We start from the raw sequence: 47,227 nt of genomic DNA, 5'->3' as shown, positions 1-47,227 counted from the left end.
GGTCTGTACCAAAAGCACCTTTGTTGACAACTCCTGTGGGTCTGAGAGTGATGCTGGTATTGAGTTGGCTGTAGTCAGCAGTATCAACACCTGCTCCACCATTGAGGGTATCACTGCCAGCACTGCCATTGAGGGTATCATTGCCATCAGCACCAAACAGAATGTTATTGCCACTGTTGCCAGTGATGACGTTGTTATTGCTATTGCCAATACCATTAATATTGGCAGAACCTGTCAATGTTAGGTTTTCTAGCCCAAATCCCAGGATGAAGCTCACCGAGGAATTGACTGTATCGACACCACCGAGTGCATCGTTAGTCGCTTCTATAACTACATCACCTACGTTATCTACGAAGTAGGTGTCATTGCCATTACCACCATTAAGACTATCTGCGCCTAAGCCACCGTCAAGGACATCATTGCCATCACCACCAAGCAGACTGTTATTGCCACTGTTGCCAGTGATGACGTTGTTATTGCTATTGCCAGTACCATTAATGTTGGCAGAACCTGTCAATGTCAGGTTTTCTAAACCAAATCCCAGGGTGAAGTTCACCGAGGAATTAACTGTATCGACACCACCGAGTGCATCGTTAGTCGCTTCTATAACTACATCACCTACGTTATCTACGAAGTAGGTGTCATTGCCATTACCACCATTGAGGCTGTCAGCGCCTAACCCACCGTCCAGGGTATCATTGCCATTACCACCATTGAGGGTATCATTACCAGCGCCGCCATTGAGAGTGTCATTGCCATCCCCACCAGAGAGAACATTATTTTGGCTATCTCCAGTGATGGAGTCGTTACCGCTAGTGCCGATGACATTATCAAAGTTAACTACTCTAAACGGCCCAACAGGAAAACCGTTAACTACCAAAGATTGTGTTTCCAGGTTGGCGGTGATGGATACACTAGTTGCGGTTGAGGTATCAATGGTGTTATTGGCGACCAAAGCATTGGCAATAATCGTCTCTACCCCTACGAGTTGGTCTGTACCAAAAGCACCTTTATTGACTACTCCGAAGGGACTAAGAGTGATGCTGGTATTGAGTTGGCTGTAGTCAGCAGTATCAACACCTACTCCACCATTGAGGGTATCACTGCCAGGGCTAGCATTGAGGATATCATTGCCATCAAAACCCAAGATGAGATCGTTGCCAGAAGTACCGACAAGAAAATCATTGCCGGATGTTCCAAATATATTAGCCATGAATTTTACTTCTACTCCTTCAATTGGCTTGGTAAGAGTTTCAATTACCCCATCAAAATTAATTGCTCATTTCAAATGCCTAAAGCACAAACCTTCGTTTAACTGCTGTTAAGCAAAATTTGAAGTTGCAAGTAATTTTGCTTAAGTTCTGCTTGTGACTGTTTTGTGTATCTAATAAATCACAGCAATATTACTTAGCCTGTGAAAATACATCATGAAACACAATGAATTACACAGAGTAAGTTCTGATATTCGATGAGTATTGCTAGCTTGTGAGAGAACAGTTTTTAATGTGTTAGGTCGAGATCAAGCAATAGTTAGCTTTATAAGCGTAATTAAACTTGTTACAAAAAGTATCATTTCATAAAAATCTATAGATACATATAAAACTTGTGTAAACAAGTCTTTTTTTTTGGTAAATTTAATGACAAATTAAATACTGAAATTTGGATGACCACTTAAGTATATGTAGATTAGATTTTCGCCAATAAATTGGCAAACAGAATATTTATGCAGTCCATCCTTTCAGAAATAGATATGATAGAAAAGTCGATAAAACTTAAAGAATATTCATCAAATGCTGATTGACTCCTCTGGCTTGTCCAAGGTCAAAGACTCAGTAACAAAACAGATTTTCTTCGGTAATGAACCTACTGCCGAATTAATTGCCATTCTCAGCGTCTACTTTGTCCAAGGAATTTTGGGGTTGGCGCGGCTAGCCGTCAGCTTTTTTCTCAAGGATGAATTATTGCTAAGTCCTGTACAGGTATCAGCCTTATTAGGGGTTGTGGCCTTACCTTGGATGGTTAAGCCGTTGTTTGGTTTTATCTCAGACGGCTTACCGATATTTGGCTACCGTCGCCGACCATATTTAGTACTATCGGGAATATTGGGGGCGATTTCTTGGGTGAGTTTAGCCACAATAGTTCATACTAGCTGGGCGGCGGCTTTAGCGATCGCTCTCGGTTCTCTCTCGGTTGCAGTCAGTGATGTCATAGTTGACTCGCTAGTTGTGGAACGCGCCAGAGCAGAATCTGTGGCTCATGTTGGTTCACTGCAATCATTATGCTGGGGTGCTTCTTCCTTTGGGGGCTTGATTACAGCATATTTTAGCGGGTTGTTACTTGAGCATTTCACCACCCGCACCGTCTTTTGGATTACCGCCTCATTCCCCCTGATTGTCTCAGGCGTGGCTTGGTTGATTGCTGAGTCTCCCGTTAGTAAAGATGGAGACAATACCAATCTCCTCACTGTCAAGCATCAACTACAGCAACTACGTCAAGCATTCGCACAAAAAAGTATTTGGCTACCCACAGCATTTATTTTCATCTGGCAAGCCACACCCACAGCCGATGCCGCCTTTTTCTTCTTTAGTACCAACGAACTCCACTTTGAACCAGAATTTTTAGGGCGAGTACGTTTAGTTACCAGCCTCGCCTCTTTAATTGGTGTTTGGATTTTTCAGCGTTTCTTAAAAACAGTTTCCTTTCGACTGATTTTTGGTTGGAGTACAGTCATTTCTACAGTCTTGGGAATGACAATGTTACTACTGGTGACACATACAAACAGAGCCTTGGGTATAGACGACCATTGGTTTAGTTTGGGTGATAATTTGGTTCTCACCGTCATGGGACAAATCGCCTATATGCCAGTGTTGGTATTATCTGCCAGACTCTGCCCTCCTGGTGTAGAAGCGACATTATTTGCCTTATTAATGTCAGTCTTCAATTTAGCAGGCATGGTTTCTTACGAAGTGGGAGCCATCATCATGCACTGGCTAGGAATTACCGAAACTAACTTTGATTCACTTTGGCTTTTGGTATTAATTACTAACCTCAGCACATTATTACCATTACCTTTTCTCCAATGGCTACCGTCCGATGATACCGACAATGAAACCTCTGTATTATTACCAGATTCTGCTAATAGCCAAGTCTCTAATTTAGTACCTGAATAAAGACTCACTTTTGTAGGACACATCCTCTGTCTCTCTGTGCCTCTGTGTTTAAATAATTTTTTACCACAGAGACACCAATTCACAGAGAGAAAAGTTTTTTATCTCTTACTCTCTTTTTAAATATGCAAAGTTTCAAAACTCAAGAAAAAGACATTTTACAAAAGTCATATACTCGTGAAGACTGGCAAGGGGGGTATAAATCCTTAACACAGGAGTTCGATTATTGGATTGATGATATAGAAGGAAAAATTCCTCCAGAATTGCGAGGTACTCTGTTTAGAAATGGGCCAGGATTATTTGATGTAAATGGGCAAAGCATACATCACCCATTTGATGGTGACGGGATGATTAGCCGCATCACATTTGTTAATGGACGCGCTCATTACCGCAACCGTTTTGTGCATACAGAAGGGTATTTAGCGGAAAAACAGGCTGGTAAAATTCTGCATCGGGGTGTTTTTGGTACTCAAAAACCTGGTGGTTGGTTAGCTAATATTTTTGATTTCAAAATAAAAAATATTGCTAACACCAACGTTATTTATTGGGGTAATAAACTTTTAGCTTTGTGGGAAGCTGCGGAACCTTACCGCCTTGACCCCAAAACTTTGGAAACAGTGGGTAGAGAATATTTTAATGGTGTTTTGTCAGAAGGTGAAGCTTTTGGCGCTCATCCTCGTTTTGACCCTAGTTGTGAACAAGATAATGGCGCACCTTGCTTAGTTAATTTTTCCATTAAGCCAGGATTATCTACTACAATTACTATTTTTGAGCTAAATCTCGCAGGTGAGGTTGTGAGGAAGCAAGCTCATAATGTGCCAGGGTTTTGTTTTATTCACGATTTTGCCATTACCCCTAATTACTGTATTTTCTTTCAAAATCCTGTTACTTTTAACCCCATACCTTTTGTGTTAGGACTACGCGGTGCTGGGGAATGTATTCAAGTACAGCCAAAGCAGCCCACAAAAATTATTGTAATTCCCCGTTTTCCTCAACTAGGACAAAAGGAAGTCAAAATATTAGAAGTGGGATCGGGTTTCATTTTCCATCACATTAATGCTTTTGCTGTGGGAGAGGAAATTTTTGTAGACTCTATTTGCTACGATTCTTTACCAGGAGTAGAGCCAGCAAGTGATTTTCGTCAAGTGGATTTTGAGGCGATCGCACCTGGACAACTGTGGCGTTTTTACCTTAACCTCAAGAATGGCACAGTAGAACGCAAGTTAATTGAGGCTCGTTGTTGTGAGTTTCCTACTATCCATCCTGCTTATGTAGGTCGTTCTTACCGATACTTATATATCGGTGCGGCTCATGCAGCTAGTGGAAATGCACCATTGCAAGCATTATTGAAAATAGACTTAGAGTCTGGGGAAAGACAACTTTGGAGTGCTGCACCTCGCGGTTTTATGGGTGAACCTGTCTTTGTTCCCCGTCCGGGTGCAGAAAACGAAGATGATGGTTGGATACTGGCTTTAGTTTATGATGCGGCTCATCATCGTTCGGATGTGGTAATTTTGGATGCCAGTAATTTTGATAAAGGGCCTGTAGCAAGGCTACATCTCAAGCATCATGTACCCTACGGTCTTCACGGCAACTTTACCCCAGAGGTGTTTATTTAACTCAAGTGAGTCTCAGCCTTGCTGTTGTAATTGTTGCACAACTTCCACTGTTAAACCAGTAATGCGAGCGTTGGCGCAAGCCCACCGTAGGTGTTCGCCTCAATTGCCATGCCTTCTGCTATCAAGTTGAGGGCTATTTCCTGCGTTTTTTGTTGGCTACCTTCCTGTTTTCCTTCCTCTAAGCCTTCGTCTTTAATCATTTGCTAAATTACCGACTCGCGCATCGTATCTCTCCTGAGTAAACGCTGAATTACCTCTTGCTCTAATACTAGCCCAGCCAATATTGTTGTTGATGCTGTGAGATTATTTTGCGTTTGGCGATCGCCTATACTATCAATAACTGTTCCCTATAACCAAGAAAAATTCACTAAATTATGCTTATTTCAATAAATTTAATGGAACATCTCACTTCTAGTTTGATTTTCCTATTTAATTGTTGATTTTAATAGTTTTTTTAATAGTTTACTAATTAAGCGTTCGCACACCATTGAAGTTAAGAATTTTGTTGTCAGCAGTTAACAAAGGACAATTATAAAATCTGGCTGTAGCCACAATAAGTTGGTCAAAGGGAACGCTATGGAAGCCACTCAATTGAGTTGAATCAATTACTATCGGCAGGGATAAATTTAATAGTTGTACGCCAGGGTAGGCTAAGGCAACTTCTAGCCATTTATCAATAGCCAAAGGTAAAATCAGTCTGTTTTTTTCTACTAATTTGGCTACTTCCCAGCATGAAAGAATGCTGATTCCTAAACCATCAGACTCATAGTCTTTTAACCATTGTTGGTGTTGTTTGGTCAGTCGTGAATCATTTTGTACCCACCAAACCCAAATATGAGTGTCAAGTATAATCATTGCAAAATTTCCCAGTCCTCTAAAGCGACGGGTTCTGTGGGGTCGTCATAACGGTATGGCTGTGTGTTGTGCAAAGGATAAGGATTTCTACTTGATTGGGGTAACTGTTGGGCTTGATGCTGTGGAGTTTTCGTTTCCAGAATAATCACTTCCACAACATCCCCAGCATGAAAAGGTAAACCCTGTAGCGTCAGAGTTCCATCTTCAGTTAAAACGACTTCTACCTTGTGAGCATTCATATTTCAACACAGTAAGCAGGGTTTTCAGTCTGAGTTACAGTTTTAATAATGTAATTATCTAATTAAATACTTTTGTAAGAAAGTAATTTATTACATTATCTCTTTAGCTCCTCCTCAACCAGATTTTGTGATTCATCAATGTCCTAACCTATGTGGCTACTGGTATATATTCTCACTGGCTGCCTCTAATTGATCCTATATTTTGACACCCTCCTTCAATATCAAAAAATTAAAATAAAAATGTAACAAAAACTACAAAATTAATACTTTTTATAAAAACTCAAGATAAGCTAGGCATATATGTATCTAGTTCGCAAAGATACTGCGAATAGGAGAAAATTTTATGGTTTCCATGCCGACGCTACCATTGGTAGGTGCTACTCCGGGTCATATTTGCCCCTTTGATCAAGCCTGTAGCTACTTAGAAGCTGCTGCTAAAGAATTAAGCTTAGACCAAGGAATACTGGAAATTCTCAGCCATCCACGCCGAGTAGTCACAGTTTCTATTCCTGTGAAATTAGACAATGGTGATATTCGGGTTCTAGCCGGACATAGGGTACAGCATTCTGATATTTTAGGCCCCTACAAAGGCGGAACACGTTACCATCCGGCTGTCACCGTCAACGAAGTATCAGCATTAGCCATGTTGATGACTTGGAAATGTGCGCTGCTGGGTATTCCCTATGGTGGTGCGAAGGGAGGTATTGCCATAGATCCACAAAATTATAGTGTGAGTGAATTGGAAAGAATTACTCGTCGTTATACTAGCGAGTTGATTAAAGATATTGGCCCTGCACTTGATATTCCCGCGCCAGATGTGGGTACATCTGCCCGTGAGATGGCTTGGATGATGGATACTTATTCCATGAATGTTGGTCACGCTGTACCGGGAGTTGTCACAGGTAAGCCGCTTTCCGTTGGTGGTTCACGGGGACGGGAAATGGCGACTGGACGGGGTGTGATGATTATTGTGCGTGAAGCACTCGCAGATTTGGGTAAATCTCTAGATGGGGTGCGAGTAGTTATTCAAGGCTTTGGTAATGTCGGCGGTGCGGCGGCTGAATTGCTGTACCAAGCTGGGGCGAAAATTATCGCTGTCTCGACGGCGGAAGGTGGTATATTTGCTAATGATGGTTTAGATATTCCGGCATTAAAAGCTTATGCTGCGGAAAATCATAAAAGTATTGTAGGTTTTCCCCAATCAGAACCCATTAAGAATGCAGAGTTGCTAACTTTATCCTGTGATGTTTTGATTCCCGCCGCATTGGAAAACCAAATCACTGAGGAAAATGTAGATCAGATACAAGCGCAAATTGTGGCGGAAGCGGCTAACGGGCCTGTGACGCTGGAAGCTAACCGAGTGCTAGAGGCGCGGGGTGTAACTGTATTACCAGACATCTTGGCGAATGCTGGGGGTGTGGTGGTGAGTTATTTGGAATGGGTGCAAGGTCTTTCTTACCTATTTTGGGATGAGGAGCGTGTTAACCGGGAAATGGAACATTTGATGGTGCAAGCTTACCGTCAGGTGATGCAACAATCGAAGATGCGGCAAGTTCCTTTGCGGTTAGCGGCTTATACTTTGGGAGTGGGTAGGGTGGCTCAAGCGTTGAGTGATAGGGGTCTTTATCCTTGAGGAACTGGGGACTAATCAATTCAAAATTCAAAATTCAAAATTTTTCAGCAGTGGCTCAACACTATGCTACCTGTAACAGTAATCTTCTAATACCATTTCTCCATAAAGCTGCACTTAATACCCCAGATTATTAAGCTCACGCATTCGCCGTAAGGCGTTCCCGCAGGGTAGGCGCAAAGGCACAAAGGAGTAACATTTTATTAAGTGCATCGTTACAGAGAACTGTTATAAGTTTTTGGTGCGTTTGGAATAATTTCCATAACGCACCTTTAGCTTTTAATTACGCGCCTTCTCGTAATTTGTCTAAGACGCTTCTATCTTCAAGGGTGGAGGTATCACCAGAGACTTCTTGTCCGGCGGCGAGATTTCGTAGTAGGCGGCGCATGATTTTACCCGATCGCGTTTTGGGTAATGCGTCTGTAAAGCGGATTTCGCCGGGACGAGCGATCGCACCAATTTCTTGGACTACGTGCTGCTTCAGTTCTTTACTCAAGTCATCACTGGCTTGATAAGTACCCTCTAATGTAACAAAAGCTACTACTTCCTCGCCTTTTAGTTCATCTGGCTTACCCACTACCGCCGCTTCAGCCACGGCTGGGTGCGATACTAAGGCTGATTCTACTTCCATCGTACCCAGGCGGTGTCCTGATACATTCAATACATCATCTACACGCCCCATGACCCAGAAGTAGCCATCTTCATCTTTTCTTGCGCCATCGCCAGCAAAGTATATATAGTTACCATCTTTGGGTGGTATATGTTCCCAGTAGGTGCGGCGGAAGCGTTCAGGGTCGCCGTAGACTGTCCGCATCATCCCTGGCCAGGGATAACGTACTGCCAAGTAACCGCCTTCATTCTCAGGGACAGAATTACCTTCCAAATCCACAATATCCGTAAGAATGCCAGGGAAGGGACGGGTGGCGGAACCGGGTTTGGTGGGAATTGCTCCCGGAAGCGGTGTAATCATGATACCGCCGGTTTCGGTCTGCCACCAAGTATCAACGATAGGGCAACGTTCGCCACCAATCACTTTGTAATACCACATCCAAGCTTCCGGGTTGATGGGTTCACCCACGGTTCCCAATAATCGCAGGGAAGACAAGTTACGGGCTTTGGGATGGTGTTCACCCATTTTAATAAAGGCGCGAATGGCTGTAGGCGCGGTATAAAAAATGTTTACGCCGTATTTCTCAATCACATCCCAGAAACAGCCAGGATTTGAGGCACGGGGCGCTCCTTCATACATGAGAGTGGTTGCACCGTTGGAGAGGGGGCCGTAAACTATGTAACTGTGTCCTGTAATCCAACCTACGTCTGCTGTACACCAATATACGTCTGTGTCTTGCAGGTCGAAAATCCATTTGGTGGTCATGTGAGTGTATAGGTTATAACCACCAGTGGTATGGACAACGCCTTTGGGTTTGCCAGTGCTACCGGAAGTGTAGAGGACAAATAGCAAGTCTTCGCTGTCCATTGGTTCGGCGGGACAATCGGCGGATGCGCCTTTTTGTAAGTCGTGCCACCAGTGATCGCGTCCTCCCAACTGCATATAAGTATCTTGTCCGGTACGCTTGACAACTAGGACGTTTTCGACACTGGGAACAGCACCATCAGCTAGGGCTTTATCGACCTGTTCCTTGAGAGGAACAATCGCATCTTTGCGCCAACCACCATCAGCTGTCACTACTACCTTAGCTTTGGCATCAATTAGGCGATCGCGTAATGCTTCCGCACTAAAACCACCAAATACCACACTATGGGGTGCGCCTATTCTGGCACAGGCTAACATAGCGATCGCTGCTTCGGGAATCATCGGCATATAAATACCGACGCGATCGCCTTTTTGCACTCCCAATTGTTTCAATACGTTGGCGAACTGGCAAACTTCCCGATGCAGTTGGGCATATGTGAGAGTGCGGGAATCTCCAGGTTCTCCTTCCCAAATTAGGGCGGCTTTATTTTTGCGCCAAGTTGTCAGATGTCTATCTAAACAGTTGTAGGAAATGTTAATCTTTCCACCCACGAACCATTTAGCAAAAGGTGGTTGCCAATCTAATATTTTATCCCATTTTTGGAACCAATGCAATTCAGTTTCGGCTAACTCAGCCCAAAACTTTTGCGGATCGGCTTTGGCTCTATCATAAAGCTTCTGGTAGTCTTCCAAGCTTTTAATCTGGGCGTTTTGGGAAAATTCGCGGCTGGGATGAAATAAGCGTTTTTCTTGCAGGATTGATTCTATAGTTGGTTGAGACATAGTTATATGGATGAACAGTATTGTTACTGAAAACTATTTTTATCGGATTGTGTCAAACAATGCTGAGATTGACGCTAGTTTTTACTTTTCGCAATATGGAGTCAGGACTTAAGTCCTGACTACGAACTTAATTTGATTTAGATTCCATTTGCTCTAATAGTCGAGCAATCTTTTTGGCTGTTTCTGGTTGACGCTGTTTTTGTAATAATTCTTGAGCTTGTTGTAAGTTAGTTTTAGCCTGGGCTTGTTGCTCTTGCTCCATGAGGATATTTGCTAGACGCAAGTAACCTTGGGGGTTTTTTGGACTGCGGCGAATTACTTCTTGAAATAATTCTGTGGCTTCGGCAATTTTACCTTGTTCCCTTAAGGTATCGCCCAAAAACAAGCGGACTACATCATTGGTAGAGTTGATAGATATAACTCGACGAAAAGCAGCTTCTGCGCCTTGATAATCTTTTTGTTGATAAAGATTAACGCCTGTTTGGAAAGCATTGGATGTAATTAATGTTTTGAGCGCGAAGTAAATCAGCAGTGTGATACTAACAAGGACTGCGATAGTCGCCAGAATATCAGTTAATTGTAAATTGTTGAGCATGGTTTCAAGCTAAAAGGCAGGCGATGGGGAATATTAAGTATTCTAGGAAAAATAGCTTCCAAATGAACTGATAGAATTGAGCGATCGCAGTTTTATCATGTATATCTACTGCTAAACTCTGCATCCACATCCAACACAGCAGAATTAAATGAGAAATTACCAAAAACACTGGGTTAATTGCGCCTAACCGTAGCACTCCAATTATTACCATGCCTAAGTAACAAGCGGTGAGTACCCACAGGGCGAAATTAAATACAGCTTGCGGTCCTAATTGAATGGTGAAAGTGGTGATATTGTAGAGGCGATCGCCTTCCATATCGGGGATGTCTTTAAAAATGGCGATCGCAAAGGTAAATATTAAGATAAATACAGTCAATACCCACACAGATAAAGGAATTGCCTGTTTATTTTGCAGTAACCAACTAAAGTGTAGATACAATCCCAAATTAACAATAGTTCCCCTAACTGAAAAAATACACAAAGCCGCCCAAAAAGGAAACTGTTTTAATCTGATTGGGGGTAAAGAATATGCTGTACCAATTGCCAAGCTAATTGCCACCATTCCCAACAAATAAGGGCCATTTAACCAAGCTAACAATAAAGCAATAATCCCTGTACAAATGACAATCAATTGCCCTTGTTTACGGCTAAATTCCCCTGAAGCTAAAGGTAGGTGAGGCTTATTAACTTTATCAATTTCAATATCTTCTAATTGATTTAATCCTACGATATAAACATTGCCACATATACAGGCTAACCATGCACCTAAAACAGAAATTATCTGCGAAACAGCAAAACCTGTCGAACTAACAGCAATAGAAATTGAATATAAACCCAACACACTCAAACTCGTGCCGATAATTGTGTGTGGACGGGAAAATTTCCAAAAAGCATAAAGCCACTGGAAAGAAAATGGTAGTGGTTTACGTTGCAACGGACTTTTTTGAGTTTGGCTCATGAGTTAGGTTACATAAGGGACTGGGGACTGGGGACTGGGGAGAGGTTAACGAGTGTAATTGCACCTCTAGCACCTACTTACTTATTTCCGCACAGTAACCCAAACTTAATTAACCCACGCTCATAGCCGCGACGCATCAACCCCAGGGACAGCGCCCCTTGGATAGTAGTCCAACCGGCAAGGAATAACCCGATAATTGCTTGAGGAGTAAAGGCAGAATCAATAACTACATTCCAAAATGGTGCAACAGCCACTGACCAGTCAGCAGTGCGGATATTATTTAATGGCAGTTGACGAGCTATGGCTTCATATTCTGGTAAGGAAATTACATAGGGCAAGCAATACACTCGATAAATATCTTCTAGGTGCTTTTGTTCATCTGCTGTTAGTGGCGTTTCATCTGTAGGACGGTGACACCATGTCACCATAATCAAAGTACCACCTGGTTTCAGCACTCGATAACACTCCTGCATAAACTTGGTTTTATCTGGCATATGTTCGCCACTTTCCAGCGACCAAACCAAGTCAAAAGAATTATCCTCAAAAGGCATTGCTTGAGCATTGGCGACGAGAAACTGACTCCTACCACTTAAACCAGCCTCCTTGGCACGTTCCGTAGCTCTAGCGGCTTGTACTGGGCTTAAAGTAATTCCTGTAGCTTGCGCCTGAAACTTTGCGGCTAAATATAGAGAACTACCCCCTATACCGCAGCCCACATCTAGTATATTTTCTGCCCTTTCTATATCTGCCCAATTGAGCAATTCCTCGATTAAATCAATTTGCGCCTGACGACGATTTTTTTGCTCAGTCCCATCTGCACCGTAATACCCGTGGTGCATATGTTCGCCCCAAATGTCCTCCCATAGCCCGGAGGAAGCATCGTAGAATTGCTGAATTCGTTGGTAAAGTGTTGCACTCATGTAATAAGCAGTGTTAAGACAAAACAGAAATCAGTTATCAGTTATCAGTTATCAGTTATCAGGCCTGTGGTAGGGGATAAAGAAGCGCCACCAACTTCTTCCACCAATTGTTGTGGTGTTTCACTTTCGTATTTAACTGATAACTGTTTACTGTTCACTGTTAAAAAAACATATCTGTAGGCTACCATGTGTGTTTTTAATTAGATAAGAAAGTTCTTACTTCCCAAAATTGATGATCAAGCTGATGGCTCTTGTCGGTAAAAGTTTACAGCTAAACCTTTTAATCAAACAACCCCTACGAGCTAGCCAAGGTATTGATTTTGACTGTTAAATATTGGATGTTTAATTGTTTATGACTGTTTCACGCACCGTTTGTCTAGGATTTCTGGCTGTTATTGCAGTAGGGACACTTTTGCTGATGATGCCTTTTTCTACCAGTAGTGGTACATGGAATGACCTGATTGTGGCATTATTTACCTCAACATCAGCCGTTTGCGTAACTGGATTATCTGTAGTTGATCCTGGTACTTATTTTTCCTTCTGGGGACAGTTGTTTATTGCTTTGTTAGCGCAAATTGGTGGCTTAGGCTACATGACAACCACTACTTTTTTAATTTTGCTCATTGGTCGTAAATTTGACTTACGGCAAAAAATCGCTATTCAGCAAGCGTTAGACCGTCCTGGGATGAGTGGTAGCACCCAAGTTATTCGCTCAATTATTGCCACAACTCTTATTTTTGAGATTACTGGTGTGTTTTTACTATTATTTGCATTTGTGCCTCAATATGGATGGAATCAGGGACTATGGTTAGCAATTTTTCATAGTGTTAATGCTTGGAATAATGCCGGGTTTAGCTTGTTTAAAGATAATTTAATCGGCTATCAATCTTCCTTTATAGTTATTTTCACCGTTACAGGATTAATTATCTTTGGAGGGATTGGATATCAAGTAATTTTAGAAGCATATATTTGGTTGCGCGATCGCTTCCTCAAGAAGAAAAACGTCAATATAGTATTATCGCTAGACTTTAAAGTAGCAACCAGCACAACATTAATCCTGCTAGTAGCTGGCACAATAGCGTTCTTCTTTATAGAAATTAGAAATCCCCAAACCTTTGGTTCACTCAGTTTACATGATCAGTTTTTAGTAGCTTGGTTTCAATCAGTAACTCCTAGAACTGCGGGTTTTAACACCATTGATATTGGTAAAATGACCACTGCTGGTTTATTTATCACAATTGCCCTCATGTTTATTGGTGCTAGTCCAGGCGGTACAGGAGGAGGCATGAAAACCACTACCCTCAGAGTTTTAACTAGCTGTACTAAAGCAATTCTTCAAGGTAAAGAAGAAGTGTTATTGTATGAGCGGAAAATAGCGATTTCTCTAATTTTAAAAGCAGTTGGTGTTCTAGTTGGTTCTATAGCAACCGTTATTTTAGCAACGATTTTGATATCTCTCACAGACCCAAAACTGGATTTTATCCAAATTATATTTGAAGTAGTTTCCGCCTTCGCTACTGTCGGTCTTTCCACAGGTATCACAGCTAGCGTGTCTCCCGCCGCGAAAATAGTTTTAATTATCACTATGTATATAGGCAGAGTCGGGGTTTTACTACTCATGTCCGCTATATTAGGAGATCCTCGCCCAACTAGAATTCACTATCCCGAAGAAAACCTACTTGTAGGATAGTCTTGGGATGAGGTAGTAACCCGCTCCTCACCCCTAAGAGGAGGGGAACAGAAAGCAGTGAAAAATAACAACTGATAACTGACAACTGACAACTGATAAAATTTGAAAGCACAAGCAAAATAAAACTTTTAATTAATTTAGCCTAAAAGTTTTTGCTTTAAATACAGATAATAATAAGGATTTCAACTGTGAATTTGTCATCGCTGGGTTTTTTTCGCAGTTTACGCAAAGATAATAGCCAATTTGCTGTAATTGGCTTAGGTCGTTTTGGTCGTTCTGTTTGTTCAACACTGCATAAATTAGGCTATCAAGTGTTAGCAACAGATATAGATGAAAAACGAGTATCAGCAGCTTTGACTGAAGAAATAGTTGGTCATGCTTTACAACTAGACTCAACTGAACCAGCAGCCCTCAAAGAAGCTGGTATTTTTGAATTTGATACGGTAATTGTGGCAATTGGTAACTATGTACAAGAAAGCGTCATTACAACTTTAAATGTCAAAGAAAGTGGCGTACCTCATGTAGTTGCTAAAGCTTCTAGTGAAGTTCATTACAAGCTACTAAAGCGAGTAGGCGCGGATCATGTGGTCTTTCCTGAATATGAAGCGGGTTGTGCATTAGCACGTACACTGACAAAACCATCTATTCTTGATAGATTCGACCTCGACCCAGATAATAGTATCGTAGAATTAATCGTGCCTGATGAATTTCATGGTAAAACGATCGCCGAATTACAACTACGCAACCGTTACGGCTTGAACTTGTTAGCTGTCAGTCAGGATGGTAAGTTCCAAATTAACCCAAACCCCGGTAAACGTTTAGAACGTGGTTCCGCAATGGTAGTTATAGGTTGTAATAAAGATATTAATCGTCTGCCAATTTAACTATAGTAGGTGACAGATGACAGGGTACAGGGAACAGGCTTGAAAATCTACTGTTATTTGTACCTCATTTACTCGCAATCTGCTGTAATAAGTAGAGAGACCTAATTAAATATAAGTTTGTAGTAAGGACTTTAGTCCTTTCAAACCCAGCAATAGAGCGATAAATCGCTGACTACGAACAACTACTCATTTAATATTTAATTATGCCTACCTACTTACCAATTCTAAAAATCATAGCCACACATCAATTACTTGTAAGGACGCAAAGCTTTGCGCCCCTATCAGGCTATCTGTGGCTGTCTTTTAGCAAATTGGTATAAAACCAAAAATTAAGACGGGTATTTTACCCGTCTTATCAAAAATACTGTCAATTACCAATTATGAATTGCTATTACTATTAAGTTTTTCCGGTGATGGACTAGGAAATATTGGTTGAAATTGCTGTGGTTCAGCAGAAACAGGTACTTCACCAGAATTAGCTGGCTGTTTTCTTTGCGTTGCTAGTTGAGTTAGTTGTTCTATAAGGCTGGCTGTAGGCTGTGGTGCAGATGCTTGTCTTTGTTGTAGTTTTTGTTCTTCAATTTTCAGGGTTACTTGCTGCATTAATTGCTCAGTTTTCGCTACTTGTTCTAGATTACCTTGCTGGCGGTATTCTTCTTGAGCGCGTTTGAAAGCACTACTAGCTCTTTTCAGGTCGCCTTGATTATATAAAGTTACACCCAAGTTATAATAAGCTAAGGCATTTCTGCGGTTTTGGCGGACAGCTTGAATATAAAGGGCTATAGCTTCATCAGGTTTACCTTGTATGGCTGTGAGGCTACCTAAATTGTTGTAAGCTGCCGCATTTTTGGGATCTAACTTCAAAACTTCTCTATAGGCTGCGATCGCCTCCTCAATTTTACCAGCCTGTTGCAGCGCCAGCGCTAAATTATGATGAGCAGTGGCTTTAGTTGGAGCCAGCTTAACTGCATCTTGATAAGTGGCGATCGCTTCCTCTAATAACCCTTGTTCGTATAAGACCAAACCCAAATTATAATGAGCATCTACCCTTGTTGGCTCTATCACCAAAGCTTGGCGATAAGCTCTAATTGCATCCTCATTTTTTCCTTGTTGCTGCAATGTTAGCCCCAAGTTATAGAAAGCGTCTGCCAAACTGGGGTTAAGTCTAACTGCTTCCGCATATTCCTGAACCGCCACATCCAACCGCTTTTGCATCAGGAATATATTCCCCAAATAATATCTAGCCATTGCTAAATTAGGTTCTCGCTGCAACGCTTGGCGGAAAGCATTTTCTGCACCTTGCCAGTCAGTGCGATTATAGCGCGTAACACCTTGTTGATAAAGACTAGCTGTTTGCAAATCTTGCGAAACAGGAACTTGTGCCAGCAACTTGCTTCCTGGTAAATTCACAATTGTCGGTGTAGCCAACACCAAAAAAGCTGATGCAGCACAGAGAAAACCCAAATGCGGCTTTTGCCAATCACAAGTATAGTGGCTAGTAATTGACGACAAACCGCAAAACCACTGTTTTGATTGAAATTTTCTATACATAGTGGAATCTCTGTACTTATTGTTAAGATCCTTATAAGTCAGAGTACCCACTACAGTATAAAAAGTTATAAATGCAAAATTAAATTTTTGGGGACAGTGAACAGTAGAAATAACCTGATAACTGTCAACTGTCAACTGTCAACTGTCAACTGACTAACCCCTTCCGGCAAAATCAACATAGCATCACCAAAAGAATAGAAACGATAGCCAGAAGCGATCGCTTCTTGGTATATATTTAACAAACGCTCTCTTCCAATCAACGCACTCACCAGCATTAATAAACTAGAGCTTGGTAGGTGAAAATTAGTAATTAAACCTTCTACAACTTGCCATTTATAGCCAGGATAAATAAATAAGTTAGTTTTGCCGCAAAATGGTTGCAATTCACCAGAAACAGCCGCACCTTCCAAAGCACGGACTACTGTTGTCCCCACAGCGATAATTCTGCCGCCTGCTGCTTTAGTCGCCTTAATTTTTTCCACTGTAGCGGCGCTTACTTCTATCCATTCTTCGTGCATTTGATGAGTCGCCACATCTTCCACTTCCACAGGGCGGAAAGTTCCCACACCAACATGAAGGGTAATAAAAGCTTGATGAATATGGCGATCGCCTAACTTTTCTAGCAACTCTGGAGTAAAGTGTAACCCAGCCGTAGGCGCAGCGATCGCACCTGGTTGTTCGGCATACACAGTTTGATACTGTTCATCCGCCGCCTGGGATGCAGTAATATAAGGTGGTAACGGTATTTCCCCAAACTGATCCAAAACCTGTACCAAAGATTTTCCCTCTGGTAAATCAAACTGTAATAAACGCCCCCCCGTCGCTGCATCAGTTTCTAAAACAGTAGCAGTTAACTGATCTAACCCATTCCCCAGTCCCCAGTCCCCAGTCCCCAACCTCTCAAAAACAATCTGCGTACCTTTTTTAAACCGTTTTCCGGGCTTAACTAAAGCCAACCAACAGTTAAATTTACGTTCCTCTAGTAATAAAATTTCCACTTCTGCACCAGAGGTTTTGCGCCCAAATAAACGTGCGGGGATAACCTTTGTATCATTCATGATTAATAAGTCACCTGGACGCAGAATATCAGGCAAATCACGAAAAATATAATGTAGAGGTAATGTTTCCTTACCTGTAGTTTGAGAGTTGACGACTAGCAGACGAGAACTGTCTCTTGGAACTGCGGGGTTTTGGGCAATTCTCTCTGGAGGTAATTCGTAGTCATACCCAGCGAGTGAAAAATCTAAATTTGTAGCTTCCACTGCTGTTGTAGAGATTTGATCAGGATTTAATTGTGATATGTCTTTCTTCATTTAAATTTCCAATGGTGAGGATAAGTTTGGTTGCGCCTTTGTGACAAAAGTAGTCAATTTTTAGATTTAAATTATAAGATTGACATTAGTAGGTAATACTTAAAGCAAATTAATCAAAGATGGGTAAGGTTCCCCATGCAAAGACGGGGGCATTTACCCTACCAACAGACAAATTAATTGAGGAAGATAGAAGTGTAAGATTGGCTTTGATCCCAAGCACCGACATGGAATACCTGTATTACCTGGCAAATGCCAGTTTAACTCTAAGGGTCGTTCAATACCTACACGCTAGGCCCCAGTTACCTGTTTCGTTCGTCACTGTGATTCATCAAATAGATGGTTGGGTGGTTAGGATCAAACTGAAAACCCCTATATCTGCCCAAGAAGATGGTGATTTTCGAGCTTTCCTCTACGAACTAGGCATTAGCTATGAACCACCTATGCGTGTGCAAATGGCACTTTGGAGTTTAGAAGCCGGCCAATGTCCTGTAGATGTTATGCGCCGCTATCAAGTAGCGATCGTTTCACATGGTAGCCCGGAAAGAGAAGAGATAGAAGCTTTCCGTCAACAGTTTGTCAGAGGACTAGGTTACTGTCCAGAAACATTGGCCTAATATCAATGAGATGGAATCTGGACTCGACAAGTGATAATTGGTAATTGGTAATTGATGACATAAATCCTCATCCACAACCAATTACCAATATCCTAAAAAATTTAGATTTTTTTAATAGCATATTTAAAAATAATAATTATCAACAAGTACCTAAAACGATTCTCATTTATCAGGTAAGAAGAGAAACCCAAAACTCCCAGCTTGTAAAAGTTATTAGTAGCAGTTATCAACAGTAGGCCGATGCACTGCCCACCAAGACCACGATAAGGTACGCAATACCCATCCTACAGATACTGAGAATTTTATGGCTACGCTCCCGTAAGGGATACAGAAATTAAATCGGTTTCCTATAGTGCCGCACAGATTAGGAGATATAGTAATCCGAATTGAATCGTGAGAAAACACGTAGATTTAACATCAAATGTAAGTGTAATATTTTATTCAGCCTTGGCGATTAGAAATCGCGGCTACACAGACGAAACCCGCCTGCGCGGCTTATCCTAGCAAGTCCACGCACCATCTGGACTTTGTTTGTGTAGTAGCGATTTCTAATCGCCCAATTATTTCTAGATTTCTCATGAGTGATTTAGGATTGCTATATATAGCAGTCGCAGCATAGGTTAGGACATCATAATAATTTTAAAACCCTTAATTTCAAAGCCTTTCAGCCCTGTCAAGAGTCCCCTATCACCTGTCCCCTGCTATAATAATCGTAAACCCTTAAATAAAAGGGTTTTTCACCCTGTCCCCTGTCCCCTTCTATAAATATTCAAAAGCTGCGGGAATATATTCTTGTAATTGAAATTTGTATTCTCCTAAGCAGACAGCTATCGGTTCCTGAGTAACAGATAACTGACGATTATTTTTAGCAGCTATCTCATAAGAGACAATAGCCACATCAAAGCGACAGGTATAGTCAGATTTTTCAGGGTATTCAGCTAAAAATATCCCCGCCGTTCGCTCAATTTTTGCTTGCTTTTTTAGCGTAATTGCACCTCTTCCCCCATCATCCCAGCTACCGAAACTACGTGTTTTAACTTCCACAAATGCGAGTACGGGTTCTCGAATATTCTCAGTATATTCGGCTATGATATCAATTTCGCCCCAACGGCAACTAAATTGACGTTGTAAAATCATCCAACCCGTAGATTCTAACCATTGGGCTACAAAGTCTTCGCCTAAATTAGCAATATTTAAATATGACATAAGTAGGTCGATACAAACAAATGTACGAAATTATTCTGTCTGACGCACCCTACAGTTAGTTTGATTATGACACTTGCGTAAGTCCTATGGAAATTTAGCAATAAATTAAGTCTTCCTATGTGCAGATGTCATATTTTAATAAATGTATATGATTTGTAATTGTCATATTAAACAGTTGTTACTTTACTAAATCTTTAAACTTAATAGCCAAATTCTCAAGACATACCACTAAAGCAAAACAAGTAAAAAACACTAAAACTCAGGTAACATACAGACCCCATACAATCCTAAATCTGTTCTTACACAGCAGAATTACTGCCTAATCATAGACAAAAGAACAAACATACTTGTGAATCACCCTAATTTTACGCAATATTTGCAGATATCTGATGTTTACTACATGGAAACTTAATTAATGGCAATAGGGTTTATGTCTATACTTAATATTTAATAGATACATAATAGTAGCTAAACCGTAAACAGTCAACTCATCACATCCTACGGAGTAAAGCAAAGACAACTTTTACTTAATCTTCAAGAAAAACCAGTGACATAAAAAAACTCTAAAGAGAAAATTAACTATGTAGATGCTTTAAACCCATAAGCAATCTAAATAATTGCCCTAGTTATCCAAACCAGTCGGGGAACTTCTGACTAATTTGTTATGCGGATTTTAATTTACTCTTATAACTACTATCCAGAACCTATTGGTATCGCCCCGCTAATGACGGAATTAGCAGAGGGACTGGCCAAGCGAGGACATCAAGTGCGTGTTATCACTGCGATGCCTAACTACCCTGAGCGTCAAATCTATGAAGCTTACCGTGGTAAATGGTATCTTACAGAATACAAGAATGGTGTCAAAATTCAACGCAGTTACGTGTGGATTCGTCCACAACCAAAACTATTAGATCGAGTGTTGCTAGATGCTAGTTTTGTTGTCACCAGCTTTTTACCTGCTCTTTTTGGGTGGCGGCCTGATGTGATTTTATCAACTTCGCCATCATTACCTGTATGCGTACCTGCATCTTTGCTGGGATGGTTGCGTGCTTGTCCTGTGGTTTTAAACCTCCAAGATATACTACCTGAAGCCGCTATTCATGTAGGTTTACTGAAAAACAAATGGCTGATCAAAGTATTTTCATTATTAGAAAAATTTGCCTATCGTAGTGCTACCAAAATTAGTGTTATTGCCGATGGATTTGTAGAAAATTTACTTTCCAAAGGTGTATCATCTGAAAAAATAGAGCAGATACCTAACTGGGTTGATGTTAATTTTATTCGTCCCTTACCAAAAGAAGAGAATAAATTCCGTGCGGCACACAATTTAAATGGCAAATTTGTACTCCTATATTCTGGGAATATTGCGCTTACCCAAGGATTAGAAACTGTCATTCAAGCGGCTGCCAAATTACGTGATATTTCTGAAATTGCCTTTGTGATAGCTGGGGAAGCCAAAGGTTTGGAAAGGCTGCAAAAATATTGTGCAGACTGCGGCGCTGATAACGTTTTACTATTACCTTTTCAACCTAGAGAACATTTGCCAGAAATGTTAGCGGCGGCGGATGTCGGCTTGGTGGTACAAAAGAAAAACGTAATTTCTTTTAATATGCCATCAAAGATTCAAGTCTTATTGGCTAGTGGAAGGGCATTAATAGCATCTGTACCCGATAACGGTACAGCAGCCAAGGCAATTAGACAGAGTGGTGGCGGTGTTGTCGTTCCTCCAGAAGATCCTCAAGCTTTAGCAACAGCAATTCTGGATCTGTACAAACACCCTGAGAAAGCTAAAACTTTGGGTTATAACAGCCGAAAATATGCTATGGAACAATATGCTTTTGAACAAGCATTAAATCAATATGAAAGCTTATTCTATTCAGTGACTACAGAAGGTCAACCTCTTGAATCTAAGGTAGTTTCTAAACAAGAAGTCTGATTTGACTGGCTTTAAATTATATTTTCGCATTACCTAATATCAAACAGTATCACAAAGTCCAACAATATACCCATGTATGACTCTGTGATATTTTGCTGGAAACTTTTCTACCAATTTTGAAAACCTCAACTAAATTCCTGACTCAGTAACTCAAGCTAATTTTACTGCGGCATCAGCGATGCTAGCTGGGATAAAATTAGAGGATTATATTATATATCGCTTGTGCGGAGGGAAATCATACAGGAATCTGTAATTGCTCGTTCGATTTAACAAGAGGGAGAAGCAAAAAAGCAACGAGAGATTGGTGCTAATCTTTTAAGCTAAGGAGTCATATTCGATATTATTGCCTCTGCAACGGGCTTGTCGGTGGAGGAGGTGCAGCAACTACAACAGCAGCTACCCGAATCTAAATGAGTTGAGTGCTTAACTAGGGAAGATGATTTTTGCTTGACTTAATGAGAAAAATAGTCAAAAGATTAGACCGATCACACTTTAGACAGAAGAACTAGGTCTGTCATGATATATAATTCTTAATAAGAATATTTTATAAGGTTAAGAGATGATGACATTAGTAACTTATCTTATTGATGGGTGAGAAAAGTCATAGAGAACGATAAATTAAGATGAATGGTAAGTAAATTTAGGCAATTATGTATCAAATATAGCCATTGGTGGAGATATCGCTACAAAAAGACTGACCTGCAACCACTAATTATGACATGGCGATACATCAGCCAATTTGTCAGCCATTCTCATAGATACCTGTTTTTTTGTTAGTATTCAAAAAAACCAATAGATAGATTTACTATTCAATTATTGTTTGTAAGTAATTCTCAAAAACCGTAACAAAAGGGATAAAGTACCTGAGGTTTAATGTCTGATTATTTCCAAGGAATACCATTACAATCCGTCTCGGTAGCTAAGAGTGCTACCAGAAGTCCAGAGGCTGCAACTGAGTTGAGCGGAAAATTAGCTCTAACTATTGCCGAAGCTGCATCAGACCGGAAAGCAGGCGATATTTTGGTGCTGAGAGTAGCAGATGTGTCATACTTGGCAGATTATTTTGTAATGCTGACTGGCTATTCTAGGGTGCAGGTGAGAGCGATCGCCGATGCAATTGAGGATAAAGTAGAAACAGACTGGCATCGCCGACCATTGCGGACAGAAGGCAAGGTCGAAGGTAGCTGGGTACTGCAAGACTATGGCGACGTAATTGTGCATATTATGATGCCAAAGGAACGGGAGTTTTATAATTTAGAAGCGTTCTGGGTTCATGCAGAACGTATTCCCCTACCAAAATCTGATGAGGATGAGGGTAAGCCAACATGATCAAGTCGTCGCTCTTCAATTGTCCGGTTCCTGTAGACCAACAACCACTCAATGAGTACGAAGAGTTAAAAACTTCATGGTTATTTCGTGATTGCGTCTTAAATTGGCGAGAGTATACCACAAAACTAGTCTGGATTTGGGGTTTATCTTGGCTAATAGCAGGGCCAGTCTCAGCAGCCAGCTTCCCGCCAAATAAACAACTGGTGCATTTCCTGTTATGTGGTGCAGCTGGGGCAAGTGTCGGAGTAGTACTAAGTCTATTACGGTTATATTTGGGCTGGCTTTATGTGCGCGATCGCCTCTACAGCATGACTGTATTTTATGAGGAGTCAGGCTGGTATGATGGTCAAACCTGGATCAAACCACCAGAAGTCCTCAACCGCGATCGCTTAATTGTCACCTACGAAATCAAACCCATCATTCAACGGTTACAATTTACATTCTTTGGCTTGGCGGGAATCTTTGTTATTGGTACTATAGTTTGGCATTTGTTTTAAATAGTCAGTGGTCAATAGTCAACAGTTAATCAACTATGGACTATTGACTGTTGACTATTGACTAATAAAAAAAAGAGATAATTTAACCCATGACAATGGGCAAGCGCACTCAAGCCGCAGCACTGGAAGTCCGGTTGCTGCGTGAAGGTATCATCGAATCGAAGCATACAGTCCAAGCTGTTGTTTGTGACAACCGAGGACGAGTACTAACTGTTGCCGGCAATGCGGAAACAGCTACATTTGTCCGTTCCGCCCTCAAACCATTTCAGGCGCTGGCAGTTACCTCTACAGGGACATTGGAACGCTATGATTTAAGCGATCGCGACCTCGCAATTATTACCAGTTCCCACAGGGGTACAATCGAGCAGGTACGCCAAGCATTTAACATCCTCTGGCGAGCTGATTTAGACCCTTCTGTACTCCAGTGTCCCATCCCTCCCGGCAAACGCAGCCCCTTAGAATACAACTGTTCAGGTAAGCACGCGGGAATGTTGGCTATATGTCAACAACGCCACTGGCCTTTAAATAACTACCTGGAACGTAAGCACCCAGTACAGCAGTTAATTCTGACAAAAATTGCCGAATTACTGCGAATGCCAGCCGAAGAATTTATCAGCGCTCACGATGATTGTGGCGTACCCACCTACTTGATGCAACTGGGACAAATCGCTTCCTTATACGCACTTCTGGCTTCTAGTAATAACGTAGATATGGAGCGGATTGTCCGTGCTATGACCCACCATCCGTCAATGGTAGCAGGAGACGGAGAATTTGACACAGAACTGATGCGCTTAACCCCCGGTGAATTGGTCAGCAAAGCTGGTGCGGAAGGTGTACAGTGCATCGGTAGGCTGGGCGAAGGTATGGGACTAGCAATCAAAGTTATGGATGGGGCGAAACGGGCAAAATATGCTGTTGCTATTCATCTACTCCAACAAATGGGTTGGATTACTCCCAGCGTGGCGGAAAGCTTGGCAGAGAAGTTTATGAACCTGGGAAAATACACACGTTTAGAAGTTGTGGGGGAATTATCGTTTTTATAGTTGCCAAACTCAAAAGCTTGAGTTATACTAAAAAAGTAACGAAACGACGCGGGATAGAGCAGCCTGGTAGCTCGTCGGGCTCAACTAGCAAAATTAACTAAGCGCTTGTTTGTTAATGTTGCAGTGGGCGGTATACGAGGAAACTTGTATACGATTACCTGTCAAATTCGGGGAAGCCAATAGCGCGGTAATCCCGAACCAAGCTCTGGAAACAGAGAAGGTGTAGAGACTGGTAGGCAGGTACCCTAACGGTAACGCCGAGGGTAAAGGGACAGTCCAGACCACAAACCAGTAAAAGCTGGGCAGTGAAAACTGTAGATGGTAAGCATAACCCGAAGGTCAGTGGTTCAAATCCACTTCCCGCCACCAAATAAAAATAAAACCCTGCAATCCTAAAAAGTTGTGGGGTTTTGTTTTATAGGAGGGGATAGGGGATAGGTGACAGGTTATAGACGCTTGAGTATCATTAGCGAATGGATACGAAACTCAAAGGGGACATAGCTGAACAGGCGGCTATACTCCATGCTTTACAACGTGGCTGGGGAGTTTTAAAGCCGATAGGCGACCGACTACCTTATGATTTAGTATTTGATATAGAGGGAACTTTCATTAAAATCCAAGTCAAATATGCTTGGTTGCATGAGCCATCGGGTAATTATGTTGTAGATAATCGCCGCACCAAAACAAATCGAAGGCTGATGCTTCGAGCAGCATATAAACCATCAGACTTTGATTTTGCCCTAGTCTATATAGAAAAGCTTGACCTGTTTTATATCTTCCCGGTGGATGTGTTTATCAGCTATGGTAGCGAAATACACTTAGTGGAAACTGAAAAAAGACAGCGCCAACCCCGTTCAGCACAGTATCGCCAGGCTTGGGAGTTAATCTCACAAGCGATAGGTAAAGAAAATTGTGTCTTTTCGCCTGAGCAATTCGGTGAAACTGGGTTTTGATCTATTCTTGAGTTGGAATCTTCCAAAAAGCGCGGAGAATAATGGTTGTGAAGTTGCAGCGTCCAATCTTAGTAGGAGGATTAGGTTTATCCTTTTCCTTGTGGATGGTAGAAAGTTGGCATCATTCGCTAGTGCAGTTAGGTGAGTTGAGTTTATTGAGTGTTTTAGCGGTTGGTGGTGGGTTGTGGTTGTTCAAACACAAGCGACCAAAAAATAGTTCTGAGCAGCCAGATGGTATCCTGGTGGATAGAGCTACAGCAGAAAGTGCGATCGCTAAAACTGAAGTCGTCATCAACCAACTAGCTCAAGAATCGGCAAATCACCAAGCTTTAGCCACATTACGAAATCAGCTTGACCAATTATCGGTAGATTTAGACAGACAAGAAATTAGAGTGGCTGTGACTGGTGGACAGTCAGTAGGTAAAACCACTTTAATTGAGGTGCTGAAGTCGGAAACACAGCAAGTCACTTTTCAAGAAACAGCACCACTGTTTAGAGAGGTGGATAATCAGTCAGATGTCGGTATTTTAACAGAAGCGGCAAAATCTGATGCGGCGCTGTTCTTAACTAACGGTGATTTGACAGACTCACAATTCCAAGCCTTACAGCAGCTAAAAAGACTAAATCTGCCAAAAATCCTGGTTTTCAATAAACAAGACCAGTATATACCAGATGAACGTGCTAGTATCTTGCAGTCTTTAAAACAAAGAGTCTCAGATCATGTAGTCGCTGTTGCTGCTGCGCCTGTCGCTATCAAAGTGCGGAAACATGAAGCGGATGGTTCTGTGCAAGAGTGGATGGAACAACCAGCAGCAGATATTCAGCAGTTGTCGCAGGAGTTGAGTGAACTTTTGTTACAGCAACAACAACTGGTGTGGACAACCACTGCTAGACAGGCGGTGTTGCTGAAATGTGAAGCGAAAAACTACTTGAATGGTGTGAGACGCGATCGCGCTACCCCAATTATTGAACAATATCAGTGGATAGCTGCGGCTGCTGCTTTTGCTAACCCAGTCCCAGCACTAGATATTTTAGCGACTGCGGCAATTAATGCTCAAATGGTAATGGATTTGGGTAATATTTATCAGCAGAAGTTCTCCTGGGAACAGGCGCAAACTGTAGCCGGAACAATGGGAAGTTTGATGTTGAAACTGGGTTTAGTGGAACTTTCAACTCAAGCCATTGGTACTGTCCTCAAAAGTAACGCCGTTACCTTTGTCGCTGGCGGTTTAGTACAGGGTGTAAGTGCTGCTTATCTGACTAGAGTAGCTGGGTTATGTCTGGTAGAGTATTTTGAGCAACAAGAAATCGCTTTAGATTCTGGAAGTAATTTAAACTTAGACAAATTACGCCAAACCTTACAAAAAGTCTTCCAACAAAATCAACAAGTAGCATTGCTGCAAGGTTTTGTTAAGCAAGGCGTGAAGCGTTTGTTACCAGAAGCACAGCCGATGGAAGTTGTAGGATAATTTAGAGCAAAGGCGCAAATTTTTATTATGCGTCTTTGCGATTATTAGTAATGAATACTATTAGACCTTGTATTTTCTCTTTTTTCGCTGGAGCGGGCTTTTTAGACTTAGGTTTTGAAACAAGTAATTTTAAAATTGTTTATGTCAATGAAATATTCTCAGCTTTCATGGAAGCATATCGCTATTCAAGAGAGAAGCTGAATTTACCTTTACCAGAATATGGGTATCATGAAGGGGAAACAGCAGATGTATCTAAACTTGTAGAAGGATCTTTAGCAAAAAATTTATTAGACATAGTTCAAGATTGTCGTCAAAATAATATTGTTGGTTTTATTGGTGGGCCTCCCTGTCCAGATTTTTCGGTTGGGGGCAAGAATAGAGGTTATTTAGGTGATAATGGTAAGTTATCTTCAGCGTACATAGAATTAATTTGCCAAAACCTACCTGATTTCTTTTTATTTGAAAATGTAAAAGGTTTATGGAAAACTAAAAAACATCGTCAGTTTTTTGAATCATTAAAAATTAAATTACAGACAGCAGGTTATATACTAACAGAACGGTTAATAAATGCCATTGAATATGGTGTACCACAAGATAGAGAAAGAATAATATTACTAGGTTTTAGAAAAAGTTATTTGCATGATTTAGGAATTAGCAATAATAAAGATATACTTGCATTAGACTTTCCTTGGAATAACAAAATTTTATATTCTCAAGACAAAGTATTTACATATCCGTGGAGTCAATGTGAACCATTTAGAGAAAATTCTACTATTTCTTGCCCTGAAGATATCCCTCAAGAACTAACGGTTGAATATTGGTTTAGAAATAATAAAGTTTTAAGCCATCCTAATTCTGAACATTATTTTCGACCAAGGGCTGGTATGACAAAATTTGCTAGTATTGCTGAAGGTGATGATTCAAAAAAGTCTTTTAAAAGATTACATAGATGGCGCTACTCTCCTACAGCCTGCTATGGAAATAATGAAGTACATCTACATCCCTACAAAATACGGCGAATTTCTGTAGCGGAAGCTTTAGCTATACAAGCATTACCTGCAAATTTTGTCTTACCAGATAATATGTCTCTCACTAATATGTTTAAAACTATAGGTAATGGCGTGCCATATCTGGCATCAAAGGCGTTGGCTGAGTCTATTCTTGATTTTATAAATATTAATATTAAAGTCCGGCTAAACCACGGTTAAATATAACACTTTGATTGTTTGATTAGTACTTAGTTGTAGGCGAGGAAAACAACTAAAATTTGATTTTTCCAGTTAGAGTCCTAAGAAATATGCTTTAATTTATGTAAAGGGTATTAATTTTTATAAAAGTTTATAATCAATCACTAAGAAAAGGCACGATGGCAGCAGACTATCCAGATATTGATATTGCGCCATTTATCGATCATGCGCTATTAACGCCAACGGCTACTCCAGAGCAGGTTGAGCAATGGTGTGGACAGGCTGACCGATTTAATTTTGCTGCGGTTTGTTTGTATCCTACTTATGTCAAGCAAGCGGCGGAACTCCTCCACGGCAAAAAACCCAAGGTTTGTACGGTAATAGGCTTCCCTACTGGGGCGACAACTCATTCAGTTAAGTTGTATGAAGCTCAAGAGGCTGTGGAAAATGGAGCCACAGAGCTAGATGTAGTCATCAATTTAGGCTGGTTGAAGTCTGGTAATACGGAGGCGGTACACCGGGAAATTGCCGAAATTTGTGAGGAGACTGGGCAAACTGTTAAGGTAATTTTGGAAACAAACTTACTGACGGATGCGGAGAAAAAACTTGCAGCTGAAATAGCTATGGATGCGGGGGCGACATTCCTCAAAACCAGTACGGGTTGGAATGGTGGTGCTACGGTGGAGGATGTACGTCTTCTGAAAGAGATAGCACGGGAAAGAGTAGGAATTAAGGCATCTGGGGGGATTCGCACTCTCAATCAAGCTATAGACTTAATATTAGCGGGTGCTACTAGATTAGGCACGTCTCGCGGTATCGATTTGATCCGTCAGCGCGATAACCTGGAAAAAGGGGAATAGTCTGTTGTCAGTTGACAGTTAACAGTTAGCAGTTAACAGTCAACAGTTGTCTTTACCTAATGACTAATGACCCTCCGGGTATGCCTTCTCTACGAGAGGCTGCGCCAACGGCACGCCAAGGGCGAACGCCAGTTCCCTACGGCGGGTCTCGCGCCGTAGGGAACTGGACTCACCAATGACTAATGACTAATGAGTAAAACTTATAAGGCAACTGGTATTAATCTTAAAGCCCAAGCTTTGGGGGAATCGGATAGAATAGTGACGATTTTAACACAGGAATTTGGTTTGATTCGAGCGATCGCCCCAGGCTCACGTAAGCACAAATCCAGCCTTGGCGGTAGAAGTGGGATGTTTGTAGTCAATGAACTACTGATTGCTAGAGGGCGATCGCTTGATAAAATTACGCAAGCCCAAACTGTAAAAACTTACCCCGGTTTGGCGAAAGATTTGGGGAAATTAGCTGCTAGCCAATATCTAGCAGAAATAGTTCTGTCTCAGGCTTTAAGTGAACAGCCACAACAAGAATTATACGAATTACTCAATGAACACCTCCATCGACTGGAAGATTTACCCACGGGGGAATCTTATGGTGTGCTTGCTTGTCTGGCTCATGCAGTTTTTCACTTATTGGCTTTAGAAGGAATTCCGCCACAAGTGCAAATTTGTTGTTTGACTCAGCGCCCCATAACGCCTGATCTAGAAGATCCCAACTGGCGAGTCGGGTTTAGTATCGCTGCTGGCGGAATAGTTGGTTTAGAAGCTTGGGAAAATTTACGCAAAGAAGTTGTGAAAAAGCCCGAAAAATCAGATAAACCAGTTTCTCATCCCATAAACCCTACTTATCAAACAGTTGTGCATCGGCAAGAGTTACCCACAATTACATCTCGGTTGACTGCACAAGAACTTCTCATACTCCAACAGTTGTCACAACCGGAGATAATGCAAATTAGTAACGTCAATAATGCAAACTGGTTATCTGTAGAGCAAGTTTTGCGCCAGTATGCTCAGTATCATTTGGGTCGCTCTATCCGCTCTGCTACTTTGATTGATTCTTATTTTGCTGCTAACCATGATGCAACCGTCTGAATTGGATAGAAAAGTTCTACCATTGTCACCCAGCCAGGCCAGAAAACAGCATAGGGCATCAGACCCCACAGCACAAAATCATTTAAGTGCTGTCCCCCAGCCTGTACCCAGCCATAAACATACTCCAGACTCTCAACCAGAGATTTCTACAAATGAGAAAAGTTGGATATCGGAGAATCCTAAAACTGATTTACCTGATGAAACAGACAAGTATTCGCCAGAATTAGGCAAGATTGAAGTTAATGGTAATGGACGAGTACCAGTAACCGCTACCCCAGAAGAAATCACACCCACAGATAACTCTGGTTCTGGTGGGAATGACTCAGAAACTATAGAGCATCAGGGTTTTTTCGCTATCTTCAAAAACCCTAATTTCCTAGCGCTTTGGGGTGGTCAAGTGTTCTGTCAACTGGCAGACAAGGTATATCTAGTATTGATGATTGCCTTAATTAATACTCAGTTTCAAGCCAGCGACCAGAGTATTAGCGGTTGGGTGTCAGCGTTGATGATGTCTTTCACCATCCCGGCTGTGTTGTTTGGTTCTGTCGCTGGTGTATTTGTTGACAGGTGGTCAAAAAAAGCTGTGTTGGTAGCCACAAACGCTTGGCGCGGTATTTTGGTGTTAGCAATACCCTTTCTGTTGTGGTTAACTCATGATTGGCAACCTATAGGAGTTTTACCTGTAGGTTTTCTGATCATTTTGGCTGTGACTTTTTTGGTGTCTACCCTAACGCAATTTTTCGCCCCAGCCGAACAAGCAGCAATTCCTTTAGTAGTGAAAGAACAGGATTTACTTTCGGCTAACTCTCTATATACAACTACGATGATGGCATCGGTGATAGTGGGGTTTGCTGTGGGAGAACCATTACTCGCCTTGGCGGATAATGTTTGGTCACAACTTGGGGGACATAATGGGTTTGGGAAGGAACTTTTGGTGGGTGGAAGTTATGCGATCGCCAGTATAATTTTGCTGTTATTGGTGACTCATGAGAAAACCCACAGCCCAGAAACAGAATTTCCCCATGTCTTTGAGGATTTACGGGACGGGTTGCGCTACCTTAAAGAAAATTACCGTGTCCGCAACGCCTTATTACAACTGACAATATTATTTTCTGTCTTCGCCGCCTTGACTGTATTAGCAGTCCGCATGGCAGAAATTATTCCTCACTTAAAAGCTTCCCAATTCGGTTTTCTGCTAGCTGCTGGCGGTGTTGGGATCGCCATTGGGGCGACAATTTTGGGTCAGTTTGGGCAACGCTTCTCCTATACTCAATTAAGCCTTTGTGGTTGCTTGGGTATGACAGCATCTTTAGTTGGACTTTCCATCTTTACAACACAGCTATGGTTAGTCTTGCTGTTGGTAATGATGCTAGGGGTGTTTGGCTCTCTCATCGGTATCCCCATGCAAACTGCTATCCAAACGGAAACTTTGGCGGAAATGCGTGGTAAAGTATTTGGGCTGCAAAATAATGTGATTAATATTGCTTTGTCGTTACCCTTAGCATTAGCAGGTGTGGCGGAAACCTTTATCGGTTTAAAAGCTGTATTTTTGGGATTAGCGGCGATCGTCTTTTCAGGAGGTATATTAACTTGGTATAACTCCCGTGATTAATAATTAAATTTTGGGATAATTATAAATTTTGCTTTCATGGTAAACTGATGGCAGAAAATTTGATCACGAACTTGCTGGGGATTAATTTGATATCAGCCAAGCAGGGTTTTGCGTTGTAGATATACATTTATGTACAACTAAAAAACAAAATAAGCCTAGAAAATATCTGGTTTAGCAAACCCAAAATTTGGCTTTTTGACTGGTTGGAGCGGAGTATACAAGAAGTAGATAGCCAGCAAGTAAAGCAAGATAAGTAACCAAAGATTCAAAATAAATAACCACGCTCTTCTGATAGCCGATAAAGAATGCGTATAGCCTGGATTGGAAAAAAATCACCCTTTTGTGGCAACGTAACTTACAGTCGAGAAGTTACAAACGCCTTGCTAGACAGGGGACATCAAGTTAGCTTTCTCCACTTTGCTCAAGAAGAACCTGAACCTGACAATTGGCCGAACTTCCAAGAAGTTCCCTTACCCTTCATCTACAAGTCGCAGGTTTATACAATTCCTACTTTCAAAGCGACAAAGGTTTTAACTGAGTCATTAAGGGAAATCAAACCAGATGTAGTCCACGCTTCGTTGACTTTATCCCCGCTCGACTTTTTTCTACCAGAAATTTGTGACCAATTAAACATACCTTTAATTGCCACATTCCACACTCCATTTGCAGGCAAGGGAGCGAAATTAATCTCAGGGACACAGCTTTTAGCTTATCAACTATACGCGCCTTTTTTAGATAACTACGATCGCGTCATTGTCTTTTCCCAAATACAGCGTGAATTATTAGCTAGTATGGGCGTGCGCGAAAGAAATATCGCTGTCATCCCCAATGGGGTAGATACTAGCAAATATTCTCCAGGGTCTTCTAATGTCAAGGCAGAATTTAAAGCTGAACGCTTGTTTGTTTACCAAGGAAGAATAGCCCCAGAGAAGAATGTAGAAGCCCTATTAAGAGCTTGGAAACAAGCGAATATGGATGCTGGTAGTAAGTTATTAATTGTTGGGGATGGGCCGTTAAGAGCGACTTTAGAACCTTTTTATGGTTCTGAGTATGGCATTATCTGGTTGGGATTTTTAGCTAGTGAAGACCGACGCATAGAGATTTTACAGGGTGCGGATGTATTTATTTTACCTTCTTTAGTTGAGGGTTTATCTCTATCTTTATTAGAAGGTATGGCTTGTGGACTGGCTTGTTTAGCCACAGATGTAGGCGCAGATGGTGAGGTTTTGGAAAAAGGCGCTGGGGTAGTAATAAATACAAAGACAGTGCGATCGCAGTTACGCACCCTTTTACCACTATTCCAAGACCATCCAGAGTTAACAACATTGTTAGGGCAGAAAGCCAGAAACCGCGTTTTAGAACGCTATACTCTGAGTAAAAATATTACTCATTTAGAAGAACTGTATCAAGAAGTTTTAGCCCAGCAACCCGTAAAACTAAGTTGGGGTGCTTAAAAATTCAAGTTGCTGACGATGGGGAATATCAGATAAGAATAATTAACCGCAGATAACCTGATAGTTTTGTAGGGTGGGCAGTGCATCGGCATAGGCTTATTGAGAAAGTGCAAGATTATCATTTAAGATTAGGACTTACGCAACTGGCATATTTTTTCTGTAGGGTGTGTGAGGAGCGATAATATTTGAACGTAGTCATGAGAATTGTAGCGTCACGCACCAACCACCAATTGTGACACTTGCGTAAGTCCTGAAGATGTTTAATCAGTATTGCCACTCAATCTAGCATTAACTGAACTGTATTCATAAATATCAAATGTAGGGTGCGTCAGTAGGAGAAACCCCAGCCACACCAAGAAAATATTCATACTGACGCACCCTCCTAAGTTTTTCCTTCTACTTAAACCAAGGTAGAAACAATGACACAATCTCTACAAAAAGTATTTTCATTTGATGAATTTTTAGATTTTTTGGCAACACAACCAGAAACTATTCGCTATGAATTACACGACGGAGATATTATACAAATGCCGCCACCGCCAGGGCAACATGAGCAAATAGTAGCATTTTTAACAATGATTCTCGGTTATGAGTGTCTTCGTCTGAAACTTAATTACGGTATACCTAAAACCGCTACAGTTAAGCCAGAAAATAAAGCATCAGGATACTATCCAGATGTTTTGTTAATGAATTTTTCTAACTTGAAAAATGAACCACTGTGGGAGAAACAATCAATCCTTAGTCACCCAGATTCAATCCCATTAGTAATTGAAGTGGTGAGTACAAATTGGAGAGATGATTATCATAAAAAGTTTGCTGATTATGAGGAAATGGGTATTTCAGAATATTGGATTGTGGATTATGCAGCTTTGGGTAGTAAAGAGTTAATAGGCGACCCCAAACAGCCAACAATCACAATTTACACTTTAAGTGATGAGGGAGAATATCGGGGGAAACAGTTTAGAGGAAATGACCGTATAGAATCCCCAACATTCTTAAATTTACAGCTAACTGTTGAGCAAATTTTTCACTGTGTTATTGAGTGATGAAAGCGCGGTATGGGGATTTCTAGCTAAGTGACAGAATTGAGGTTTTTAAACGCGGAGGAACGCAGAGGTTTTACTAGTTTTATGAATGATTTAGGAAAGGCGATAATCTATGATGGCTCTGTTAAATTAACGTGAGTTCGACAAGCGTTGTTTTGACCTCACCCCCAACCCCTCTCCTGACGGAGACGCTACGCGAACGCCTTTTAGGAGCGAAAAGTCTGAGCGGAGGTTTCCTCCGATCAGAACTTTTCAAGAGAGAGGGAGGTTGGGAGGGAGAGGTTCATCGAACTCACGTTAAATTAGTTTGAATGTTGCCTTATTTCTCAGAAATTTCTAAAGCCCAACCCAAACTCGTAGGCTGTTGATAAACTCGCTTCAAAGTGTTGACATCCCTGGGAGAAATTGGCGGTGGGTTGCGGACTTGGGAAAAATATAAAGCATCAGTTTGTAGCGAACTATGTCCCCAAATACCCAAGGCGTGACCGAGTTCGTGACGGGAAGCTGATAAGAGATAATCACCAGTTTGGCTAGGACTTAATAGGATAGTGAAGCGGTGTAATAAAACATTATTACTATTGTATAACTCATAGCGAGTTAGGGCTGAACGCGCACGAGGAATTTTATTCTCACGCGACAAACCCAGAGGCGGTGTTTTGCGTTCGATGGTAATATCGGCAATTTCTGGCTGTTCTACTACTATTAAAGGTAAATAATTATTCCACTCCTGCACAGTTTGTAAAACACTATTAACCCATGCTTGCGCCTGTTCCTGGTTAATAATTTGTGGTCGTTTAATATGAACTTTTACAGGAAATTTCGACCATACTAAATAACCTACTTCAGTTGTGGCAACTTGAGAAAAGTAATCACCGCTATTGCTATTGTCTTGCCATTGTGCCAGTGTAGATGGTAAGGGATGTGGTTTCTGCGCTGTGGAAGCATGACTAAATTGCAGGTTAGTTAAAACAATTAGCAGTCCTGTACCTATAGCTAAGGCAAGGACTGCTAATAAACGTTTTGTAATGAAATTTTTTAGGGTGTTAGGTTTTGGGTATTGAATTTTATTCCCCATGTATAGCAGTTGCCACATAGATTAGGACATACATAAATCATAAAATCTTGATAGCAAGCGCCTAGTTACCCTGTCCCCTGTCCCCTGTCACCTAAATTTATTTAGGTAGCCAGCCGGCGCTTAAAACTACTGTTAAACCGAGGAAAATTACTGTTAATGCCCAGGTAACACGGTTTAAGGTATTTTCGGCACTTTTGGTGCTGCTAAACAACTGGGCTTGTCCGCCTATAGCACCAATACCGTCACCTTTGGGGCTATGTAACAATACTAAAACTATTAGACCAAGGGCAGAAAGCGCCCAAATAGCTTGCACGATATTTGTCACAGTCATGGTAGCAATCTCTTTTATAACAAGTTTCAAAACAGAAGGGTTTGCCAATGAGAAAACAGTTAACAATTTACTGTTAGCTGCTTTCTCTTAGCTTAACGTGAGTTCGACAAGCATTGTTTTGACCTCTCCCCCAACCCCTCTCCTTCGAGGAGAGGGGAGTAAGACGGTGATTTTTTCGTTTCTCCTCCCTCTCCTGACGGAGACGCTACGCGAACGCCTTTTAGGAGAGGGAGGTTGGGAGGGAGAGGTTCATCGAACTCACGTTAGCTTAATTCAAACCTACAGGGATACGAGTTGGGGGAAATTGTACATCGTATTCTGCTGGTTGGAGAAGCGATCGCCCAGTCATTTCTGGTGGTTGGGGTAGCTGTAAAATATCGAGAATCGTGGGTGCAATGTCGGCTAGTTTGCCATCGCTACGTAATTCAACGTTAGTACCACGCCCTGGAATTTTCGCGCCTTCACCTTCCACTAAAATTAGGGGGACTGGGTTAGTTGTGTGAGCCGTCCAAGCATTACCTTGTTCATCCATCATAGACTCGGCATTGCCGTGGTCGGCGGTAATAATTGCTGTACCGCCAGCTTTACTCACTCCTTCTAACAAGCGACCCAAACAGTTATCAACTGTTTCAATGGCTTGAATTGTGGGTTCTATTTGACCAGTATGCCCTACCATGTCCGGGTTAGCATAATTAATCACCACTAGAGAATATATGCCCTTTTTCAGGGCGGCGATCGCAGTATCAGTTACCGCTACTGCTGACATGGCTGGGGCTTTGTCATAAGTCGCTACCATCGGACTGCTGACAAGTTCCCTGTCTTCCCCTGCAAAGGGTTCTTCCAAGCCACCGTTAAAGAAATAGGTGACATGGGCATATTTTTCAGTTTCGGCGGTGCGGAACTGCTTTAAACCCTGATTGGCGATGACTTCACCCAGAATATTGCTCAAGTTCTGCGGCTCAAAGGCTACAGATACGGGCAAATCAGAATCATACTGTGTAAATGTGACAAAAGACAGGGGTTTAATTTGCTGTCTTGCAAAACCTGTAAATTCGGAACTGACAAAGGCTTGAGTCAGTTGTCTAGCACGGTCTGGACGGAAGTTAAAGAATATCACTCCATCCCCTGGCTCGATAGTACCAGGAGCAATCCGAACTGGAGCGATAAATTCATCTGTCACCCCTTCAGCGTAGGATGCTCGTAAGACATCTACAGCTTTGCGTCCGTCTCCTGCACCAGCTTGTGTCATCACATCATAGGCGCGTTGTACCCGATCCCAACGGCGATCGCGATCCATTGCGTAGTAACGACCGCTCACGGTGACAATGCGCCCAATGCCTACACGTCCTATGTAGTCTTCTATGGCGCTGATTGCAGTTATACCATCTGTTGGTGCAGTATCACGACCATCAGTAATGGCATGAATACAAACTTCTGAAATTCGCTGATCCTTGGCTAAGTCAACTAGTCCGAATAGATGGGTTATGTGGGAATGTACCCCCCCCTCAGAACAAAGCCCTACTAGATGTAGCTTGCCATTCCGATTGCGAACTTCCTGGCAAATTTTGACAAGAGCTGAGTTGCTGAGGATAGAACCATCTTCCACTGCATCGGAGATTCGTACCAGTTCCTGGGGTACGACTCGCCCAGCACCAATGTTCAAATGACCAACTTCTGAGTTGCCCATTTGACCTTCTGGCAATCCTACGGCTTTCCCTGATGTGTGGATGAGGGTATGCGGGTAAGCTGCCCACAGACTTTCCATTACTGGCGTTTTGGCAGCAGCAATAGCGTTTCCTCGCGTCTCCTCGCAGTAGCCCCATCCGTCTAAAATGACTAGCACCACAGGAGCAACAGGTGCTTTGGTCATAATAAAATTGCCCTTTACTTTTTGTAATACCCGAATGATACCACTGCTACCAGCCCCTGCAAGTGAATTTTTGCTTATTAACTTCTTTTATGACATAAATCTATTTTTTTTAGATTTTCTTTAACCTTGGTAATTCTTGAAAATATTTTGTGATAAGTGGTAATGAGTAATTGGTAATTGGGAATTGGTAATTGGTGATTGGTAATGGGTAATGGCTTTTTTACTATTACCCATTACCGCTTCACTTCTTCTTAGCAGCAGATTTAGCAGCTTTAGCGGCTTTTTTGGCAGCTTTTTCGGCGGCGATCGCTTCTAGCTTTGCGGCTTCTTTTTCCTCGGCAATTTTATCTAAGTAATAGTGGTAATCACCTAGATATACACGGAACTCCCCATCCCGAATCTCGACGATTTTGTTAGCTACCTGGGAGATAAAATAACGGTCGTGAGAAACCACAATCGCCGTACCATCATAGTTTTGCAGCGCTTCCTCCAGCATTTCCTTTGCCGGAATGTCCAGGTGGTTGGTAGGCTCATCAAGAATTAGTAAGTTGGCAGGACGTAAGAGCATTTTTGCCAATGCCAAACGCGCTTTCTCTCCTCCACTTAATGATTCAACCCGCTTAAATACCGTATCACCTGCAAACAAAAATCTTCCTAACAGTGTGCGGACTTCTTCGTTTTTCCAGTCAGGAACTTCATCATGAATAGTTTCCATGACTGTTTTTTTCAAGTCCAAAGCTTCGGCTTGATTTTGCTCGAAGTAACCAGGAATAACACCGTGATCCCCAAGTGCAACGCTACCTTCTGTCGCTGGTTCTAAACCCATAATTATGCGTAATAGCGTCGATTTTCCTGCACCGTTGGGGCCTAAGAAAGCGATGCGATCGCCTCTTTCAATCAACAGATTTGCACCCAAGAACAAAATCTTGTCGTCGTAGGTATGTGTTAAATCCTTAATTTTCACCACCTCGCGTCCACTCCGGGGTGCGGGGGGAAAGCGGAAGTGCAAAGTTCTCACCCCGCCTGTAGGTGCTTCGATGCGTTCGATTTTGTCTAGTTGCTTCTCGCGGCTTTTAGCTTGGGTACTGCGGGTAGCGCTGGCGCGGAATCTATCAACAAAGGCTTGCTGTTTCTCAATTTCTTTCTGCTGACGTTCGTAAGCGCTTAATTGTGCTAACTGACTTTCTGCTTTTTGTTCTAAGTAAGCTGTGTAGTTACCCAGGTAACTGCTAGAAACACCACGTTCAGTTTCTACAATTTGGGTGCAGAGGCGGTCAAGGAACTCCCGGTCATGGGAAACTATCACCATCGGGGTAGTCAGCTTTTTGAGGTAATTTTCTAACCACTCAATGGTTTCCAAGTCTAAGTGGTTAGTCGGTTCGTCCAGCAGTAGTATATCTGGTGCTTGCAGCAGAATTTTACCCAAACTCATACGCATTTGCCAGCCACCAGAGAAAGCGCTGACGAGGCGATCGCCATCTTCTTGTTCAAATCCCATTTCTGGGAGAATCTTCCCGATGCGTGCTTCTAAACCGTAACCATCCAAAGCTTCAAACTGACGCTGCAAACGATCCATTTTATGAATTAGCTCATCCAGTTCCTCTGGAGTGGCTGTTTGCATATCATGCTGCACTTTGGTTAAAGCTAATTGTACTTGGTTAGCTTCCTTGAATACTGTCCAAAATTCTTCTCTGACTGTGCGGCTGGGATCTACCTCAAATTCTTGGTTGAGGTAAGCTATGTGCAAGCTAGCAGGACGAATGATTTCCCCTGCTGTCGGTTCAATTTCCCCAGTAATAATTTTTAGCTGAGTTGATTTACCTGCACCGTTGACACCGACTAAACCAATGCGATCGCCAACTTTGACTTCCCAGTTGATATCTTTGAGAACTTCGCCTGTAGGATAAATTTTACTAATATGTTCTAATCGCAGCATCGAGTTTCTCTCAGGTAGAAATTAATAGAGGGTTGCGGACGAAGTACCAACACTGCCAATATTAACAAAAATTAACCAATAAGTTGTCTTAAGAAACTCTTGTTGCACAGAAGGCAAAAGTTATCAAGCTGAATCTCCACTTTCGGAGTTAGGCGACTGCGGTTGTGCAGCTTGTTGTACATCCTCAACAGTTAAATCCAAAGCTTGTGCTACTTGTTCTATCGTCAAACCTGTTGACAACATTGCTGGTACTGCTTTTAACTTGCCTATTCTCTCTCCTTGCTGTATCCCTTGTTCCACGCCTTCTTGAAAAACATCTTGAAAATATCTGGTATTCCTTAGTTCACTAAGAGTAAACATTGCTTCTAATTCCTCCCTAGTAATTGTAGGTAGTTTGTACAACAGGATAGTCTCTATTAATTGTAATAACTCTTGTTGTTTCGCTGCTGAATTGATTTCTGATTTTGTTCTGGCTATCAACTCCCTGGCTTCTACAATGGCTGTATCTTCAGAGGTTACTATCAATTTGACAGTAGCCAGACTAATTGGTAAAGAAGTCGCAACTGTTAATTCATCCAGATAAATTCGCCTGACTCGCTCACTAACAAAAAACTCTCGATAATGTTTAATATCTCCTGTGTCTATACTTCTGCTTGGATATAAAATGACTGCACCCCAATCATTTCTAGGTTCATTTTGGCGCAGGTATAAGCAAACCTCAGCAAACAGCCGTGAGTAGATTCTTTCATCGGCTTGAAACTGCACTTCCACAAAATAAATTGGCTGTTCCTCATCAACTGTAGGCACAAACACACCATCAATTCTGAATGAGGTTTGTTTGACTTCAACGGAGGAGAATTGGTAGATGCTGGCTAAAGAAGGAGAATCGCCAATTAGCTCAAAGAAAATATCAGGAAATTCTTGAAATAGGCGATAAAAAATACTGTCTGTTTTCACTGTAATGGATAAATATTTAACTGTTAATTATACATCTTTAGCACCATCCCTTACTTCTAGCAAGCGCTCCTTTGTAATTCCTAAAATGCGTGTAAGGGGTAATAATAAACTATCATCTACTGGTTCACCAACATAAATACTATGCAATTCCGTTGGTGATACTTTGAAGGTATCGCAGAATTTTGTAAACTCTGCATCGTTTAAGTCAAGTTCTTGTTGTCGCTCACGCAGTAGAAGAGCGATCGCTCTACTTCCATACTTAGGACGTTCACTCAGTTTGATATATTTCTTAATTAAAGAATTAACCTTACTCGTATCACCACCAGTTTTTTGTAAGAAGTCCAAGCAAGCTAATTTTAGAGCTTTCTTCAACACATCATCTTCATTCAAATAATTAATGATCTCGTTAATGTATTCTTCTTTAAAAAAGCCGACTAAATCGCCCTTATGGTAAACAGGAACATAAGCTTCATCAGAATTAACCTGCCAATCTAAAGGCTCATTTCGTAGTGACATAGTTGCACCTATCAAAATTTGATGCACACCATTTTAAAGCCATTTATACTGAGTCGCCAGTGGTAAGCTAAATTTCACAATTCACGTCTAATGTGAATTAAAATCTTGTAATTGGATAGACATTTGTAGGGGTGGGTTAATCAAATATCATCAAGAATTAACGATGCTCCCGGTGAACCCGCCCCTATCGAGTCTCATTCCCTCCCAGCATGGGCTATTACAGCATATTTTGGGTAAATCAGGTACAAGCGTAAAACCCAAAACCATGTAGAGACGTTACATGTAACGTCTCTACAGTATTTCACGAATAGCGAAATTGCTGTATTTGGATAATAAAGGTTTTGCTAATTCACAATATCAAAATCAGAATGCGGCAAAAAATTCCATAATGAAATGTTAGAAACTCGCCCTCAAAATTGTAACTATAACTGAGGGCGATCGCTCTTTGGAAGTAAGCGGAGTTTTTGGTGCGATCGCTTTGGTAAAATGGCAGAGAATCTTCTGGACAAAGCCAAAGAAATGACAAGATTCATCCATGATCAATTTGCCAAAGACTACCTAGAAGAACTACTAAAAACATTCGGAAGCGTGCAAGCAGCAAGCCGAGTCGCAACCGACGTGCGAGAAATCGATGTATTATTCACACCAATTCCCACACAAACAGCCAACATAGCCACATTAGGCTTATTAGGAAAAATGGCGACAACAACCGCCATATTTGAACCCTTCCGTAACCCAGCATCCGCAGAAGAAATCAACGATTGCATATCAAAATTATCATCAATAAAAAGTGCAATGCAGCGAGAAGCAAAGCGCAATCAGATGAAAATACCAAACTCCGAGATTCCCCAACTGTGGATACTCACACCCACAGCATCAAAAAATCTCATCTGCGGATTTGGTGCAACTGAAAAATCAGATTGGGGAACAGGAGTATACTTTACACCGAAACACTACCGCACAGCCATAGTAGTAATTCATCAGTTACCATGCACTCACGAAACACTGTGGCTGAGAATATTAGGACGTGGTAAGGTACAACGTCAAGCAATTGATGAATTAACTGCACTGCCAGCAAATAATCCATTTTTGAGAGTCACGTTAGAATTACTTTATAACCTGCAACAAAACTTGCGAATTAATCAAAATACACCAGCAGAGGATCGGGAGTTAGTGATGAGATTAGCACCACTGTATCAACAAGACAGAGAACACTAACGCGAACGTCTCTTTAGAGCGAGGAGTGTCAAAAGAGGGTTTACAGCAAGGGTTACAGCAAGGAGAACAACAGCTAATTCTGCGGTTGTTAAATCGACGACTGGGAAATTTAGATTTATCTGTAGTCGAACAAGTTCAAAAATTATCTATTGGGCAGTTAGAAGCGTTAGGAGAAGCATTATTAGATTTTTCTACAATGGCGGATTTAGAAGTTTGGTTAAGCCAACAACAATAATTAAATATTGATGACTTGAATTTAGTTTATGTGCGATCGCTCTCTCAATCGCAAGTGTTGAGGTATGCGTGAGACAAAAAACCGCCTGTTCCTCACAGACGGCTAAAATATAATCTATTCAACTAACAATTAACCAGCACCAGAAGCGGCTAACTCAGCCAGACGTTCCTGCTGGTCTTGAGAAATACAAGATTGAATCATTCCTTCAATATCGCCTTCCAACGCCGGGTTAAGGGAAAAGTTTTGACCCAAACGGTGGTCAGTCACACGATTATCTTTGTAATTATAAGTGCGAATCTTCTCCGATCGCGACCCTGTACCAACTTGCGATCGCCGCATCGAAGTCACTTCTTCCTGTTGTTCGCGCAACTTCATCTCATACAACTTCGCCCGCAGAATTTGCATCGCCCGTTCTTTGTTTTGCAACTGGCTACGTTCTTCCGTACAGAAAATCCGTATACCCGTCGGTTTGTGCATCAAGTCAACCGCCGTTTCCACCTTGTTGACGTTTTGTCCACCCGCACCGCCAGAACGCGCTGTCGTCATTTCAATATCCTTCGGGTCGATGTGAACTTCCACATCATCAACCTCTGGCATAATAGCCACTGTCGCCGTCGAAGTATGAACCCGTCCGCCAGCTTCCGTTGCAGGTACACGCTGCACGCGATGAACTCCAGCTTCAAATTTCAGCTTACTGTAAACGCTCTCACCTTGAATTTCCAGTATCACTTCCTTGAAGCCGCCCATTTCACCCAGGGACTCACTTACCAACTTCACCCGCCAACCCTGAGTATCAGCGTAGCGAGAATACATCCTTAGTAAGTCTCCAGCCCAAATACTCGCTTCATCGCCACCAGTCCCAGCGCGAATTTCCAACATAATGTTTTTATCATCGTTGGGGTCGCGGGGCAGTAGCAACACCTTCAAGCGAGTTTCTAAATATTCTATTTTTTCTTCTAATTCCTTCACCTCCAAAGCTGCCATTTCTTGCAACTCTGGATCACCATTTGCTTCCTTGAGAACCTGACGCGCCCCGACTAATTCCTCCTGGGCATTTTTCCAAGTATCATAAGCCTCCACCACTTCTTCCAAAGAAGAACGAGACTTAGCTATTTTTTGATACTCATCAGGATTATTAGCCGTATCAGGGTCAGCTAAACGACGAGTTAATTCATTGAATGTTTGTTCAACGGATCTTAATTTCTCCAGCAGGTATGCTTCAGCCATAACAAATGCGACGCTCCTTAAAAAAATAACAAGTTGGCTCGGCAAAAAATGACAATCGACCCAGCAAACGCAGGGTCGTCGTTAACAGCAGAGCCAAACCGCTACTTTTTCTTTTTGCCGCCTGCGTTTTGTTCGCCAGACATACCGTATTTGCGAAGGAAGCGTTCAACGCGACCCTCAGTATCAATAATCTTCTGAGTACCAGTGTAAAAAGGGTGGTTGCCAGACCATACGTCTACGTGTAATTCTGGTTTGGTAGAACCAACAGTCATTACAACTTGACCGTTGCAATACACTTTTGCGTCTGGATACCACTTGGGATGAATATCAGGTTTAGCCATTGTTCCTTTTGTGGTGAATCTAAATAAATTATAACTTTTTGCTTGAAGTTGGGTACTAGGGATTAGGGACTGGGGGCTAGGAATTTTCGACTTTATACTAGACCTGTTGTATAAATACTTTGGTGTTGCTGAAAATACTCTTGAACAGCTCACGCAAAGGCGCAGAGGCGCAAAGAAGAACGCAAAATTATCACTTTTGAAGTTATGTATTTTGATTTCTCAACTATTTTTGCAACGAGCCTATTGTTGATTACAAAAGTATTTCCCAATACCCAATACCCAATCCCCAATATCTTACCGCTTGGAGTATTGAGGAGCTTTCCGGGCTTTGTGCAAACCATACTTTTTCCGTTCCTTTGCCCTGGGATCACGTGTTAAGTAACCTTCGGTTTTCAAAGGTGGGCGATTTTCGGGGTCTAGTTGGCATAAAGCACGAGCAACACCTAAGCGTACAGAGTCAGCTTGTCCAGTTAGACCGCCTCCTTCTGCTTTGACTAAAATGTCGTATTCGTTTTCTAGTCCCAGGGTTTCTAAAGGTGCTTTGATCACACCTAAATAGTTAGCGTTGAATTGAAAATACAAGTCTCCAGGCTTGCCATTTACAATCAACTGACCACTACCGGGAACCAAGCGCACCCTTGCTACTGCGGACTTACGGCGACCTGTACCCCAGTACACGGCGCGACCGCTATTTGCTTCTGCTACTGTCATTAACCTTCTGCTCCAGGGATTGTATTAATGTTGAGTTCTTTGGGTTTTTGGGCTGCGTGGGGATGAGTCGGACCTGCGTAAACTTTCAGTTTGGTGAACAACTGTTTACCCAAGCTGTTTTTAGGTAGCATACCTTTAACAGCGTGTTCCAAAATTCTTTCTGGTAAGCGCTGTTGCAGTTTAGCAAAGGTTTCTGTCTTCATCCCACCAGGACGACCAGAGTGACGGCGATAGAGTTTTTGGGTACGTTTCTTGCCTGTAACTGCTACTTTTTCAGCGTTAACAACAATAACGAAGTCACCTGTATCAAGGTGTGGGGTGTAGTGAGCCTTATTTTTGCCTCTTAAAATCATGGCAATTTCGCTGGCGAGGCGACCCAAGCGTTTGTCTGTAGCATCTACTACATACCAATCACGCTCAAGGGTATCTTGAGGAGGTAAGTAAGTTTTACTCATTTGTATTTGTCCTTTGACATTTTTTTAGAGTCCATAGTCCATAGTCCATAGTCTATAGTCTATAGTCCATAGTATTTGATTAATGACTGTTGACTGTTGACTGTTGACTGTTGACTAATGACTAAAAACTAACTTTGGCATGGTGTCATACCAAACATCAGGGGTAAAGGGAAAATCTGGATAGCCGACTCGTAATAAGCATAAGCCTTGGGACGGTGCGGCGTGTTTTACTTCTTCCCGGCGTTGTTCTTTCCAGAGTTCGGTGAAGTTAGCCAGAGTTCTTTGTCCAGAACCTACCTGTACTAACATCCCTACCAACAGTCGCACCATGCCATATAAAAATCCATCTGCCTGAATTTCAATATGGATAAACGGCCCACTGCGATCGCACTCTACTGCTTGTACTTCTACCCAGGAATGCGATCGCTTTGACCCTGCACGGTGAAATGCAGCTAAGTGATGCTTTCCCAATAGCGGTTGAAGGGCAGCCTGCATCAGAGTTTCATCCAGAGGAGCATAATAATAATGCCAACTGAAGGGGGTAACGAACAAGTTCGGCCAATCTTCAGTATAAATTGTATAGCGATACCGTCTGTAAGCTGCACTAAAGCGAGCGTGCCAACGGTTATCTACACCTGCTGAAGCCTTGATTAATATATCCTTGGGCAGATAGCTATTAAGCACCGATGCCCACTTATTGGGGGGGATTAAACCCGTTGCGTCAAAATGGGCTACTTGAGCAGCAGCATGAACACCGCTATCTGTACGCCCTGCACCATGTAGTGTAACGTGATGCCCAATAATTTTGGCGATCGCCGTCTCAATTTCTTCCTGAACTGAGCGATGATGTTTTTGTCTTTGCCAGCCATGAAAATGAGTGCCAAGGTATTGTATTACCAAGGCTACTCTCTGAGTTTCTGTAGGCTGGTGACTATCTAACATAAATCTAAGTGCTGAGTGCTGAGTAGTGAGTGCTGAGTTATGAGTAAGAATTACTCCCTCATCTCCCTCATCTCCCTGTTCCCCTCCAGGGAGGGGTTAGGGGTGGGTTACTTCCTCATCTCCTCTAACCTTCTCTACACCAACTCAATAATCGCCATCTCCGCATTGTCCCCACGACGAGGAACGGTATGCAGAATGCGGGTGTATCCGCCTTGACGATTACCATACCGAGAAGGGACTTGCTCAAACAGTGCATGAACTAGCTGTTTGTCGTAGATATATCCCAAAGCTTGGCGACGTGCTGATAAAGAGCCATCTTTAGCTAAGGTGATGATTCTATCTACTTCGCTTCGCACCACTTTTGCTCGAACCAAAGTAGTGGTAATCCGACCATGACGGATTAGTTCAGTTGTCAACGCACGTAACAGGGCGCGGCGCTGATCTGCTGGTTTACCCAGTTTTTTGACTCGATTCCGGTGACGCATAATACTAAGGTGAACTATGAAAGGTTTAGATTAGCCGTGTTTGCCACTTCTTTCTTGAGGTAGAGTAATCCCCAAACGTCGCTGTAAAGCTTCAACGACTTCTTCTGCTGACTTCTGACCGAAGTTTTTAATTTCTAACAAGTCTTCTTGGGTGTAATCCAACAAGTCAGCCACAGAGTTGACCTGCGCCCGCTTCAGACAGTTATAAGCGCGGACAGAAAGCTGCAATTCTTCGATCGGAATTTGGGCAGTTGGGTCGTCGGGAATATCGGCATTTGTGTCCGTTGGTTCTAGTGAGATGTCCTTCAACGGATTGAACAAATCTACTAAAATCCCAGCTGCTGATGATAGTGCTTCTTGAGGAGAGATGCTACCATTTGTCCAAACTTCTAATAACAGTCTGTCTCTAGGAATCGAGCCATCTGCACGCACTTCTTCGACGCTGTAGTTAACTTTCCGCACTGGCATAAATATCGAGTCGATTTGCAGAAAGTCTAAAGAAGTGGCTTCTTCCCTTCCTCTTTCGACTGTGCGATACCCTTTACCTCGCTCAATGCGAAATTCCATTTCCAGTTTGCCGCCCTCAGCAATAGTGGCTACATACTGGGTAGGGTCGATAACTTCAACTTCACTAGGCAAATCAAAATGCGATGCTGTAATTGTTGCTGGGCCGTTAACTAACAATCTGCCGATTTGGGGTTGAGAAGAATAACTCTTGAGGATGACTTCTTTCATCCGCATAATGATTTCTAACACATCTTCCCGTACACCCGGAACTGTGGCAAACTCGTGAGAAACACCCGCAATTCTTACTGCTGTAACTGCTGTTCCCTCTAGGTTGGACAGTAAAACTCGCCGCAACGCATTGCCGACTGTTGTTGCTTGACCACGCTCTAGAGGTTCTAGAATAAATTTACTGTAATGATTCCGACTTTCCTCTGTATTAGACTCTACACAT

The 47,227-nt window shown here is 42.0% G+C and carries 43 protein-coding genes and 1 pseudogene (1 of these 44 only partly in view); 19 read left to right on the top strand and 25 right to left on the bottom strand.

Annotated features, from left to right (window positions below):
* Nucleotides 1-1,213 (bottom strand): calcium-binding protein (locus tag H6G83_RS35985; protein ID WP_277876383.1); only part of this gene is annotated, 1,213 nt, incomplete at its 3' end.
* A 577-nt stretch (nt 1,214-1,790) separates the two neighbouring features.
* Here H6G83_RS35985 and H6G83_RS20795 point away from each other — a divergent pair.
* Complete coding sequence (locus H6G83_RS20795) at nt 1,791-3,170, top strand: folate/biopterin family MFS transporter (protein WP_190475793.1); 1,380 nt, start codon at nt 1,791-1,793, stop codon at nt 3,168-3,170.
* A 122-nt stretch (nt 3,171-3,292) separates the two neighbouring features.
* The gene (locus tag H6G83_RS20790; protein WP_190475791.1) at nt 3,293-4,786 is read left to right on the top strand and encodes a carotenoid oxygenase family protein; all 1,494 of its coding nucleotides are present in this window, start codon (nt 3,293-3,295) and stop codon (nt 4,784-4,786) included.
* 50 nt (nt 4,787-4,836) lie between these two features.
* Here the strand turns inward: H6G83_RS20790 and H6G83_RS20785 are convergent, their stop codons facing one another.
* The 3 genes from H6G83_RS20785 to H6G83_RS20775 all read right to left on the bottom strand — a co-directional run bounded on the left by H6G83_RS20785 (nt 4,837) and on the right by H6G83_RS20775 (nt 5,880).
* Nucleotides 4,837-4,986: a hypothetical protein gene (locus H6G83_RS20785; protein WP_190475789.1), complete on the bottom strand. Its 150-nt coding sequence runs from the start codon at nt 4,984-4,986 to the stop codon at nt 4,837-4,839.
* 265 nt (nt 4,987-5,251) lie between these two features.
* The gene (locus H6G83_RS20780) at nt 5,252-5,641 is read right to left on the bottom strand and encodes a type II toxin-antitoxin system VapC family toxin (RefSeq protein ID WP_190475787.1); all 390 of its coding nucleotides are present in this window, start codon (nt 5,639-5,641) and stop codon (nt 5,252-5,254) included.
* Nucleotides 5,638-5,880, bottom strand: coding sequence for a hypothetical protein (locus H6G83_RS20775; RefSeq protein WP_190475785.1), 243 nt, complete (start codon nt 5,878-5,880; stop codon nt 5,638-5,640). The genes H6G83_RS20780 and H6G83_RS20775 overlap by 4 nt, the downstream gene beginning before the upstream one ends.
* A gap of 343 nt (nt 5,881-6,223) precedes the next feature.
* On the opposite strand from H6G83_RS20775, the gene H6G83_RS20770 reads away from it, so the two are divergent.
* Nucleotides 6,224-7,513: a Glu/Leu/Phe/Val family dehydrogenase gene (locus H6G83_RS20770; RefSeq protein WP_190475783.1), complete on the top strand. Its 1,290-nt coding sequence runs from the start codon at nt 6,224-6,226 to the stop codon at nt 7,511-7,513.
* A gap of 280 nt (nt 7,514-7,793) precedes the next feature.
* Here the strand turns inward: H6G83_RS20770 and acs are convergent, their stop codons facing one another.
* The 4 genes from acs to H6G83_RS20750 all read right to left on the bottom strand — a co-directional run bounded on the left by acs (nt 7,794) and on the right by H6G83_RS20750 (nt 12,240).
* Nucleotides 7,794-9,767: an acetate--CoA ligase gene (gene acs, locus H6G83_RS20765; RefSeq protein ID WP_190475781.1), complete on the bottom strand. Its 1,974-nt coding sequence runs from the start codon at nt 9,765-9,767 to the stop codon at nt 7,794-7,796.
* A gap of 127 nt (nt 9,768-9,894) precedes the next feature.
* Nucleotides 9,895-10,362, bottom strand: a complete 468-nt coding sequence (locus tag H6G83_RS20760) for a tetratricopeptide repeat protein (protein WP_190475779.1) — start codon at nt 10,360-10,362, stop codon at nt 9,895-9,897.
* A gap of 4 nt (nt 10,363-10,366) precedes the next feature.
* A complete protein-coding gene (locus H6G83_RS20755) occupies nt 10,367-11,320 on the bottom strand; it encodes a homogentisate phytyltransferase (RefSeq protein ID WP_190475777.1) in 954 nt (317 codons plus the stop codon).
* 77 nt (nt 11,321-11,397) lie between these two features.
* On the bottom strand, nt 11,398-12,240 hold the full coding sequence (locus H6G83_RS20750) for a methyltransferase domain-containing protein (RefSeq protein ID WP_190475776.1): 843 nt from the start codon (nt 12,238-12,240) through the stop codon (nt 11,398-11,400).
* A gap of 352 nt (nt 12,241-12,592) precedes the next feature.
* Here H6G83_RS20750 and H6G83_RS20745 point away from each other — a divergent pair, with 352 nt between their 5' ends.
* Together H6G83_RS20745 and H6G83_RS20740 are read left to right on the top strand one after the other, a co-directional pair.
* The gene (locus H6G83_RS20745) at nt 12,593-13,930 is read left to right on the top strand and encodes a TrkH family potassium uptake protein (RefSeq protein WP_190475773.1); all 1,338 of its coding nucleotides are present in this window, start codon (nt 12,593-12,595) and stop codon (nt 13,928-13,930) included.
* Nucleotides 13,931-14,118: 188 nt separating this feature from the next.
* Nucleotides 14,119-14,814: a potassium channel family protein gene (locus tag H6G83_RS20740; protein WP_190475772.1), complete on the top strand. Its 696-nt coding sequence runs from the start codon at nt 14,119-14,121 to the stop codon at nt 14,812-14,814.
* A 378-nt stretch (nt 14,815-15,192) separates the two neighbouring features.
* Here H6G83_RS20740 and H6G83_RS20735 read toward each other — a convergent pair whose 3' ends face one another.
* Together H6G83_RS20735 and queA are read right to left on the bottom strand one after the other, a co-directional pair.
* Nucleotides 15,193-16,365 carry a tetratricopeptide repeat protein gene (locus tag H6G83_RS20735; protein WP_190475770.1) on the bottom strand — a complete coding sequence of 391 codons (1,173 nt, stop codon included), beginning with the start codon at nt 16,363-16,365 and terminating at the stop codon, nt 15,193-15,195.
* A 131-nt stretch (nt 16,366-16,496) separates the two neighbouring features.
* Nucleotides 16,497-17,678 (bottom strand): tRNA preQ1(34) S-adenosylmethionine ribosyltransferase-isomerase QueA, encoded by a 1,182-nt coding sequence (gene queA / locus H6G83_RS20730; RefSeq protein ID WP_190475768.1) that lies wholly within the window; start codon nt 17,676-17,678, stop codon nt 16,497-16,499.
* Between the two features lie 224 nt (nt 17,679-17,902).
* Here queA and H6G83_RS20725 point away from each other — a divergent pair, with 224 nt between their 5' ends.
* On the top strand, nt 17,903-18,292 hold the full coding sequence (locus tag H6G83_RS20725) for a hypothetical protein (RefSeq protein ID WP_067765793.1): 390 nt from the start codon (nt 17,903-17,905) through the stop codon (nt 18,290-18,292).
* Nucleotides 18,293-19,051: 759 nt separating this feature from the next.
* On the opposite strand, the gene H6G83_RS20720 is transcribed toward H6G83_RS20725, so the two are convergent.
* A complete protein-coding gene (locus H6G83_RS20720; RefSeq protein WP_190475767.1) occupies nt 19,052-19,498 on the bottom strand; it encodes a YraN family protein in 447 nt (148 codons plus the stop codon).
* 664 nt (nt 19,499-20,162) lie between these two features.
* Between H6G83_RS20720 and H6G83_RS20715 the strand changes: the two genes are divergently transcribed.
* The 12 genes from H6G83_RS20715 (at nt 20,163) to H6G83_RS20660 (ending at nt 33,970) form a co-directional block, all read left to right on the top strand.
* On the top strand, nt 20,163-21,434 hold the full coding sequence (locus H6G83_RS20715; protein ID WP_190475765.1) for a glycosyltransferase family 4 protein: 1,272 nt from the start codon (nt 20,163-20,165) through the stop codon (nt 21,432-21,434).
* 873 nt (nt 21,435-22,307) lie between these two features.
* Nucleotides 22,308-22,763 carry a ribosome silencing factor gene (gene rsfS / locus H6G83_RS20710; protein ID WP_190475763.1) on the top strand — a complete coding sequence of 152 codons (456 nt, stop codon included), beginning with the start codon at nt 22,308-22,310 and terminating at the stop codon, nt 22,761-22,763.
* Complete coding sequence (locus H6G83_RS20705; protein ID WP_190475761.1) at nt 22,760-23,260, top strand: CGLD27 family protein; 501 nt, start codon at nt 22,760-22,762, stop codon at nt 23,258-23,260. The genes rsfS and H6G83_RS20705 overlap by 4 nt, the downstream gene beginning before the upstream one ends.
* Before the next feature lie 89 nt (nt 23,261-23,349).
* A complete protein-coding gene (locus tag H6G83_RS20700) occupies nt 23,350-24,303 on the top strand; it encodes an asparaginase (protein WP_190475759.1) in 954 nt (317 codons plus the stop codon).
* Between the two features lie 473 nt (nt 24,304-24,776).
* On the top strand, nt 24,777-25,256 hold the full coding sequence (locus H6G83_RS20695; protein WP_190475757.1) for a group I intron-associated PD-(D/E)XK endonuclease: 480 nt from the start codon (nt 24,777-24,779) through the stop codon (nt 25,254-25,256).
* A 41-nt stretch (nt 25,257-25,297) separates the two neighbouring features.
* Nucleotides 25,298-26,725, top strand: coding sequence for a slr1306 family protein (locus H6G83_RS20690; RefSeq protein ID WP_190475756.1), 1,428 nt, complete (start codon nt 25,298-25,300; stop codon nt 26,723-26,725).
* A gap of 50 nt (nt 26,726-26,775) precedes the next feature.
* Nucleotides 26,776-27,933: a DNA cytosine methyltransferase gene (locus H6G83_RS20685; RefSeq protein ID WP_190475754.1), complete on the top strand. Its 1,158-nt coding sequence runs from the start codon at nt 26,776-26,778 to the stop codon at nt 27,931-27,933.
* A gap of 158 nt (nt 27,934-28,091) precedes the next feature.
* Complete coding sequence (deoC, locus tag H6G83_RS20680; RefSeq protein ID WP_190475752.1) at nt 28,092-28,772, top strand: deoxyribose-phosphate aldolase; 681 nt, start codon at nt 28,092-28,094, stop codon at nt 28,770-28,772.
* 189 nt (nt 28,773-28,961) lie between these two features.
* The gene (gene recO / locus H6G83_RS20675; RefSeq protein WP_190475750.1) at nt 28,962-29,858 is read left to right on the top strand and encodes a DNA repair protein RecO; all 897 of its coding nucleotides are present in this window, start codon (nt 28,962-28,964) and stop codon (nt 29,856-29,858) included.
* Nucleotides 29,845-31,470, top strand: a complete 1,626-nt coding sequence (locus H6G83_RS20670) for an MFS transporter (protein WP_190475809.1) — start codon at nt 29,845-29,847, stop codon at nt 31,468-31,470. The genes recO and H6G83_RS20670 overlap by 14 nt, the downstream gene beginning before the upstream one ends.
* A gap of 305 nt (nt 31,471-31,775) precedes the next feature.
* Nucleotides 31,776-32,924 carry a glycosyltransferase family 4 protein gene (locus H6G83_RS20665; RefSeq protein ID WP_190475748.1) on the top strand — a complete coding sequence of 383 codons (1,149 nt, stop codon included), beginning with the start codon at nt 31,776-31,778 and terminating at the stop codon, nt 32,922-32,924.
* 419 nt (nt 32,925-33,343) lie between these two features.
* Nucleotides 33,344-33,970, top strand: a complete 627-nt coding sequence (locus H6G83_RS20660) for a Uma2 family endonuclease (protein WP_190475746.1) — start codon at nt 33,344-33,346, stop codon at nt 33,968-33,970.
* Between the two features lie 319 nt (nt 33,971-34,289).
* Here the strand turns inward: H6G83_RS20660 and H6G83_RS20655 are convergent, their stop codons facing one another.
* From H6G83_RS20655 to H6G83_RS20625, 7 genes are all read right to left on the bottom strand, one after another.
* Nucleotides 34,290-35,045 carry a peptidase gene (locus H6G83_RS20655; protein WP_190475807.1) on the bottom strand — a complete coding sequence of 252 codons (756 nt, stop codon included), beginning with the start codon at nt 35,043-35,045 and terminating at the stop codon, nt 34,290-34,292.
* A gap of 97 nt (nt 35,046-35,142) precedes the next feature.
* Entirely contained in the window at nt 35,143-35,376 is a 234-nt protein-coding gene (gene secG, locus H6G83_RS20650) for a preprotein translocase subunit SecG (RefSeq protein ID WP_190475744.1), read from the bottom strand.
* A gap of 268 nt (nt 35,377-35,644) precedes the next feature.
* Nucleotides 35,645-37,246 (bottom strand): 2,3-bisphosphoglycerate-independent phosphoglycerate mutase, encoded by a 1,602-nt coding sequence (gene gpmI / locus H6G83_RS20645; protein WP_190475742.1) that lies wholly within the window; start codon nt 37,244-37,246, stop codon nt 35,645-35,647.
* Nucleotides 37,247-37,487: 241 nt separating this feature from the next.
* Nucleotides 37,488-39,182: an ABC-F family ATP-binding cassette domain-containing protein gene (locus tag H6G83_RS20640; protein ID WP_190475740.1), complete on the bottom strand. Its 1,695-nt coding sequence runs from the start codon at nt 39,180-39,182 to the stop codon at nt 37,488-37,490.
* A 123-nt stretch (nt 39,183-39,305) separates the two neighbouring features.
* Nucleotides 39,306-40,139 (bottom strand): Rpn family recombination-promoting nuclease/putative transposase, encoded by an 834-nt coding sequence (locus tag H6G83_RS20635; protein ID WP_190475737.1) that lies wholly within the window; start codon nt 40,137-40,139, stop codon nt 39,306-39,308.
* Nucleotides 40,140-40,166: 27 nt separating this feature from the next.
* Nucleotides 40,167-40,655, bottom strand: a complete 489-nt coding sequence (locus H6G83_RS20630) for a hypothetical protein (protein ID WP_190475735.1) — start codon at nt 40,653-40,655, stop codon at nt 40,167-40,169.
* Between the two features lie 349 nt (nt 40,656-41,004).
* Nucleotides 41,005-41,181, bottom strand: coding sequence for a hypothetical protein (locus H6G83_RS20625; RefSeq protein ID WP_206758998.1), 177 nt, complete (start codon nt 41,179-41,181; stop codon nt 41,005-41,007).
* Between H6G83_RS20625 and H6G83_RS20620 the strand changes: the two are divergent.
* Nucleotides 41,175-42,108 (top strand): annotated as a pseudogene (locus tag H6G83_RS20620) (DUF4351 domain-containing protein). The gene H6G83_RS20625 and the pseudogene H6G83_RS20620 sit on opposite strands and share 7 nt — an antisense overlap.
* Before the next feature lie 129 nt (nt 42,109-42,237).
* Here H6G83_RS20620 and prfA read toward each other — a convergent pair.
* The 7 genes from prfA to H6G83_RS20585 form a co-directional block, all read right to left on the bottom strand.
* Nucleotides 42,238-43,335, bottom strand: a complete 1,098-nt coding sequence (gene prfA / locus H6G83_RS20615) for a peptide chain release factor 1 (RefSeq protein ID WP_190475731.1) — start codon at nt 43,333-43,335, stop codon at nt 42,238-42,240.
* A 101-nt stretch (nt 43,336-43,436) separates the two neighbouring features.
* Nucleotides 43,437-43,676 carry a 50S ribosomal protein L31 gene (gene rpmE / locus H6G83_RS20610; RefSeq protein ID WP_190475729.1) on the bottom strand — a complete coding sequence of 80 codons (240 nt, stop codon included), beginning with the start codon at nt 43,674-43,676 and terminating at the stop codon, nt 43,437-43,439.
* Between the two features lie 294 nt (nt 43,677-43,970).
* On the bottom strand, nt 43,971-44,387 hold the full coding sequence (gene rpsI, locus H6G83_RS20605; protein WP_190475727.1) for a 30S ribosomal protein S9: 417 nt from the start codon (nt 44,385-44,387) through the stop codon (nt 43,971-43,973).
* Nucleotides 44,387-44,842, bottom strand: coding sequence for a 50S ribosomal protein L13 (gene rplM, locus H6G83_RS20600; RefSeq protein ID WP_190475725.1), 456 nt, complete (start codon nt 44,840-44,842; stop codon nt 44,387-44,389). Before rplM ends, rpsI begins: the two co-directional genes overlap by 1 nt.
* Before the next feature lie 114 nt (nt 44,843-44,956).
* Nucleotides 44,957-45,784, bottom strand: coding sequence for a tRNA pseudouridine(38-40) synthase TruA (gene truA / locus H6G83_RS20595; protein WP_190475723.1), 828 nt, complete (start codon nt 45,782-45,784; stop codon nt 44,957-44,959).
* A gap of 134 nt (nt 45,785-45,918) precedes the next feature.
* Entirely contained in the window at nt 45,919-46,269 is a 351-nt protein-coding gene (gene rplQ / locus H6G83_RS20590; RefSeq protein ID WP_190475722.1) for a 50S ribosomal protein L17, read from the bottom strand.
* Between the two features lie 30 nt (nt 46,270-46,299).
* A protein-coding gene (locus tag H6G83_RS20585; protein WP_190475719.1) for a DNA-directed RNA polymerase subunit alpha crosses the window boundary here: on the bottom strand, nt 46,300-47,227 show its 3' portion. The gene runs 20 nt beyond the window's last position; 928 of the gene's 948 nt are visible here — the last part of the coding sequence; its start codon lies off the right edge, out of view; it ends in the stop codon at nt 46,300-46,302.

This window comes from Anabaena azotica FACHB-119 (assembly GCF_014697625.1).
In the GTDB taxonomy this organism is placed as follows: domain Bacteria; phylum Cyanobacteriota; class Cyanobacteriia; order Cyanobacteriales; family Nostocaceae; genus Trichormus; species Trichormus azoticus_A.
Note: the sequence above shows the minus strand (reverse complement) of the source record. Positions and strands in the feature narration are given on the sequence as shown.

Coding starts and splice junctions, on each gene's coding strand:
- H6G83_RS20745 (WP_190475773.1), top strand. CDS start 12,593: ATGACTGTTTCACGCACCGTTTGTCTAGGATTTCTGGCTGTTATTGCA.
- H6G83_RS20690 (WP_190475756.1), top strand. CDS start 25,298: ATGGTTGTGAAGTTGCAGCGTCCAATCTTAGTAGGAGGATTAGGTTTA.
- H6G83_RS20795 (WP_190475793.1), top strand. CDS start 1,791: ATGCTGATTGACTCCTCTGGCTTGTCCAAGGTCAAAGACTCAGTAACA.
- H6G83_RS20670 (WP_190475809.1), top strand. CDS start 29,845: ATGCAACCGTCTGAATTGGATAGAAAAGTTCTACCATTGTCACCCAGC.
- rpmE (WP_190475729.1), bottom strand. CDS start 43,676: ATGGCTAAACCTGATATTCATCCCAAGTGGTATCCAGACGCAAAAGTG.
- rplM (WP_190475725.1), bottom strand. CDS start 44,842: ATGAGTAAAACTTACTTACCTCCTCAAGATACCCTTGAGCGTGATTGG.
- H6G83_RS20630 (WP_190475735.1), bottom strand. CDS start 40,655: ATGTCACTACGAAATGAGCCTTTAGATTGGCAGGTTAATTCTGATGAA.
- H6G83_RS20780 (WP_190475787.1), bottom strand. CDS start 5,641: ATGATTATACTTGACACTCATATTTGGGTTTGGTGGGTACAAAATGAT.
- rsfS (WP_190475763.1), top strand. CDS start 22,308: ATGTCTGATTATTTCCAAGGAATACCATTACAATCCGTCTCGGTAGCT.
- H6G83_RS20760 (WP_190475779.1), bottom strand. CDS start 10,362: ATGCTCAACAATTTACAATTAACTGATATTCTGGCGACTATCGCAGTC.
- H6G83_RS20755 (WP_190475777.1), bottom strand. CDS start 11,320: ATGAGCCAAACTCAAAAAAGTCCGTTGCAACGTAAACCACTACCATTT.
- prfA (WP_190475731.1), bottom strand. CDS start 43,335: ATGGCTGAAGCATACCTGCTGGAGAAATTAAGATCCGTTGAACAAACA.
- H6G83_RS20705 (WP_190475761.1), top strand. CDS start 22,760: ATGATCAAGTCGTCGCTCTTCAATTGTCCGGTTCCTGTAGACCAACAA.
- H6G83_RS20725 (WP_067765793.1), top strand. CDS start 17,903: ATGGAATACCTGTATTACCTGGCAAATGCCAGTTTAACTCTAAGGGTC.
- queA (WP_190475768.1), bottom strand. CDS start 17,678: ATGAAGAAAGACATATCACAATTAAATCCTGATCAAATCTCTACAACA.
- H6G83_RS20665 (WP_190475748.1), top strand. CDS start 31,776: ATGCGTATAGCCTGGATTGGAAAAAAATCACCCTTTTGTGGCAACGTA.
- H6G83_RS20695 (WP_190475757.1), top strand. CDS start 24,777: ATGGATACGAAACTCAAAGGGGACATAGCTGAACAGGCGGCTATACTC.
- H6G83_RS20655 (WP_190475807.1), bottom strand. CDS start 35,045: ATGGGGAATAAAATTCAATACCCAAAACCTAACACCCTAAAAAATTTC.
- H6G83_RS20700 (WP_190475759.1), top strand. CDS start 23,350: ATGACAATGGGCAAGCGCACTCAAGCCGCAGCACTGGAAGTCCGGTTG.
- H6G83_RS20790 (WP_190475791.1), top strand. CDS start 3,293: ATGCAAAGTTTCAAAACTCAAGAAAAAGACATTTTACAAAAGTCATAT.
- H6G83_RS20660 (WP_190475746.1), top strand. CDS start 33,344: ATGACACAATCTCTACAAAAAGTATTTTCATTTGATGAATTTTTAGAT.
- H6G83_RS20640 (WP_190475740.1), bottom strand. CDS start 39,182: ATGCTGCGATTAGAACATATTAGTAAAATTTATCCTACAGGCGAAGTT.
- H6G83_RS20735 (WP_190475770.1), bottom strand. CDS start 16,365: ATGTATAGAAAATTTCAATCAAAACAGTGGTTTTGCGGTTTGTCGTCA.
- rpsI (WP_190475727.1), bottom strand. CDS start 44,387: ATGACAGTAGCAGAAGCAAATAGCGGTCGCGCCGTGTACTGGGGTACA.
- rplQ (WP_190475722.1), bottom strand. CDS start 46,269: ATGCGTCACCGGAATCGAGTCAAAAAACTGGGTAAACCAGCAGATCAG.
- H6G83_RS20775 (WP_190475785.1), bottom strand. CDS start 5,880: ATGAATGCTCACAAGGTAGAAGTCGTTTTAACTGAAGATGGAACTCTG.
- secG (WP_190475744.1), bottom strand. CDS start 35,376: ATGACTGTGACAAATATCGTGCAAGCTATTTGGGCGCTTTCTGCCCTT.
- H6G83_RS20720 (WP_190475767.1), bottom strand. CDS start 19,498: ATGTCATATTTAAATATTGCTAATTTAGGCGAAGACTTTGTAGCCCAA.
- H6G83_RS20785 (WP_190475789.1), bottom strand. CDS start 4,986: ATGATTAAAGACGAAGGCTTAGAGGAAGGAAAACAGGAAGGTAGCCAA.
- truA (WP_190475723.1), bottom strand. CDS start 45,784: ATGTTAGATAGTCACCAGCCTACAGAAACTCAGAGAGTAGCCTTGGTA.
- recO (WP_190475750.1), top strand. CDS start 28,962: ATGAGTAAAACTTATAAGGCAACTGGTATTAATCTTAAAGCCCAAGCT.
- gpmI (WP_190475742.1), bottom strand. CDS start 37,246: ATGACCAAAGCACCTGTTGCTCCTGTGGTGCTAGTCATTTTAGACGGA.
- H6G83_RS20770 (WP_190475783.1), top strand. CDS start 6,224: ATGGTTTCCATGCCGACGCTACCATTGGTAGGTGCTACTCCGGGTCAT.
- acs (WP_190475781.1), bottom strand. CDS start 9,767: ATGTCTCAACCAACTATAGAATCAATCCTGCAAGAAAAACGCTTATTT.
- deoC (WP_190475752.1), top strand. CDS start 28,092: ATGGCAGCAGACTATCCAGATATTGATATTGCGCCATTTATCGATCAT.
- H6G83_RS20715 (WP_190475765.1), top strand. CDS start 20,163: ATGCGGATTTTAATTTACTCTTATAACTACTATCCAGAACCTATTGGT.
- H6G83_RS20750 (WP_190475776.1), bottom strand. CDS start 12,240: ATGAGTGCAACACTTTACCAACGAATTCAGCAATTCTACGATGCTTCC.
- H6G83_RS20685 (WP_190475754.1), top strand. CDS start 26,776: ATGAATACTATTAGACCTTGTATTTTCTCTTTTTTCGCTGGAGCGGGC.